The organism is Burkholderia latens, from assembly GCF_001718795.1.
Lineage (GTDB): Bacteria > Pseudomonadota > Gammaproteobacteria > Burkholderiales > Burkholderiaceae > Burkholderia > Burkholderia latens_A.
Genome location: NZ_CP013435.1, coordinates 1877765 through 1934773, shown reverse-complemented (window position 1 = coordinate 1934773; position 57009 = coordinate 1877765). Strand labels below are relative to the sequence as shown.

Here is a 57009-nt window from a genome sequence, read left to right as displayed (position 1 = left end):
GGGGCCCACGCCTGCGATGCGCAGGCCGATCTCGAGCGTGCACGTGCCGGAGTTGAACGCGCGCACCGGCCGGCCGCCGCAATACTCGGACAGCGCGGCTTCGAACTTCTGGTTCTGCGGGCCGGTGGTGATCCAGCCCGAGCGCAGCACTTCGACGACGCCCTGGATGGTTTCCTCATCGATCTCCGGGCGGGTGAACGGCAAAAACGGAGCGGTAGTCTGGCTCATGAATGCGGTTTGCCTGTAATGGCTGGTAATAAAGGGGCGGGCGATCCGGCCCGAAACCGGCATTAAACACCGGTTGAGCGTTTCGTACCGTGATTTTTTGTAGGCGGGCGCTTAATGCCCGCCGGTGCGACCGGGCCGGCCGCGCGCTCAGCTGCGCGCCAGCACGAGCACGCCGATCAGGATGATCCCGATGCCGACGAGCCGCTGCACCGACAGCACTTCGCCGAACAGGTACCACGCGGCGAACGCATTGACTACGTAGCCGAGCGACAGCATCGGGTACGCGATCGACACGTCGACCCGCGACAGCCCGAGGATCCAGACGACGACGCTCAGCACGTAGCAGCCGAGACCGCCGATGATCGGCAGCTGGGTCGCGATCTTGAACCCGACCGGGATGATGTTCGCACGGCTGAATTCGAAGTGTCCAACGGCGTTGACGCCGGCTTTCAGCAGAAGTTGCGCACAGGCGTTGAGCATCACGCCGGTGATGATGCAGACGAACGAAACGGGATTCATGCGGCGGGCGTCCTTACGATTGCGGTTTCTCGACGATCACGCGGCGGTTGTCGCGCGCGATCACGCGCATCGGCACGTGTTGCTGGACCAGCGAGTCGTACTGGCCGGGCGGCATGATCGCGAGCGCATGGGGTTCCTGCTTCCAGCGTTCGATCCATTGGTCGACGGTCGGGATCCACTTGTTCGGCTCGACCGAAATCCCGAACGAGAGCTCGTCCTTGCGCTGGACCATGATCGTCGTGTGGCCCATGTAGAACGGGAATGTGTGATCGAGCATCTCGATCGAGTAGAACGGCGTGTCCGGCGGCAGCTTCGCGAGTTCGGCGCGCACCGCGGGCGCGAGCAGCGCGCCGGAGCTGTAGCGGCCGAACTCGTCGTGTCCGGTGCCGCCGATCGTGCCGAACGCGAGCCACGCGGCGCCGAATGCGGTGATCGCGGCCGCGACGCCCGCGCGGCGGTTCAGCCATGCGGCCGCGAGCGTGAGCGCACCCGCGACTGCGAGGCCCACGTAAAGCCAGACCTGGAACGCGCGGTACAGCGCGTTCGGTGTGCGTGCGTCGCCCTGGTATGCGAGCGCGATGATGCCGAATGCCGCGGCGACGAAGAACACCAGATAGCCGAGCAGGTGACGGCGGAACTGCTCTGCGCTCATCAGCGGCAGGTACGCGCCGATCATCAGCGCGAGCGCCGGCGCGACCGGCAGCACGTACGAGATCAGCTTCGAATGCGACGCGCTGAAGAACAGGAAGATGAACGCGCTCCAGATCAGCAGCACGAGCATCGGCGAGAATCCGTTCGGCTGGCGCGGCATGCGCACCGCATGGCGCACGCTCTGCCATGCGACCGACAGCCACGGCAGGAAGCCGACCAGCAGCACCGGCACGAAGTAGTAGAACGGGCCCGGACGATTCTGTTCCGGCGTCAGGTAGCGGCGGAACTGCTGGACGATGAAGAAGAAGTTGAAGAACTCCGGGTTGCGCTGCTGGACAAGCACGAACCACGGCGTGACGATCGCGAAGAAGATCACGAGGCCGCTGACCAGATACAGCCGCTTCCATAGCGCCCAGTCGCGCGCGATCAGTGTATAGAGCACCAGCACGGCGCCGGGCAGGATCAGCCCGACGAGGCCCTTGGACAGCACGGCGAACGCCATCCCGGCCCAGCACGCCCACATCCAGCCGCGCACCGCACCGGCGCGCAGGCCGGGCCGCTGCGCGAGCAGCAGCGCGCACAGCGACACCGCCATCCAGAACGCGAGCCCCATGTCGAGCGCGTTGAAGTGGCCCATCAGGTTCCAGTACGGCGAGCACGCGAGCACGACCGCCGCGAGGAAGCCGGACAGCGGGTTGAACAGGCGCGCGCCGGTGAAGCCGACGAGCAGCACGCCGGCGAAACTCGCGAGGCCCGTGTAGAGCCGCGCCTGCCATTCGCCGATCCCGAACCATGCGAAGGTCAGCGCGTTCAGCCAGGTTTGCAGCGGCGGCTTCTCGAAGTACTTGTAGCCGTTGTAGCGCGGCGTGATCCAGTCGCCGGTGACGAACATTTCGCGCGCCATTTCCGCGTAGCGGCCTTCGTCGCTCGGGATCAGATGGCGCAGGCCGAGCGGCGCGAACCAGACGATCGCGAGCGCGGCGAGCAGGAGGACGAACGTGATGCGGTTGAGCGGTAGCCTCGACGGCGTATCGTTCATGGATTTTCAGCCTGTTGGTTATTGTGACGGGCGGCCGGCGCTTGGCGCGGGCGGCGGGCGGCCGGGCGGGTCGGATCCGGGCTATGTTCCGGGGATCGACCCGAGGCGCCGGCCGCAGTTTTACCGCATCGGCGATTAACGTTCAATTAAGAGCGCGGCGGCGACTTTGCGGCCCTCGGCCATCAGGATGTTGTAGGTGCGGCACGCGGCCTGGAAATCCATCGTTTCGACGCCGATCCGCCGGGCTGTCAGCGCGGCCACGAGTCGCGGATGCGGAAAGCGCAGCCGCGCGCCGCTGCCGAAGATCACGAGCTCGGGCGCCGGGTCGAGCAGCATCGCGAAGTGCTCGGGCGCGAGCGCGTCGAACGACGACACGGGCCAATCGCGCACTGGTGCGCCGGGCAGCACGATGACACTTCCTTCGTGGCGCTGGAGGTTGACGTCGACATAATCGGGGCCGTAGCCGGTAACGGTGTTGAGCGCGCCGCTCGAGTCCTGGTGCAGTTTCAAATCGGTATTCCGCGGTTCCGTAGGGGGAATGTCTGACATGGGCCAACCGGGCCCGGGCGGCCGGTTTCATGCCCGGCGCGCGCGGGACGCCTGTCGGCGCGGGCCCGGAGCGGCCATGGTGCATTGCGAAAGTCGGCCAAAATCCGCTAAATTATAACTTTTTGGTCGCCTGCGGGCGTCCCTTGCGTCGTGCGCCGCCACAAGCCGCGTCCGGCCGCCGCTTTTTCCCAGTCTAGACAGCGCGCGCAGACCGGCCGCTCTCCAGTTTTGATCCCGTCCCCCGGCCGCAAGGCCAACCCAGGAACCGTGTTGTCGTGAAACCGATTCAGAAGTCGAACAAGCTGCTCAACGTCTGCTACGACATCCGTGGCCCGGTGCTCGAGCACGCAAAGCGCCTCGAGGAAGAAGGCCACCGCATCATCAAGCTGAACATCGGCAACCTCGCGCCGTTCGGATTCGACGCGCCGGACGAGATCATCCAGGACATGATCCGCAACCTGCCGGCGTCGTCCGGCTATTCGGATTCGAAGGGCGTGTTCTCCGCGCGCAAGGCCGTGATGCACTACACGCAGCAAAAGGGCGTCGTGGGCGTCGGGCTCGACGACATCTACATCGGCAACGGCGCATCCGAGCTGATCGTGATGGCGACCCAGGCGCTGCTGAACGACGGCGACGAAGTGCTGCTCCCCGCGCCCGATTATCCGCTGTGGACGGCCGCCGTGAGCCTGTCGGGCGGCACGCCCGTGCACTACGTGTGCGACGAGCAAAACGCGTGGATGCCCGACCTCGACGACATTCGCCGCAAGATCACGCCGAACACCAAGGCGATCGTCGTGATCAACCCGAACAACCCGACCGGCGCGCTTTATTCCGACGAATTGTTGCTCGAGTTGCTCGAGATCGCGCGCCAGCACGGGCTGATCGTGTTCGCCGACGAGGTCTACGACAAGATCGTCTACGACGGCCTCGAGCACACCGCGCTGGGTTCGCTGTCGGAAGACGTGATCACGGTCACGTTCAACAGCCTGTCGAAAAGCTACCGGTCGTGCGGCTACCGCGCGGGCTGGATGGCCGTGTCGGGTCTCGGCGGCGACAACCGCCGGCGCGCGAAGGATTACCTGGAAGGGCTCGGGATCCTGTCCTCGATGCGCCTGTGCGCGAACGTGCCCGGGCAGTTCGCAATCCAGACCGCGCTCGGCGGCTACCAGAGCATCAACGAGCTGATCGTGCCGAGCGGGCGCCTTTTCAAGCAGCGCGAACTCGCATACGACATGCTCACTTCGATTCCCGGCGTGACGTGCGTGAAGCCGCAGGCCGCGCTGTACATGTTCCCGCGCCTCGATCCGAAGCTCTATCCGATCCAGAACGACCAGCAGTTCATCCTCGACCTGCTGCTCGAGGAGCGCGTGCTGCTTGTGCAGGGAACGGGCTTCAACTGGGCGGCGCCGGATCACTTCCGCGTGGTCTTTCTGCCGAATCTCGACGATCTGGCCGATTCGATCAACCGGATCGCGCGCTTCCTCGACGGCTACCGCAAACGCCACTCGGTGTGAGCGGACAGGGCCTCCCGGCATTCATTCATTCTTACTCATCGATCACACGCAGCATGGAACCGATCAAAGTTGGCCTGTTGGGCTTCGGCACCGTCGGCAGCGGCACCTTCACGGTGCTGCACCGCAACCAGGAAGAAATCAAGCGACGCGCGGGGCGCGGCATCGAGATCGCGCGCATTGCGGTGCGCAACCCGGCCAAGGCGCAGGCCGCGCTCGGCGCTCACGCCGGCACCGCGCAGATCACCGATGACTTCAACGCGGTCGTCGACGATCCGTCGATTTCGATCGTCGCGGAGATGATCGGCGGCACGGGCATTGCCCGCGACCTGGTGCTGCGCGCGATCGCGAACGGCAAGCACGTCGTGACCGCGAACAAGGCGCTGCTCGCCGTGCACGGCACGGAGATCTTCGAGGCCGCACGCGAGAAGGGCGTGATGGTCGCGTTCGAAGCGGCCGTCGCCGGCGGCATCCCGATCATCAAGGCGCTGCGCGAAGGTCTGACGGCCAACCGCATCCAGTACATCGCGGGCATCATCAACGGCACGACGAACTACATCCTGTCGGAAATGCGCGACCGCGGCCTCGACTTCGCGACGGCGCTGAAGGCCGCGCAGGAGCTCGGCTACGCGGAAGCCGATCCGACCTTCGACATCGAAGGCGTCGATGCCGCGCACAAGGCAACCATCATGAGCGCGATCGCGTTCGGCGTGCCGGTCCAGTTCGACCGCGCATACGTCGAAGGCATCAGCAAGCTCGACGCGACCGACATCCGCTATGCGGAAGAACTCGGTTACCGGATCAAGCTGCTCGGCATCGCGCGCCGCGCCGCGAACGGCATCGAGCTGCGCGTGCACCCGACGCTGATTCCCGAGAAGCGCCTGCTCGCGAACGTCGAGGGTGCGATGAACGCGGTCGTCGTGCACGGAGACGCGGTCGGCACGACGCTGTACTACGGCAAGGGCGCGGGCGCGGAGCCGACCGCGTCGGCGGTCGTCGCGGATCTCGTCGACGTCACGCGCCTGCACACGGCCGATCCCGAGCATCGTGTGCCGCATCTCGCATTCCAGCCGGACAGCCTGTCGAACACGCCGATCCTGCCGATCGACGAAGTGACGAGCGGCTATTACCTGCGTCTGCGCGTGGCCGATCAGACCGGCGTGCTTGCCGCCATCACGCGCATCCTCGCCGAATCGGGCATCTCGATCGACGCGCTGCTGCAGAAGGAGTCCGAGCAGATCGAAGGCGCGAATGGCGAGACCGACATCATCCTGATCACGCACGAGACGGTCGAGAAGAACGTCAACGCAGCGATCGCGCAGATCGAGAGCCTGGCGACGGTGGTCTCGAAGGTAACGAAGCTGCGCATGGAAGCGCTGAACTGAGGACCAGGAACGACATGAACTACATCTCCACGCGCGGCGCCGGCATCGGCGAGCGCCATACGTTCTCCGACATCCTGCTCGGCGGCCTCGCGAAGGACGGCGGGCTGTACCTGCCGGCCGAGTACCCGAAGGTGTCGGCCGACGAGCTCGCGCGCTGGCGCACGCTGCCGTACGCGGATCTCGCATTCGAGATCCTGTCGAAGTTCTGCGACGACGTCCCGGCCGACGACCTGCGCGCGATCACGCGCCGCACGTACACCGCCGCCGTCTACAGCAACACGCGCCACGGCGAAAACGCGTCCGACATCACGCCGCTGAAGACGCTCGGCACCGAGAACGGCACGGCGCTGTCGCTGCTGGAACTGTCGAACGGCCCGACGCTCGCGTTCAAGGACATGGCGATGCAGCTGCTCGGCAACCTGTTCGAATACACGCTCGCGAAGCACGGCGAGGCGTTGAACATCCTCGGCGCGACGTCGGGCGATACCGGCAGCGCGGCGGAATACGCGATGCGCGGCAAGGCCGGCGTGCGTGTGTTCATGCTGTCGCCGCACAAGAAAATGAGCGCGTTCCAGACCGCGCAGATGTTCAGCCTGCAGGATCCGAACATCTTCAACCTCGCGGTCGAAGGCGTGTTCGACGACTGCCAGGACATCGTGAAGGCCGTGTCCAACGATCACGCATTCAAGGCGCGGCACAAGATCGGCACGGTGAACTCGATCAACTGGGCGCGCGTCGTCGCGCAGGTCGTCTACTACTTCAAGGGCTATTTCGCGGCGACGACATCCAACGACGAGCGCGTGTCGTTTACGGTGCCGTCGGGCAACTTCGGCAATGTCTGCGCGGGCCACATCGCGCGGATGATGGGCCTGCCGATCGCGAAGCTGGTCGTCGCGACCAACGAGAACGACGTGCTCGACGAGTTCTTCCGCACCGGCGCGTACCGCGTGCGCAGCGCCGAGAACACGTATCACACGAGCAGCCCAAGCATGGACATCTCGAAGGCGTCGAACTTCGAGCGTTTCGTGTTCGACCTGCTGGGACGCGATCCGGCGCGCGTGATGCAGCTGTTCCGCGACGTCGAGGAGAAGGGCGGGTTCGACCTCGCGGCGAGCGGCGATTTCGCGCGCGTGGCCGAGTTCGGCTTCGTGTCGGGGCGCAGCAGCCATGCCGACCGCATCGCAACGATCCGCGACGTGTTCTCGCGCTACGACACGATGATCGATACGCATACGGCCGACGGTGTGAAGGTCGCGCGCGAGCATCTCGATGCGGGCGTCCCGATGGTCGTGCTCGAGACCGCACAGCCGATCAAGTTCGGCGAGACGATCCGCGAGGCGCTCGATCGCGAAGCCGAGCGTCCGGCCGCGTTCGACGGGCTCGAGGCGCTGCCGCAGCGCTTCGAGGTCGTGAAGGCCGACGCGCAGCAGGTGAAGAACTTCATCGCCGCGCATACGGGCGCATAACCGCGCATCGGCGCGCACGACGTTGCACCGCGCCGCCGCGGGCAAGCCCCGCGGCACAGGACGGCCGGAATGCCGATTCGTCGAACGAGTCGGGGTTCCGGCCGTTTCGTTTGGCCATTGACGCGCGGCCAGCCGTGTTGCGAAACCGGCGCCGGTGCCGCGCGTTCGCGCCGATCACAGTTTTCGCATGACGGCCATATCGCACGTGGGCGCGACGGCGTCGCTACAATGACGTATTGACTCCAACGATCCCCGATTCCATCGATGTCGAACCCGAATCCCGCGGCGCCGCGCGCGCCGATGCTGTCGACCGCCGAGGCGCTCACGGCGCTGCTCGATGCCGCGCAGCCGCTGCCCGGCACCGAAACCGTCGCGACGCTCGATGCGCTCGGTCGCGTGCTGGCGGCCGACGTAAGCTCGCCGCTCGACGTGCCGCCGATGCACACGAGTGCGATGGACGGCTACGCGGTGCGTGTCGCCGATCTGCTGCACGGCGAGCGGCGCCTGCCGGTGTCGCAGCGGATTCCGGCCGGTCATCCGGCCGCACCGCTTGCCGCGGGCACGGCCGCGCGGATCTTCACCGGCGCGACGGTGCCGCCGGGCGCCGATGCCGTGGTGATGCAGGAGCAGACGGCGGCCGACGGCGACGCGGTTGAAATCCTGCACACGCCGAAAGCCGGCGAGTGGATCACCGCGCAGGGCGCGGACATCCGCCAGGGGGCGGTGATCCTGCCGGCCGGCACGCGGCTCACGCCGCAGGCGCTCGGTCTTGCCGCGTCGGTGGGTTGCGCGCAGTTGCCGGTCGCGCGGCGGATTCGCGTCGCGGTGTTCTTCACCGGCGACGAATTGACGATGCCGGGCGAGCCGCTGAAGCCGGGCGCGATCTACAACTCGAACCGCTTCACGCTGCGTGCGCTGCTGGCGCGGCTCGGCTGTCACGTGACCGACTACGGGATCGTGCCCGACTCGCTCGCCGCGACCCGCGATACGCTGCGCGAAGCCGCACGCGATCACGACGTGATCCTGACGAGCGGCGGCGTATCGGTCGGCGACGAAGATCACGTGAAACCGGCGGTCGAGGCCGAAGGGCGGCTCGCGCTGTGGCAGATCGCGATGAAGCCCGGCAAGCCGCTCGCGTATGGCGCGGTGCGTCGCGGCGACGGCCGCGCAGATGCGCACTTCATCGGGCTGCCCGGCAACCCGGTATCGAGTTTCGTCACGTTCCTGCTGTTCGTGCGGCCGTTTCTGCTCCGCCTGTCCGGCGTGCGCGACGTTGCGCCGCGCGCGCTGTCGCTGCGCGCGGACTTCTCGCAGAGCAAGGGCGACCGGCGCAACGAATTCCTGCGCGCGCGCATCAATGCGGCCGGCGGTCTCGATCTGTTCCCGAACCAGAGTTCGGCGGTGCTGACGTCGACGGTGTGGGGCGACGGCCTGATCGACAATCCGCCGCAGCACGCGATCAGCGCGGGCGAGACCGTGCGTTTCATTCCGTTTTCCGAACTGCTGTCGTAACGCGACGGCTTCCCGACCATGAAGATCCAGCTGAAATTCTTTGCAAGCGTGCGCGAGGCGCTCGGTGTGTCCGACGAGCAGGCCGACGTGCCGGACGGCGTGGCGACCGTCGGCGACGTGCGTGCGTGGCTGCGGCTGCGCGGTGGCGCGTGGGCCGAGACGCTTGCCGAAGGGCGCGCGCTGCGCATGGCGTGCAATCACGAGATGACCGATCCCGGCACGCGCCTGACCGACGGTTGCGAGGTCGCGTTCTTTCCACCGGTGACGGGCGGCTGAGCGTTGCATGTGGCCCGACTAAATCGGGTCGACTGCGAAGCATGGGACCGGAGTAAGCGCTAAAGCGCTAACTCCGATCGACCGCGAAGCATGGGATCGGAGTAAAGCGCTAAAGCGCTAACTCCGATCGACCGCGAAGCATGGGATCGGAGTAAGCGCTAAAGCGCTAACTCCGATCGACAGAGACAGACAATGGCTACGGTACGAGTACAGACGGACGATTTCGACCTCAGCGCAGAAGTCGCGGCATTGCGTGCGCGCAACCCGAAAATCGGCGCGGTCGCGTGCTTCGTCGGCACGGTGCGCGACCTGAACGAAGGCGATTCGGTCGCCGCGATGGAGCTCGAGCACTATCCGGGGATGACCGAGAAGGCGCTCGAGAAAATCGCCGCCGACGCCTGCCGCCGCTGGCCCGGGATCGACGTCGCGATCGTGCATCGGGTCGGCCCGCTGCTGCCGCTCGATCAGATCGTGATGGTCGCGACCGTTGCGTCGCATCGCGGCGACGCGTTCGCGTCCTGCGAGTTCGTGATGGACTACCTGAAGACCGAGGCGCCGTTCTGGAAGAAAGAAACCACGCCGGACGGCGAGCGCTGGGTCGATGCGCGCAGCAGCGACGATGCGGCGCTCGCGCGCTGGGGCGTCGAATCGGGCAACACGCGGCGATGAGCGCGGCGGCCACATCGTGCGACGCCGTGCCGCGGTGAGCCGGCGCTGCTTCGCCGCGTTACGCGTCCGAATCGACGCCGCGGCCGATGATTCGGGTCGGAAAAGGCTCGCCGCGCGCGCGTGACGGCAGCGCATGCGGATCGTCGCTCGTGTCGCGGCGGCGCGGCGCGATTGCGTCGAGCAACGCCTGCTGCTCCGGCGGAATCTGGTAATCCCAACCGAAGCGGCTCAGCTGCAGGCTCTGCGCGATCCGCAGCGCCGGTTCCATGAAGCGGACGGCCGCCGCCGGCTCGTAGCGGGCCTCCACGGTCCTCAGGAACAGCGACAGCCAGCGGCTGAAGTGTGCGGGCTCGATTCCGTCGAGCGGCTGGTGCGCCTGCTGCACGTTGCCGCGATAGCCCTTGGTGCCGAGCACGAGGCTCGACCAGAAGCTGACCATCTTCGGCAGATGCTCGTCCCAGCGGCCTTCGAGCTTCGCGTCGAATACGGGGCCCAGCAGCGGATCGGCGCGCACGCGATCGTAGAACGCGTACACGAGCTCGCGGATGTTGTGTTCGGTGGGTTCGGCGTCGCGCGGGCGGGCCGGCGCGGTATCGGACGAAGCGGGCAGGACAGTCATGGCAAAAAGGGCCGGGAAAATCGGAATATGGGCGACGGGGCCACAACGCGCCGGGTGGCACGGCACTGCGGACAATGCGTGGGACGCCGGTCGGATTTTGACGCAAAATAGCGTCCACCCAGGCAAGAATAATGCGTAGATTGAATGCATCTTATTGCGCGCGGGCGGTTCCGGCAACCCCGGGCCTTCAGATGGTGTCGGGCAGCCGGCCCGGCGTGCGTCCGGATTGACCCGGTTTGCGTAATCGCGGCACGATCAACAACTTTCCGTATTCGCTCATGAGACTCACCGACTACACCGACTACTCGCTGCGCGTCATGCTGTACCTTGCCGTGCGCGGCGAGGGGCTCGCGACGATCCAGGAGATCTCGGACGCCTACGGCGTGTCGAAGAACCATCTGATGAAAGTCGTCCAGCAGCTCGGCGAGCTCGGTTGGGTCGATACCGTTCGCGGGCGCAACGGCGGGCTGCGGTTGTACCCCCATTCGCTGCAGCTGACCGTCGGCCAGGTGGTGCGCGCGACAGAGAACGATTTTGCGCTGGTCGGCTGCTTTGCGGCCGACGGCGAGTCGCGCGGCTGCGTGATCGAGCCGCAGTGTCGTCTGAAGGGCGTGCTGGCGGCCGCGCGCGATGCGTTCTTCGCGGAACTCGATCGTCATACGATTGGCGAGTTGGCGGTGCCCGCGTCGCCGCTCGTCACGTTGCTCGGTATTCGTCCGGTCACGCCCGTGCGCGGCGCCGCGTCTGACGGCGACGCGCAAGTGTCAGCCGAAGCATCGTCGAAGGCCTGACACGCCTGCACCGCACCGCTCGTCCCGCTGCAGTGCCCGGCGAGGGCTGCGGCGCGCCCGCCTGCCAATTTTTGCGCTGAATCAACCGGAATTCCGCTTGAAACCCGTATAACCATCCTCATCTTGGTGTTAATCGAAAATTGGAGGTCTCACTCAATGAGAATCGACAAGCTAACCACCAAGTTCCAGGAAGCACTCGCGGACGCGCAAAGCCTCGCGGCTGGCCGCGACAATCAATACATCGAACCCGTTCACGTGCTCGCGGCGCTGGTCGCGCAGCAGGACGGCTCCGCCCGCTCGCTGATGTCGCGCGCGGGCGTGCACGTGCAGGCGCTGCAGGGCGCGCTGAACGAAGCCATTTCGCGCCTGCCGCAAGTGACGGGCACGGGCGGCGACATCCAGATCGGCCGCGAGCTGGCCGGGCTGCTGAATCAGGCCGACAAGGAAGCGCAGAAGCTCAACGACACGTTCATCGCGAGCGAGATGTTTCTGCTTGCCGTGTCCGACGACAAGGGCGAAGCCGGCAGGCTCGCGCGCCAGCACGGTCTCACGCGCAAGTCGCTCGAAGCCGCGATCGCCGCGGTGCGCGGCGGCTCGCAAGTGCATAGCCAGGACGCGGAAAGCCAGCGCGAGGCGCTGAAGAAATACACGGTCGACCTGACCGAGCGCGCGCGCGCGGGCAAGCTCGATCCGGTGATCGGCCGCGACGACGAAATCCGCCGCTCGATCCAGATCCTGCAGCGCCGCACCAAGAACAACCCGGTGCTGATCGGCGAGCCGGGCGTCGGCAAGACCGCGATCGTCGAAGGGCTCGCGCAACGGATCGTCAACGGCGAGGTGCCCGAGACGCTGAAGGGCAAGCGCGTGCTGTCGCTCGACATGGCCGCGCTGCTCGCCGGCGCGAAATACCGCGGCGAGTTCGAGGAGCGCCTGAAGGCCGTGCTCAACGACATCGCGAAGGACGAAGGCCGGACGATCGTGTTCATCGACGAGATCCACACGATGGTCGGCGCCGGCAAGGCCGAAGGCGCGATGGACGCAGGCAACATGCTGAAGCCGGCGCTGTCGCGCGGCGAGCTGCACTGCATCGGTGCCACCACGCTCGACGAATACCGCAAGTACATCGAGAAGGATGCCGCGCTCGAGCGCCGCTTCCAGAAGGTGCTCGTCGACGAGCCGAGCGTCGAGGCGACGATCGCGATCCTGCGCGGGTTGCAGGAGAAGTACGAGTTGCACCACGGCGTCGACATCACGGACCCGGCGATCGTCGCGGCGGCGGAGCTGTCGCACCGCTACATCACCGACCGCTTCCTGCCTGACAAGGCGATCGACCTGATCGACGAGGCCGCATCGAAGATCAAGATGGAAATCGATTCGAAGCCCGAAGAGATGGACAAGCTCGATCGCCGGCTGATCCAGCTGAAGATCGAGCGCGAGGCGGTAAAGAAGGAGCAGGACGAAGCGTCGCAAAAGCGCTTGCAGTTGATCGAGGAAGAGATCGAGCGCCTCGGCCGCGAGTATGCGGACCTGGAAGAGATCTGGACCGCCGAGAAGGCCGCGGTGCAGGGCAGCGCACAGCTGAAAGAGGAAATCGAGAAAGTGCGGGCCGACATCGCGCGTCTGCAGCGTGAAGGCAAGCTCGAGAAGGTCGCCGAACTGCAGTACGGCAAGCTGCCGCAACTCGAGTCGCAACTGAAGCAGGTCACGCAGGCCGAAGAGCAGGAGCAGCACAACCCGACGCGTCCGCGTCTGCTGCGCACGCAGGTCGGTGCGGAAGAAATCGCGGAAGTCGTGTCGCGCGCAACCGGGATTCCGGTGTCGCGGATGATGCAAGGCGAACGCGAGAAGCTGCTGCACATCGAGGAAAAGCTGCACGAGCGCGTGGTCGGCCAGGACGAGGCGATCAGCGCGGTGGCCGATGCGATTCGGCGTTCGCGCGCGGGGCTCGCCGATCCGAACCGTCCGTACGGCTCGTTCCTGTTCCTTGGCCCGACGGGTGTCGGCAAGACCGAGCTGTGCAAGGCGCTGGCGTCGTTCCTGTTCGACTCGGAAGAGCACCTGATCCGCATCGACATGAGCGAGTTCATGGAGAAGCACAGCGTCGCGCGACTGATCGGCGCGCCGCCGGGCTACGTCGGCTACGAGGAAGGCGGCTATCTGACGGAAGCCGTGCGCCGCAAGCCGTACAGCGTGATCCTGCTCGACGAGATCGAGAAGGCGCATCCGGACGTGTTCAACGTGCTGCTGCAAGTGCTCGACGACGGCCGCATGACCGACGGGCAGGGCCGCACGGTCGACTTCAAGAACACGGTGATCGTGATGACGTCGAACCTCGGCTCGCAGGTGATCCAGGCGATGACCGGTTCGCCGCAGGAAGAGATCAAGGACGCGGTGTGGCTCGAAGTGAAGCAGCACTTCCGTCCGGAGTTCCTGAACCGGATCGACGACGTCGTCGTGTTCCACGCGCTCGACCGCAGCAACATCGAGTCGATCGCGAAGATCCAGCTGGCGCGCCTGCACGACCGGCTCGCGAAGCTCGACATGGCACTCGACGTGTCGCCGGCGGCGCTCGAGCAGATCGCGAAGGTCGGCTACGATCCGGTGTTCGGCGCGCGGCCGCTGAAGCGCGCGATCCAGCAGGAGATCGAGAACCCGGTCGCGAAGCTGATCCTCGCGGGCCGCTTCGGTCCGAAGGACGTGATCCCGGTCGACGTCAACGACGGCCAGTTCGTGTTCGATCGCGTCGTGCACTGATCGACGGTAGCCGCTCGCATGCCCGGTTCACACCGCGCGCGCAAAAACAAACACCCCGCTTCGGCGGGGTGTTTGCATATCGGGCGGCCGAAACGCGCGTAGCGGACGCCCGGGCCGTGAAGCGTGCGGACTCAGGCCTTGTTGCCGCCGAACATGCCGGCGATTTGCGTGAGCGCGCCCAGCACGTTCGACGTGTCGACCTGGCCGCCGGCCGGCACTTCGCCGTTCGGCGTCGCGTGGTTCACGACGTGCGGCAGCACCTGCGCGAGAATCGACGACGCCTGCGCCGGATCGATGCCGACCTTGCTCGCGAGCGAGCCGACGACGTCCGAGCCGAGCACATTCTGCAGCGTGTCAGGCGAGATCGGCTGGTTTTCGCCGGTGCCCACCCACGAGCCGATGATGTCGCCCGCGCCGCCGGCCTTGAACTTCTCGATCAGCCCGTTGAGGCCGCCCGGCTGGTTGTTGATGAATTCGAGCGCGGTCGTGATGAGCGCGCTTTGCGAGTTGCCGCCGGCCTGGCCGCCGATCAGACCGCCGACGATGTCGAGGAGACCCATGGTTCTTCACCTTCACTGAAAAGGGCGCCGTAACGCCGGCGCCCGTTGATCGAAATGCCGCGCGCACGCCGTCGCGCGCGCAGCGCACATCAGGCGCCCGACGCCGCGGCGGCGGAGGCTGCCTTGTCCTTCTTGTTCTTCTTCTTCGAACCCTTCGTCGCCTTCGCGGACGACGCCGCGGCCGGCGCGCTCGCGCCTGCGTCAGCCGAGGCCGCCGCAGCTGCGGCCGCTTTCTCCATCTTCGACGCGCGCTTGCTCTTGGCCGGCTTCGATGCGGCTTCCGGGGCGCTGGCCGTCGTCGCCGGTGCGGTTGCCGTTGTCCCGGCCGTCGCGGTCGTCGATGCGGACGGTGCGGTGGTGCCCGCCGACGCCGTGGCCGGCTTCGACAGCTTCACGCCTTTCGGCGGCGTCGACGAACCGCCGATCGTCAGACCGTTTTCCTCGAGATGCCCGACCGACTTCGTGCCGAGACCCTTCACGCGGTTCGCGAGATCGTCTGCATCCTTGAACGGGCCGTTCTTGGTGCGCTCGTCGATGATCGCCTTGGACTTCACGGGCCCGAGGCCCTTCACCGATTCGAGCGCGGCCTGGTCGGCCGTGTTGACTTCGACGGCCGCGGCGAGTCCGGCGGCAACCGACAGCGATAACGCGACGAACAGCATCAGCAGCTTTTTCAGCATGGCACAGGCTCCCTGGTTCTGACGGATGAATGGCTGTTGCAACGGACGGCGGTGCGCAACCCGGCCGGGCGTCGCCGTTAAGCATAGGACAAATGCGTGCCCTTTTTAAGACAGGCTGACCGAATCTTGCTGAAGGCTTGCGTCGCTGTAAAGAAGGAAGGCCCTGTGCGGCGGCCGTTTTGACCATTCTTTACGGTGTGGGCGGCGCCGAGGTGCGGAACCGGAAATTGTCGGCCCTGGCCATCCGACAATGCTTGACTTAGAGTGAACTCTAACTCCTAACCTTGTTCCTGCCATGTCGAAAACCCTCTCCACCTCCCGCGCCGCCGGTCCGCTCACGATCGGGCAGGTCGCCGAACTGACCGGTGTGTCGACGCATACGCTGCGGTATTACGAGCAAGCCGGGCTGTTGCGCGCGATTTCGCGCACGGCGGCCGGACACCGGCTCTATGCGCCGGCCGACCTTGACTGGCTGGCCTTCGTGATGCGCCTGAAGGCGACCGGCATGCCGATCGTGCAGATGCAGCAGTTCGCCGCGCTGCGCGCGCAAGGCGAGTCGACGTTCGGCGCACGGCGGCGGCTGCTGAGCGCACATCGCGACGCGGTGCGTGCGCATATCGCGGAGCTGCAGGCGAGCCTCGACGCGATCGGCGACAAGATCGCGTACTACGAGGCGCAGGAGCGTGAGATGGAACGACGGGCGAGCCCTTGTCAATCATCCCCGGAACAGGACCCACACAATGGAACGACTCGTTGAAGACCGCTATGCGCGCGGCTGGAACAAGCTGAAGGAGATCGACGGCGAAGCGGGAGAGCGCGTGATCGCGGCGCTTGCGCCGATCGCGCCGGACTTCGGGCGGCTGCTCGTCGAATTCGGCTTCGGCGACATCTATAGCCGGCCGCAGCTCGATTTGAAGGCGCGGGAGATCGCGACGATCGCCGCACTGGCCGCGCTTGGCAATGCGCAGCCGCAACTGAAGGTGCACATCGAGGCCGCGCTGAATGTCGGGTGCACCCGCGACGAGATCGTCGAGGTCTTCATGCAGATGGCCGTGTACGCAGGATTTCCGGCCGCGCTCAACGCGCTGTTCGCAGCGCATGAAGTGTTCACGCGGTGCGATGCGGCAGCCGGAAACGGCAACGGCGGCAGTGCGGCGGGCACGGCCGCGCACGCCGCGTGACGGCGCGCAGCGTACGGTCGCGCTGCACGCATCAGACGCGGTGCGGCGCGACGATCCGGTGTTTCGCGATGCGCCGGTACAGCGTCGCGCGCGAGATGCCGAGCGCCTGCGCGGCTGCGTCGGGTCGCCAGCGATGCGCGGTGAGCGCCGCTACGATACGGCTGCGTTCGTCGTCCGGCAACCCGCCGGACGGACCACCGCCGAGCTGGGCGGCGAGATCGGACGGCAGGTCGCGCCGCGTCACGCGCGCGGCGTCGCACACCGCGCACGCGTAGCGCAGCACGTTGCGCAACTGACGCACGTTGCCGGGCCACGCATACGCGGCAAGCTGCTCGGCGAGCGTCGCATCGAGCGTGAGCACGTGGCCGGTCGCTTGCGCTTCTTCTGCGAACACCGCGGCGATCACGTCGCGCACGTCCGCGCGCTCGCGCAGCGGCGGCAGCTCGAACGTCGCGCCGCTCAGCCGGTAATACAGATCCTCCCGGAACGTGCCATCGGCGACCATCCGTGCGAGATCGCGGTGTGTCGCGCAAATCACGTCGAGATCGACGCGCACCGGCGTATCGCTGCCGAGCGGCACGACCTCGCCGTCGGCGAGCACGCGCAGCAGCCGCGTCTGCAGCGTGAGCGGCATGTCGCCGATTTCATCGAGGAACAGCGTGCCGCCGTCGGCGAGCGCGATCTTGCCGCGCGCGCCGTGCTTGCGCGCACCGGTGAACGCGCCGGCTGCGTAACCGAACAGCTCGCTTTCGATCAGCGCCTCGGGCAGCGCGCCGCAATTGACCGCGACGAACGGCCGCGCGCGCCGCGCGCCTGCATCGTGGATCGCGCGGGCAAAGACTTCCTTGCCCGCGCCGGTTTCACCCAGCACGAGAATCGGCAGCCGCTTGCTCGCCACGCGCAGCGCGAGCTCGGCCTGCTGCGCGACGCGCGTGTCGCTGCTCTGCAGGAACGGCGTCAGCGCACCCACGTGACGCTGCGCGGCGCCCGGCCGGCGCGACGCGCTGCCGGTTTCGCGGCCCGCGCGCTTTAGCGGCGCGCGCAACCGCGCATAGAGCGGTGCGCCGGTCGCGCGCAGCCGCAGCGTGACGATCGCATCGAGCCGCGCGGCATCGCGCAGCGGCATTTCGGTCGCATCGAAGACTTCGTCGATATGACGCGGTTCGCGCAGCGCGGGCAGCGCGTCGCGCGCGTGCCGGTTCGCGGCGACGATATTGCCGCATTCGTCGAACGCGATCAGCCATTCGGGCTGCGCCTCGACGTAATGACGGTTCGGATGACCGAACAGTATCCAGTGCTGCGCGGTGCTGTGCACGAAATAGCCGTCCTCGATCAGCGCCGCGCTCTGCCGCACGAGCTGGTACACGAGCCGCTGGCTGTCGCGGTTGTCGGGCGACTGCACGGCCGATGCATCGAGCACGCCGATCAATTCGCCGGCAGGCGAGAAGATCGGCGCCGCGCTGCACGTGAGCGTGGTGAATGCCGCGCGGAAGTGGTCGGTCTTGTGCACGGTGATCGGCGCGAGATCCGTCAGCACGCTTGCGACGCCGCACGTGCCTTCCTCGCTTTCCGACCAGCACGAGCCGATGTGCAGCCCCGCGTGCCGGAAGTCGGTGCGGCGCTCGCGATCGATCCGGTAGTCGATCGTTACGCCGTGCGCGTCGGTCAGCATCACGCAATAGTCGGCAACACGAATCATGTCGTGCAGGCGCGTCAGACACTGACCCGATGCGCGCAGGAACGCCTCTTCCTTGTCGCGCACTTCGCGCAGCTCGGCCGCGGTCAGCACCCGGGGGCCGATCGACGAAGCGGGATCGAGCGCATAGCGCTCGAGCGAACGCTGCCACGACGACACCAGGCGCGCCGAATCGGCCGGCGGGGGCAGGCGTCCGGCGAGCGCGCCGAGCACACGGTCGGCGTGCTGGGCCTGGGGGACGGCATAGGGCATGGTCGGCTCCGGTTCCGTACGGCGGGGAATGCGATGTTCTTGTAGCACATCCGCCGGCGCGGATCACATTGCATCGCAGCACGCGCGCGGCATGAGACGTTCGTCTCAGCGGCATCTCAGCCGGTCTCGCGCGGTTGAGACGCGCAAGCTCGCCGCGCGCGACGACGGCGAGCAGCACGCCGATGCACGCCGCGCCCCGGTGCGCGTGGGCGCGACGCCGGATCGCTCCGCAATTCGACGGGCCGAAACGGATGAACATGGGCAGCGAGCACGTGAGACGCGCGCGCGGTTTCGCGTGTTGTCCGGTTGCCGGAGCAATGGATCGCGACAACGGGCGGCGCCGCCGAGCCAGTCCGGGCGCGGGTTTCGCGGTCGCCGCACATACGGTGGCACGCCGCTTGCAGATATGACGGGCAAGTCCGGCGCTGTCGCGTCGGCGACGACGATCCGCTGTCCTCGACGGCCGCGGACGACAGAAGCAGGGCCGGCGTGCGAGCGCCGGTCCACTGGATGGAGACAAGCCCGTGACGACGCCCGTGACCGTCGGCGTGATCGCGAACCCTGCATCGGGGCGCGACATTCGCCGTTTGACGACGCATGCATCGGTGTTCCCGACCGCCGAGAAGGCCAATATGGTCGTGCGCCTGCTGGCCGGCCTCGGCGCGATGGGCGTCGAGCGCGTGCTGACGCTGCGCGACAAGACGGGCATCGCGACGCTGCTGATGCGCGCGCTCGACACGCATCGCGCGGTCGCGCCGCACGAACGCTGGCCCGAGGTCGAATTCGTCGATCTGCCGATTTCCGATACCGTCGCCGACACGCACGCCGGCGCGGCGTACATGCATCGGATGGAGGCCGCGCTGATCGTCGTGCTCGGCGGCGACGGCACGCACCGCGCTGTCGCCGCGCATTGCGGCACGACGCCGCTCGTCGCGCTGTCCACCGGCACCAACAACGCGTTTCCCGAACATCGCGAGGCGACCATCGCGGGCGTTGCCGCAGGGCTCGCCGCGACCGGCGCCGTGCCGGCCGACGTCGCGTTCGTGCGTAACAAGCGGCTCGTCGTGCGCTGCGTCGCCGGCGCGAACGCGGGGCGCGACGAGATCGCGCTCGTCGACGTGTGCGCGGCGCGCCAGCGCTTCATCGGCGCACGCGCAATCTCGGGGCCCGACGACATCGATTCGCTTTACCTGACGTTCGCGGAGCCGGACGGCATCGGCCTGTCCGCACTCGGCGGCGCGTGGGCGCCGCTCGATCGCAGCGCGCCGCACGGGCTCGCGATGCGCTTCGCCACCGACGGCAAGACGGCCGGCACGCCGCTCGTCGCGCCCATCGCACCGGGGCGCGTCGATCGCGTCGTGATGCGCAGCTGCGAGCGGCTCGAGCCGGACGCGTGGCACACGATTCCGGTCGAGCACGGCACGCTCGCGTTCGACGGCGAGCGCGAGATCGAGCTCGCGCGCGGCGACCGCTACGAGGTCGCGCTCGACTGGCGCGGGCCGTTGACGCTGGACGTGGGTCGCACGTTGCGTTACGCATCGTCGCGACAGGTGTTGCGCGAAGCCGGCGCGTGGCGCGGGTGAGCATGCGCAGCCCGAAAACAAGTTTCGGTATCCGTATCGACGATCGAGGAGGCGCCGTCATGACGGCCGCTCTCGATCCGCGGGTCGCCAGCGTCGTGCGTTGAACGTCGACGGCAGCGGCTTCACGTTCCATTGACGGCGCAAGCCGTGCAATCCGTCGCCGCGGCTTTGCCGCGACGGCATTCGCAGTCAGACCTACTCAGGAGACACACATGACCGTATCGACACAGCTCAGCAGGGACACGCTGCTGGACGCCTACCGGCTGATGCGCACGATCCGCGAATTCGAGGAGCGCCTGCACGTCGAGTTCGCGACCGGCGAAATCCCCGGTTTCGTTCACCTGTACGCAGGCGAGGAGGCGTCCGCGGTCGGCACGATGCTGCACCTCGGCCTGGACGATTACGTCGCCACCACGCATCGCGGGCACGGCCACTGCATCGCGAAAGGGGTCGACGTGCACGGGATGATGGCCGAGATCTACGGCAAGAAGACGGGCGTCTGCCATGGCAAGGGCGGCTCGATGCACATTGCGGATCTCGCGATGGGAATGCTCGGCGCGAACGGCATCGTCGGCGCTGGCGGCCCGCTCGTATGCGGCGCGGCACTCGCGGCCAAGCACCGGAAGACCGGCGGTGTCGGCGTGTGCTTCTTCGGCGACGGCGCGTCGAACCAGGGCGTGATCTTCGAATCGATGAACCTCGCGTCGGTGTGGCGGCTGCCGGCAATCTTCGTCGCCGAAAACAACGGCTATGCGGAAGCGACGTCGTCGAGCTGGTCGGTCGCGACCGACAACATCGCCGATCGCGCGAACGGCTTCGGGATGCCGGGCGTGATCGTCGACGGCTTCGACTTCTTTGCGGTGCACGAGGCGCTCGGCGAAGCGGTTGCACGCGCGCGAAACGGCGGCGGCCCGACGCTCGTCGAGGTGAAGTTCACCCGCTACTTCGGCCACTTCGAAGGCGATGCGCAGACTTACCGTGCGCCGGGCGAAGTGCAGAAGCTGCGCGACGAGAAGGACTGCCTGAAGCATTTCGAAGCGCGCGTCGTGCGCGCGGAGGTGCTGACGACCGACGAACTGAGAGCGGTCGACACTCAGGTAAAAGCGCTCATCGACGACGCGGTCGCACAGGCGAAGGCCGCGCCGCTGCCCGACGCGGCCGATCTGCTGACCGACGTGTACGTGTCTTACCCGTGACCGAGATCTGACGCAACAGCCCGCAGCCAGCGGTTGGCCGCAGGCGGCTCGCAGCCGGCACGCAGCGCGTGACGGACCGAATATTTCAGGAGACAGACATGGCAAGGAAGATTACCTATTCGCAAGCGATCAACGAAGCGCTCGCGCAGGAAATGGCGCGCGACGACAGCGTGATCGTGATGGGCGAGGACAACGCAGGCGGCGCCGGCGCGCCGGGCGAGGACGACGCTTGGGGCGGCGTGCTCGGCGTGACGAAAGGGCTGTTCCACAAGTTTCCGGGCCGCGTGCTCGACACGCCGCTGTCGGAGGGCGGCTACATCGGCGCGGCGGTGGGCGCGGCCGCGTGCGGAATGCGGCCGGTCGCGGAGCTGATGTTCATCGACTTCATGGGCGTGTGCTTCGACCAGATCTTCAACCAGGCCGCCAAATTCCGCTACATGTTCGGCGGCAAGGCCGTGACGCCGGTCGTGATCCGCGCGATGTACGGCGCCGGGCTGCGCGCGGCCGCGCAGCATTCGCAGATGCTCACGTCGCTGTTCACGCACATTCCGGGGCTGAAGGTCGTATGCCCGTCGACGCCGTACGACGCGAAGGGGCTGCTGATCCAGTCGATCCGCGACAACGATCCGGTGATCTTCCTCGAACACAAGCTGCTCTATACGCGCGAAGACGACGTGCCGGAGGAGTCCTATGCGATTCCGTTCGGCGAGGCGAACGTCGTGCGCGAAGGCGACGACGCGACGATCGTCACGTACGGCCGCATGGTGCATTTCGCGACCGACGCGGCCGCGAAGCTCGCGAAGGACGGCATCCATGTCGACGTGATCGACCTGCGCACGACGTCGCCGCTCGACGAGGACACGATTCTCGAAAGCGCGGCGCGCACCGGGCGCTTGGTGGTCGTCGACGAAGCCAACCCGCGCTGCTCGATTGCGACCGACATCGCCGCGCTCGTCGCGCAGCGCGCATTCCGCTCGCTGAAGGCGCCGATCGAGCTCGTGACCGCGCCGCATACGCCGGCGCCGTTCGCCGGCGTGCTGGAAGACCTGTATATCCCGTCCGCCGATGCGATCGCGCAGGCGGTTCTGAAGACGAGGAGCTGACACGATGTCGATTCACATGATCACGATGCCCAAGTGGGGGCTGTCGATGGAGCACGGGCAGGTCAACGGCTGGCTGAAGGCGATCGGCGAGCGCGTGACGAAGGGCGACGAAGTGCTCGACGTCGAGACCGACAAGATCTCGTCGGGCGTCGAGTGCGCGTTCGACGGCACGCTGCGCCGGCAAATCGCGCAGGAGGGCGACACGCTGCCGGTCGGTGCGCTGCTCGGCGTGGTCGCGGCGGCCGATGCAAGCGATGCCGACATCGATGCGGCGATCGCCGAATTTCAGCGCGATTTCGTGCCGAGCGCGGCCGCCGACGACGCAGCGGGCCCGCAGCCCGAAAAGGCACAGATCGGCGGACGCACGATCCGTTTCCTGAAGCTCGGTGACGGTTCCGGCACGCCCGCGGTCCTGATCCATGGCTTCGGCGGCGATCTGAACAACTGGCTGTTCAATCACGCGGAACTCGCCGCGCACCGGCCGGTGTGGGCGCTCGATTTGCCGGGCCACGGCGAGTCGGGCAAGGCGGTCGACAGCGGCAGCCTCGACGAGCTGGCCGACGCGGTGCTCGCGCTGCTCGATGCGCAGCACATCGACCGCGCGCACCTGATCGGCCATTCGATGGGCGGCGCGGTGGCAATGACGCTGGCCGACGGCGCGCCGCAACGCGTGGCGTCGCTGACGCTGATTGCGAGCGCCGGCCTCGGCGCCGACATCAACCGCGACTACATCGACGGCTTCGTCGCCGGCAACAGCCGCAATACGCTGAAGCCGCACCTCGGTGCGCTGTTCGCCGACGACGCGCTCGTCACGCGGCAACTGGTCGAGGATCTCGTCAAGTACAAGCGGCTCGAGGGCGTGCAGGCCGCGCTCGAGAAGATCGCGAACGCCGCGTTCGACGGCGCGACGCAGCGGCGCGTGTTCCGCGACCGCCTCGCGTCGCTCGCGCCGCGCACGCTCGTGATCTGGGGCGAGCGCGACCAGGTGATTCCCGCTCGGCATGCGCAGGGCCTGCCGGACGGCGTGCGGACCGAGGTGATCGCCGGCAGCGGCCATATGGTGCAGATGGAAGCCGCTGCCGACGTGAACCGCCTGATCGCCGCCTTCCTCGGAGACTGACGATGGCCGCCGCGCTCGAACGACCCAGTCTCACCGCGCTCGGTCAACCGGGCGCGAGAAGCCGCGACAAGCTCGCGCGCATTCCGGTGCGCGTCGAGCCCGCGGCCGGCGCGGGGCTGCCGAAGCCGCCGTGGCTGCGGGCCCGGCCGATGATGAGCGGGGCTGTGGCCGACATGGCGGCCGTGCTGCGCGACCATCGGCTGCATTCGGTCTGCGAGGAGGCGATGTGCCCGAACATCGGCGAATGCTTCGCGCAGCGCACCGCCACCTTCATGATCATGGGCGGACTGTGCACGCGGCGCTGCCCGTTTTGCGATGTCGCGCACGGCCGCCCCGAACCGCTCGACGCGGATGAACCGGCGCGGCTTGCCGATGCGGTCGCGGCGCTCGGGCTGCGCTACGTCGTGATCACGTCGGTCGATCGCGACGACCTGCGCGACGGCGGCGCCGCGCACTTCGCGGCCTGCATCGCGGCCGTGCGCGCGAGTGTGCCCGGGATCGGCGTCGAGGTGCTGACGCCCGATTTTCGCGGCCGCGTTGCGCGTGCGCTCGACGCGCTGTCGTCGGCGTGGCCCGACGTGTTCAATCACAACATCGAAACGGTGCCGTCGCTGTATCGGGCGGCGCGCCCCGGCGCCGACTATCGCGGTTCGCTCGAGCTGCTCGCACGGGCGAAGGCCGCGCGCCCGACGCTCGTGACCAAATCCGGCTTGATGCTCGGGCTTGGCGAGCGCGACGACGAGGTTCGGGACACGCTGCGGGACCTGCGCGCGCATGAGGTCGACGTGTTGACGCTCGGCCAGTATCTCGCGCCGTCCGCGCACCACCTGCCGGTGCGGCGCTACGTGAGCCCCGACGCGTTCGCCGCGTGGCGCGACGAGGGGCTCGCGCTCGGTTTCAGGGAAGTCGTCGCCGGCCCGCTCGTGCGTTCGTCGTATCACGCTGCCGACGTGCTGGAGCGCCCGTAGGTCGCGGCCCGTGTGTCAGCGGCGCACGGACACGTGCGTGCGGCTGACGTGGCGCAGGTACAGCGCGAGTCCCGCGCCCGCAAGCATCAGGCTGACCGTATTCGCGAACCAGAAGCCGCGTGCGCCCGTCAGCCACGCGGGCGCGATGCCGCCGACGTCGAAGCCGAGCACGTAGCCGCCGCCGAGCCCGAAGCCCCACAGCGCGACCGCGTAGATGACGGTTGGCACGACGGCGACCTTGTACGCGCGCAGCACGAACGCGGACGTGATCTGCAGCGCGTCGAAGAAGTGATAGCAGGTCACGATCGCGACCAGCGGCAGCGCGGCAGCGGCCACGGCCGGGTTCGGCGTGTAGCCGCCGACGATCAGCGGCCGCAGCGTGAACACGAGCACGCCGTAGGCGGCCGCGATCATGCACGCGAGCATCACGCTGTGCCGGCCGAGCAGGCGCGCCTCGTCGGCGCGGCCGGCGCCGAGCGCGCGTGCGACGAGCGTCGACGCCGCGACGCCGATCGACAACGGCGTCATGTACAGTACTGCACCGATGTTGCCGGCGATCTGATGGCCGGCGAGCGTCGTCGTGCCGAATTGCGCGATGAAGAGCGCCATGCACGTGTAAGACGTCACCTCGATCAGGTACGACAGCCCCATCGGCACGCCGAGCTTGAGCAACGCCTTCTGGCGTTCCCACACGGGCCGGCAAAAGCGCGAGAAGATCGCGAGCGGCGAGAACACGTCGAGCTTCGCGAGCAGCATGAAGCCGATCAGCGCGAGCGCCCAGTTGATCAGCGTGCTCGCGAGCCCGCAACCGGGGCCGCCGAGGGCCGGCACGCCGAACCCGCCGAAGATGAACCACACGTTGAGCGGAAACTTGAGCAGCAGTGCACCGATCTGCAAGATCATCGCGAGGCGGGGCTTGCCGGCAGCGTTGGTCAGCGCGTTGTAGATGCGGAATACGAGGCTGGCCGGCAGCCCGTACGACAGGATCCGCAAGTAGTCGACGGTGCGGTCGTGCAGCGCGGGCGGCGCGTGCGCGACTTGCAGCAGCGGTTCGGGAAAATGCAGCAGCAGGAAGCCGGGCACCGCCAGCATCAGCGCGAGCCACAGCGCCTGGCGGACTTCCTCGCCGATCTCCGCATAACGCCGCGCGCCGTACAACTGGCCGGCGATCGGCTGCAGCGCGGACAGGATGCCCGTCATCCCGATGTAGACCGACACGTAGATCGACGAACCGAGGCCGAGCGCCGCGAGATCGGTGGCTGAATAGCGGCCGACCATCGCGGTGTCGAGCACGCCGAATGCAATGATCGCGAGCTGGCCGACGAGCACCGGCCACGCGAGCCCGACGATCCGGCGGATGTCGGCCAACATCGTCAATCGGCTAGCCGGCGGCGGGGGCCGCGGCGCTTGACGGGCGCGACCGGCCGTTCGATCCGCTCGTAAAGGCGGAAGCGCTCGTCACGGTCGGCCACGCGGCGGCCTTCCCACACGAGACGCCATACGTATCGCGACATCGCGCTCGGCTCGCCGAAGTCCGCACGGTCCTGGCGCAGGATCACGTCGCATTCGCCGGAGAATTCGAAGCGCATGTCGCCGAAGTATGCGAAGGTCGCGATTTGCGCATCGCCGAGCCGCACGGGCGAGATGCACTCGTAGTCCTTCGGCAGATGCGATGCGATCTGCTTCGCGACGTCGCTATACGTACGGCCGTAGTTGACGATCGGCAGCCACAGCGTCATCAGCAGCACCCACATCAGCGTGGTGCCCGCGCCCGACAGCACGACGCTGCGCCACAGCACCTTCGGCTGGCGCGAGATGCGCCAGCGCGCGAGCAGGCACCAGCATACGGTGACGATCACCGCGCAGATGAACGACAGGATCTTGAAGTGCGGTTCGTAGCCGGGCACGAGCCGCGCGAGGTTGCGCGCGAGCGGATGCGGAAAGCCGGTGAGGGACGCGAGCCACACGAGCCACACGAACGTGCCGAGGATCGTGAAGCTCAGCACCGCGAACCAGTCGATCGCGTTGATCGCGCCGCGCTTCAGCGTCGGCAGCGCAAACGTCGCGAGCACCGCGAGCGGCGGCAGCAACAGCATGTACATGCGGTTCGATTGCTGGCTCTGCAGGATCACGAGCGCGACGAGCGGCACCACGACCGACAGCGGAATCGCGATGTGCGCGCGGCGGCGCATGCCGGCCCAGCTCCACCACGCCCAGATCGCGAGCGGCCAGGCCGGCCACGTGAACAGCGGCAGGTTCTTCGCCGCATAGCCGAGCACTGCGGTGGGCGGACCGGAGAAGCGCATCAGGCTGCCGTGGATCCACTGGTTGAAGAACCACGCGGCGTCGTCCGGCACCGCGGTGAACGCAGCGAGCGGCCACAGCGCGAAGATCGCGGCCGCGAGCGGCAGCCCGATCAGCGGCAGGCGCAGGTTGCGCATCTCCGGCGTGACGAGCCACAGCGCGGCCGTGCCGGCGAGGAGCGCGACGACGAGCACCGGGTTGCCGGACAGCGCGACGAGCCCGATCGCCGCACCCCACCACAGTGCGCCCTGCATCGGCTTGTCGATGCCGCGCACGATTCCGTACACGAACATCGCGATCCACGCGAATTGCGCGAGCTGCGGTGTCGTTTCGTGGCCGCGTTCCGCGAGTCCGAAGCATGCGACGAGGATCAGCAGCGCGCCATCGGCGAGCGTGCGGCCGTAGTCGCGCGGCTCCGGCTCGCCGCCGAACGCATACTTGAACGGCTGTACCTCGGCGCGCCGGCCGAGCAGGTATGCGGCGTACCACACGAACGCGCAGGCGACGCAGAACAGCACGCCGGTATCGACGCGCGACGCGTTGCTCGCGTCGACCCAGGGCGCCAGCGCGCGGATCGACACCGCACCGAGCCAGTAACCGAGCGGCCCGTCGGTCGTGATGAACTTGCCGACGAGATTCGGCAGCAGCCAGTCGTGCCAGCCGCCGGTGGCCATCGTCCACATCACGCCGAAGCCCGCCGCGTCCTCGTTCTTCCACGGATCGCGGCCGAACAGCCCGAACGCCGCGTAGACGAGGCAGAGCGTGAGCAGCAGCCAGCGCGGCAGCGCGCGCGTGGCGGAGGCGGTGAGACGAACGACAGGCTTCATGCAGGTGAGCGATTTGTTATGGGCGGGCGGCCGGCGAGGGCGTGCGCGGCCGAGCCGGATTCGAGCATCCGGCATTGTAGACGCGCCGGCCGTTGCGCGTCAGACGATTGCCGGGCCGCCGGCCGGCAGCCCGTGGTTGTCCGGCGAGCGGAGACAAAAAAGGGCAGCCTGGGCTGCCCTTTCGTGCGGTACCGGTGCAATGCAACCACCGGAGCGGTGCGAAGCTTACTTCGCGACCTTGCCGCTGGCGCGTGCGCCGAACTTGTTCTTGAACTTCTCGACACGGCCTGCCGTGTCCATGATCTTTTGCTGACCCGTGTAGAACGAGTGCGATTCCGACGACACTTCGATCTTGGCGAGCGGGTAGGTCTTGCCTTCGTGTTCGATCGTTTCACGCGTCTGGATCGTCGAGCGCGTGATGAACTTGAAGCCGTTCGACATGTCTTGGAAGACGACTTCGCGGTAGTCCGGGTGAATGCCAGGTTTCATGATGTTCCTTGGTGAGAGCGGTAGCCAACCCGCCGCTTGCCGTGCCGGACCGCGCGAAACCGTGCGATTCGGCCAACGTCAAGCCCGGCGCGAGCCACTTGCCTAAGGTCGAAAAACGGCGATTATGCCAGAAAATCAGACGGTTGACGAATAATTTTCATCATCCGTCGAGGGCGCCGGCGCGGGCCGGATCCTGCCGGTAGTAGCGGGCCAGCAACCGGTACAGCTCCGGAAATTCGGACTCGAACGCGCGCGGGCGCACGAACAGCGCCTCGCTGCACACCGCGAAGAACTCCGACGGGTGATCGGCCGCATAGGGATCGATCAGCGAGTCGCGCTCGAAGCGCGCCCACGCGCGCTCCGGCACCGCGTCGACCCTCGCGCAGAACTGGTCGTATGCGTGTTCGAACACGTCGGCCCAGCCTTGCGCGTCGAGGTGCGGCGCGTGCCACCGGCGAAATAGGGGCGGATAACCGTCGGCCGCGCCATTGACCATGTCGATCTTGTGTGCGAACTCATGGATCACGACGTTGTACGCATCGCGGCCGTCCGTCATCTGCGCGTCCTCCCACGACAGGATCACGGGGCCGCCTTCCCACGCTTCGCCACTCGCGTCGTGCTCGACTTCATGGACGACGCCGTCTTCGTCCTGCACGGTCTTGCGGATCACGAATTCGCCCGGATACACGACGACGCCGACCCAGCCGTCATAGAGCGACAAATCGAGATTCAGCACCGGCAGACACGCCTGCGCGGCGATCGCGACGATCATCTCGTCGGTGAGCTCCAGCCCGTGTGCGGTCGAAAACGACTTCTTCGCGATGAACAAACTCGTCAATTCGCGCAGCCGGCCGAGATCGCCGGGGACGAGCGCGTCGAGGAACGGCAGCCGCGCGACGGTGTCCTGCCACAACGCATCGGCAATCGGATGGCTGCGCAGCGCGCGGTCGCGGCGGCGGTCGTCGAACCAGCGGGTCAGTTTCGAGAGCATGGAAGCGGCGCGAGAAAATCCAAAGCCTGTCTTTTAACTCAATCGATCTCTTTTTGCCATGCCGCGAACAGGCCGCCAACGAGCGCGACGCCCGCAAGAAAGTAGAAACCGTCGAGCGACGCGAGGAACGACGCCTGTTGCGCGATCATCCTCGCGATCGACGCGATCGCGAGGCCGTGCGCTTCGTTCGGCGCATGGCCGGCCGCCGCGTAGCTGCGGGTGAGCGCGTCGACGCTCTGTTGAAACAGCGGATCAAACACGTTCGCGCGCTCGACGAGTCGCGTCTGGTGCACGGCGAGCCGATGCTGCTCGACGATGATCACGGACGACGTCGCGAATGAAATCGTCAGTTGGCGCACGATGTTCTTCAGCCGGTAGCCGTGCGTGTATTCGTCGATCGCGAAGATGCGGAACGTCAGGTTCGCGACCGGCAGCACGATGAACAGCAGCAGCAACCCGCGCAGCAGGAGCGGAACGATCAGCGCGGTCTCGCCGACCTGCGGCGTCATTCGCGTCATCCAAAGCGCGGCGGCGATCGCGATCGCGAAGCCCGGCACGACGAACCATTTCTTGTGCGTGACGCGCTTTGCATGGCGCAGATATGCGAACAGCGCTGTGGCCGAAATCAGCGACATCGTGCCGACCAGTCGCCCGGCATTCTCGACCGGATAGCCGAGACCGCCTTCGAGCAGCCGGGCGGTCAGATAGCTGAAGCCGGTCGATTCGTAGTAGTAGAACATGTACAGCAGCAGCCCGATCTGGAACGTGCGCTCGCGAAACGCGTGCAGCCGCACGAGCGGCGTCGGATGGTTCCACTGGTGATACGCGAACCACGCGAGCGCGCCGAGGCCGGCGAACGTGAGCATGATCAGCATCGGCGAGCCGCTGTAGAGCTGGTAGTGCACCTGCTGCAATACGATTTGCAACGCGCCTTGCGCGAGCGCGAACACGACGTACGGCCAGAAATGCCCTGAGCCGCGCTCGTCGTCGGGCGTGCGCCCCGAATCGGGCAGCGTGACGAGTGCGAGGATCGCAAACGCGAAGCCCGCGGGCGCCGTGCACGCGAACAGCGCCCGCCACGTCGAATGCGCGACGAGCAGCCCGCCGGCGATCGGCGCGAGCGCGCTGCCGAGCAGGATCATGATCAGGAACGCGCGCGTCGCGGGCGGCCGCTCCTGCGGCTTGAAGCTGATCTGGATCAGGATCCGGCATGCACCCATCATCGGGCCGATGAAGTAGCCCTGGAAACCGCGCGCGAACGCGAGCTCGATCGACGTGTCGGCGAGGGCGGCCGCGATCGCGCCGAACGAGAACATCAGCATGCAGCCGGCGACGTAGCGGCGATGTCCGAGCCGGTCGACCCACCATTGCTGCTGCAGGATGCCGAGCACGGCCGTGACCGCATACGCGCTCGACGACCACACGAGTTCGTCCGGCGACGCGTTGATGCCGCCGGCGATGTAGCTCGCGAAGAACGAGAATGCCGCGTTGTCGAAGTAGTCGAGGCCCGTGACGAGCGCGAGCGCCCACGGGAACAGGTCCGCGCGCAGGTTCGCGCGGCTCCAGAGCGGCGAGCGGCCGGGCGCGACATTCATTCGCGGCGATCCTTGCGCGTGCGCCGCGAGCCGGCTTCCGTCAGCCGCTGCGCGATCAGCGCGTCGGCATTTTCGCCGGCGAGACGCCGTTCGATGTAGTCGATGTCGTGCTGCAGTTCCTTGCGCAGCGCGACGGCTTCCTTCAGCTCGCGCTGGACGGCCGCGATCCGCCGGTCGAGCGTGTCGATTTGCGAGGCGAGCCCCGTGCGGATGTCGCGCAGCGACGCATCCGAATACCGCCGCCGGCCGTCGCCCGTTTCTTCGAGCGGGCGCTTGAGCATCTCGGTGATGCCGTGCAGCGAAAAGCCGAGCGCGCGCAGTCGCAGGATGCGTGCGAAGCGTTCGAGGTCGGCCTCGTCATAAAGCCGGTAGCGCCCGCTGCTGCGCGACGGCGTGACGAGCCCGCGCTCCTCGTAATACTTCAGCGTGCGCGGCGTGACGCCGAGCCGCGACGCGGCGTCGCTTACGGTCAGCGGCGCGGAGGAGGTGTCGTTCGGCATGGGGATCGCACGGTTTCGGTCGGTAAGATGGCGCGATTATAGATCAACCTGTACGTTCACGTTCATGTTGGCGTGAAAAAACGGCCGCCAGGCGAGATGCACGGGCGGCCGTTCTTTGCGGGGCGACGGCGCTCAGCCGCCGCGGCGCATCAGGTCGAAGAACTCTGAGTTGCTCTTCGTCTGGCGGATTTTGTCGAGCAGGAATTCCATCGCCTCGACTTCATCCATGTCGTGGATGAACTTGCGCAGCACCCAGATCTTTTGCAGGATCTCGGGCTTGATCAGCATTTCTTCGCGACGCGTGCCCGACTTGTTCAGGTTGATCGACGGATACACGCGCTTTTCCGCGAGACGGCGCTCGAGGTGCACTTCCATGTTGCCCGTGCCCTTGAACTCTTCGTAGATCACGTCGTCCATGCGGCTGCCGGTTTCGATCAGCGCGGTGCCGATGATCGTCAGCGAACCGCCTTCCTCGATGTTGCGCGCCGCGCCGAAGAAGCGCTTCGGACGTTGCAGCGCGTTCGCGTCGACACCACCCGTCAGCACCTTGCCCGATGCAGGGATCACGGTGTTGTACGCACGGGCGAGACGCGTGATCGAGTCGAGCAGAATCACGACGTCGTGCTTCATTTCGACGAGACGCTTGGCCTTCTCGATCACCATTTCGGCGACCTGCACGTGACGCGTGGCCGGTTCGTCGAACGTCGATGCGATCACTTCGCCTGCGACCGAGCGCTGCATTTCGGTCACTTCTTCAGGGCGCTCGTCGATCAGCAGCACGAACAGGATCACGTCCGGGTGGTTCTGCTTGATCGCATGCGCGATGTGCTGGAGCATCACGGTCTTGCCCGACTTCGGCGACGCGACCAGCAGGCCGCGCTGGCCCTTGCCGATCGGCGCGATCATGTCGATGATGCGGCCGGTGACGTTTTCTTCGCCGCGCATTTCGCGTTCAAGCGACAGCGGCTTGTTCGGATGCAGCGGCGTGAGGTTCTCGAACATGATCTTGTGTTTCGAGGCCTCGGGCGGCTGCCCGTTGACTTTGTCGACCTTGACCAGCGCGAAGTAGCGCTCGCCGTCCTTCGGCGTGCGGACTTCACCTTCGATCGTGTCGCCGGTGTGCAGGTTGAAGCGGCGGATCTGCGACGGGCTGATATAGATGTCGTCGGTGCTGGCGAGGTACGACATTTCGGGCGAGCGCAGGAAGCCGAAGCCGTCCGGCAGCACTTCGAGCGTGCCGTCGCCGAAGATCGTCTCTCCCGTCTTGGCGCGCTTTTTGAGAATGGCGAACATCAACTCCTGCTTGCGCAGGCGGTTCGCGTTTTCGATCTCCAGGCCATTGGCCATTTCGATCAGTTCGGACACGTGCAGAGACTTGAGCTCGGATAAATGCATACGGAGAACCCGCCAGGGAGGAGAAGCGACGAAAAGAAATAAGGGAGGAGGGCGAGCGGAGGCGCTCTGAGACTTAATGCGTCTTGTAGACGTTTTTTGATTCTAGCATATGCCGATTCGCGCCTGAGCGGCCGATCGGCGGCTGGACGACGGACGTGTTGTCGGCTGACAACACGTCCGCGGAGCGGCCGGTATTACAGGTGGCTGTCCAGGAATGCGGTGAGCTGGGACTTCGACAGCGCGCCGACCTTTTGCGCGGCAGCCGCGCCGTTCTTGAACAGGATCAGCGTCGGGATGCCGCGCACGCCGAACTTCGCAGGCGTTGCCTGGTTGTCGTCGACGTTGATCTTCGCGATCTGCAGCTTGTCGCCGTAGTCCTTCGCGACTTCGTCGAGGATCGGGGCGATCATCTTGCACGGGCCGCACCATTCGGCCCAGAAGTCGACGAGCACGGGCTTGTCGGATTTGACGACGTCCTGTTCGAACGATGCGTCGCTGATGTGTTTGATCTGTTCGCTCATTGGGTCAATACCTCTTTCGGTTCGGGGACTGCCTGCTTGGCGCGTTGCGGCGCTCCGGCAGCCTGTCGGCTGCCGGCCGCTGCGGCAGGTCACTCCGCTCTCCCGAAGGAAGGGCGCAGGCGCTGCATGGCGCGGCTCGCGGGTCGTTCGGGCGTCATATTAGCCTAAATTGCTATCTGCTGCGGGCGGCGATAGTAGTCGCTATGCGAGTAGGGGTACGACGCGCCGTTCGACCGTTGTGCTTCGAAGATGGAGGTGCGCTCGGCAATTGCAAGGGGCCCGGGATGGCAGCGCGCCCGCACTTCGCCGGTTTCGGTTTCGCGCATGTCTGGTTGGTACGTGAAGTTGGCGCGCACGCTCGCATTGTTGCGAACAAACGGTCGCATTCGGCACGAAGCGGTGATAGAATGTTCCGTGACGGGCCTCCTCGCATGGTGGGGCGGTGAACCTGGTCAGGTCGGGAACGAAGCAGCCACAATCGTTTTCCGCCAGTGCCGAGGGTCGGGCTCGTCACCTTCCTCTTGCCCCGTTCGCCGGGCGATTTTTATTTCCGCGTCATTCTCCGTTTGCCTGCACTTTGCATGTGTTCAGCGCCGTTTCGCGTGTCGGCGCGACGCGGTGTTACTGATACAATTTCCCGATGACCTATCAAGTTCTCGCACGCAAGTGGCGTCCGAAGGATTTCGCTTCGCTCGTCGGCCAGGAGCACGTCGTCAGGGCGCTCACGCACGCGCTCGACGGTGGGCGTCTCCATCACGCCTATCTGTTTACCGGAACGCGCGGCGTCGGCAAGACGACGTTGTCGCGGATCTTCGCGAAGGCGCTCAACTGTGAAACCGGCGTCACGTCGCAGCCGTGCGGCGTGTGCCGCGCGTGCCGCGAGATCGACGAAGGCCGCTTCGTCGACTACGTCGAAATGGACGCCGCGAGCAATCGCGGCGTCGACGAGATGGCCGCGCTGCTGGAGCGCGCGGTCTACGCGCCGGTGGATGCGCGCTTCAAGGTCTACATGATCGACGAAGTGCACATGCTGACGAACCACGCGTTCAACGCGATGCTGAAGACGCTCGAGGAGCCGCCGCCGCACGTCAAGTTCATTCTCGCCACCACCGATCCGCAGAAGATTCCGGTCACCGTGCTGTCGCGCTGCCTGCAGTTCAACCTGAAGCAGATGCCGGCCGGCCATATCGTGTCGCATCTCGAGCGGATCCTCGGCGAAGAGCAGATCGCGTTCGAGCAGCAGGCGCTGCGCCTGCTCGCGCGTGCCGCGCAGGGCAGCATGCGCGACGCGCTGTCGCTGACCGACCAGGCGATCGCTTACTCGGCGAATGAAGTGACCGAATCGGCGGTGTCGGGCATGCTCGGCGCGCTCGACCAGACTTACATGGTGCGCCTGCTCGATGCGCTCGCGGGCGGAAACGGTCCGGAGATCCTGGCGATCGCGGACGAAATGTCGCTGCGCAGCCTGTCCTTTTCGACCGCGCTCCAGGATCTCGCGAGCCTGTTGCACCGGATCGCGTGGGCGCAGTTCGCGCCGGGCTCCGTCCTCGACGAATGGCCGGAAGCGACCGATTTGCGGCGCTTCGCGGAGGCGTTGAGTCCCGAGCAGGTGCAATTGTTCTATCAGATCGCGACGGTCGGACGTGCGGAGCTCGGGCTCGCGCCGGACGAATATGCAGGCTTCACGATGACGTTGCTGCGGATGCTCGCGTTCGAGCCGACCATCGGTACCGGCAGTGCGCCGGGCGGCCAACCGGCCACGCCGCGTGCGATGCCTGCGCCCGCGCCGCGTGCTGCTGCCGCTGCCGGCGCTGCTGCGCCGCGGGCTTCGACACCGGCGGCCGCGGGTGCTGCGCGTCCGCATGCTGCCGCACCGGCTGCACCGCCGATACCTGCGCAGTCCGACGATGCGGGGATTGCGCCTGTCGTGACGGCCGCGCTTGTCTCGACAGCGGCAGTGAGTCCGGCATCGGCTTCGGCGCCGGCATCAGTACCAACATCGGCATCCGCCGACGCGCCGGTCGCCACGCAGCCGGCAGCGACCACGCCAACCCAGCCGGCACAGGCGGTCGATGCGCCCCCGGCTGCCTCCAGCGAACCTGAACCGGTCGCCGTTGCCGAGCGCGAGGACGAACCCGCGGCGCTCGCCGAACCGGCGTCGACGCCGGCGCCGGCGCCGCGTGCTGCACCGGTCGAGCCGGCCGCACGTCCGTCTGCCCGCGGTGGGGCGGCAGCCGCGCTCGACGTGCTGCGCAATGCCGGCATGCGTGTGTCGTCCGACCGGTCGCGGGCCGGCGCGGCGCCGAAGCCGGCGGCCCAACCGGCCGTCGAGAAGCCCGCGGCGGCGCGTCCTGCCGTACCGGTGCCGACGCCGCGCGCGGCCGCCCGCGCGCCGCAAGCCGCCGACACGCGCCAGGCGCCGCCGCCGTGGGAGGACATCCCGCCGGACGAATACGTGCCGCTGAGCGCCGACGAGATGTTCGGCGGCGCGGCCGACGACGGCTTCGTCCCGGTATTCGACAGCGGCCCGGACGACGTGCGCATCGCGCCGAAGCCGGTGGAGGTCCGCGCGTCCGCGCCGGCCGATACCCGCCCGCTGCCGCCCGCGATCGCGCTCGATCCGATCGGCTTCGACGGCGAATGGCCGGCGCTGGCCGCGCGGCTGCCGCTGAAGGGGGTCGCGTATCAGCTTGCGTTCAACAGCGAACTGACGGCGGTCGACGCGACCACGCTGAAATTGTCCGTGCCGGTGCCGCAGTATGCGGACACCGCGCAGGTGGCGAAACTCAAGGCCGCGCTGGCCGACGCGCTCGGCAGGCCGGTCGAGGTCGCGGTCGAGGTTGGACCTGCGCGGCGCACCGCGGCAGCGCTCGACGCGGCTGCACGCGCGGCACGCCAGCGCGAGGCGGAGCAGGACATTCACGGTGATCCGTTCGTCCAGCAGCTCGTGCGTGAGTTCGGCGCGCGCATCGTCGAGGGCTCCGTGCGGCCGCTCGCCGATTCGACACCCGACGGCACGCCGCCGACGCTGCATTGAACGAATCGCATGGCGGCAGGCACAATCACGCCCCGCACACATTGACCGGCACGCGCCGCGTGCCGGTTTTCACACGATCAGAAGGAGTATTCCCATGTTGAAAGGCAACCTTGCCGGACTGATGAAGCAAGCGCAGCAAATGCAGGAAAACATGAAAAAGATGCAGGAGCAGCTTGCGCAGATCGAAGTTGAAGGGCAGTCGGGTGCCGGCCTCGTCAAGGTGACGATGACCTGCCGCAACGAAGTGCGTCGTGTGGCCATCGATCCGAGCCTGCTTGCGGACGACAAGGACATGCTCGAAGACCTCGTCGCGGCCGCGTTCAACGACGCCGTGCGCAAGGCCGAAGCCACGTCGCAGGAAAAGATGAGCGGCATGACGTCGGGCCTGCCGCTGCCGCCGGGCTTCAAGCTGCCGTTCTGAGCGCAGCGTCCGTTCAGCCCGATCAGTACGTTCATCCTTCAACCGCCGTATGAAACAGCCGTCCGCCCTGTCCGCGCTCGTCGAAGCGCTGCGCGTATTGCCCGGCGTCGGGCCGAAATCCGCGCAGCGCATGGCGTACCACCTGATGCAGCACGATCGGGAGGGCGCGGAGCGGCTCGGCCGGTCGCTGCTGTTCGCGACCGAGCATCTGCAACATTGCGAGAAGTGCAACACGTTCACCGAAGCGCAAATCTGCGAGGTATGCAGCGACGAGGAGCGTGATCCGACGCTACTGTGCGTCGTCGAGACGCCGGCCGACCAGATCATGCTCGAGCAGACGATGACGTACCGCGGGCTGTATTTCGTGCTGATGGGGCGGTTGAGCCCGCTTGACGGGATCGGCCCGAAGGAAATCCATTTCGACCGCCTCGTGCGGCGCGCGTGCGACGGCGTCGTGAAGGAGGTCGTGCTCGCGACCAACTTCACGAACGAAGGCGAAGCGACCGCCCATTACCTCGGCCAGACGCTGAAGGCGCGCGGTCTCGCCGTCACGCGCCTCGCGCGCGGCGTGCCGGTGGGCGGCGAACTCGAATACGTCGACGCGGGCACGATTGCCCGCGCGATGCTCGACCGCCGCACGATGTAAGCCGGGCGCCGCCGGCCGGCGGCGCCGTTCCTCATGCCAGGGAGACACATGAGCACCAGCCAGGGCCCGCTCGCGGGCGTCAAAGTGCTCGAATTCGGGACGCTGATCGCGGGGCCGTTCGCATCGCGCCTCTTTGCCGAATTCGGCGCCGAAGTCATCAAGATCGAAGATCCGAACGGCGGCGACCCGCTGCGGAAATGGCGCAAGCTATACCCGGAGCAGGGCGGCACGTCGCTGTGGTGGTCGGTCCAGGCGCGCAACAAGAAATCGGTCACCCTGAACCTGAAATCCGATGCCGGCAAGACGATCGCGCGGCAGCTCGCGCGCGAGGCCGACATCGTGATCGAAAACTTCCGACCCGGCCTGCTCGAGAAACTCGGCCTCGGCTACGACGTGCTGTCGGCCGACAACCGCGGTCTCGTGATGGTGCGCCTGTCCGGCTACGGGCAGACGGGCCCGTACCGCGACCGGCCTGGCTTCGGCGCGATCGCCGAATCGATGGGCGGCCTGCGTCACATCACCGGCTATCCCGATCTGCCGCCGCCGCGCATCGGCATCTCGATCGGCGATTCGATCGCCGCGCTGCACGGCGTGATCGGCGCGATGATGGCGCTCCATCATCGCAACATGAACGGCGGCGCGGGGCAGATGGTCGACGTTGCGCTGTATGAAGCAGTGTTCAACATGATGGAGAGCGTGGTGCCCGAATACGGTGTCTACGGGATGGTGCGCGAGCGCACCGGCGCGTCGCTGCCGGGCATCGTGCCGTCGAACACGTACGCGTGTCGCGACGGCAGCATCGTGATCGGCGGCAACAGCGATCCGATCTTCAAGCGGCTGATGAAGGCGATCGAGCGCGACGACCTCGCCGACGACCCGTCGCTCGCACGCAACGACGGCCGCGTGCCGCGCACGCAGGAAATCGACGATGCGATCGCCGCCTGGCTCGCGCCGCGCACGATCGACGACGCATTGGCCGTGCTCAATGCAGCCGACGTGCCGGCCGGCCGGATCTACACCGCCGCCGACATGTTCACGGATCCCCAATTCGTCGCGCGGCAGATGATCCAGCGTTTCAAGCTGCCCGACGGCACCGAGATTCCGCTGCCGAACATCACGCCCAAGCTGTCCGATACGCCGGGCGAAACGCGCTGGCTCGGCCCCGAACTCGGCGAACATACGGACGAAGTGCTGCGCAGCCTCGGCTACGATGCGCACGCCATCGCCGAGCTTCGCGAGACGGGCGCGATCTGAGCGTCGCGCGTCGTCGACCGAGCGCCTCCGTCCGAGCCGACATGTTGCCGTGCGCGGACGACCGGCGCGCGGCACCGCGTTTTCCCGGGCGCCCCGGAATGCCGCCGCCCAACACGGCCGCGCGGCGTGCACCACGGGCACGCATGCGCCCGTCCGTGGCCGCCGGACTGTCGCTCTCGCGCCATCTTTCCTCGGTTACAATCGCCGGATGCGAATCCTACTCAGCAACGACGACGGCTATCTCGCCCCCGGTCTCGCCGCGCTCAGCGACGCGCTGCAGCCGCTTGCCGACCTCACGGTGATCGCGCCCGAGCAGAACTGCAGCGGCGCATCGAATTCCCTCACGCTGTCGCGTCCGCTGTCGGTGCAGCGCGCGGCGAATACGGGTTTCTTCTACGTGAACGGCACGCCGACCGATTCGGTGCACGTCGCGTTGACGGGGATGGCCGACGAGCGGCCCGACCTCGTCGTGTCCGGCATCAACAACGGCCAGAACATGGGCGAGGACACACTCTATTCAGGGACAGTTGCGGCCGCGACCGAAGGCATCATGTTCGGCGTGCCGGCCATCGCGTTCTCCCTCGCCGACAAGGGTTGGGCCCATCTGGCGGACGCTGCGCGTGTCGCCGCCGAAATCGTCGCGCACTATCTCGCGCATCCGCTGCCCGGTCAGCCGCTGCTGAACGTCAACATTCCGAATCTGCCGTACGACGAACTGAAGGGCTGGAAGGTCACGCGTCTCGGCAAGCGCCATCCGTCGCAGCCGGTGATCCGCCAGACCGACCCACGCGGCGAGCCGGTTTACTGGATCGGTGCTGCGGGCGCGGCGCTGGACGCAAGCGAGGGTACCGATTTCCACGCCGTCGCAAACGGTTTCGTGTCGATCACGCCGCTGCAACTGGATCTCACGCATACGCAAATGCTGCCTGCGACGCGCGAATGGGCGCGTGCAGGAGGGCGGGCTTCATGAGCGGCGAGCGCGCGAAGCGGTTTCCGCTCGCGCTCGAAGATCTCAAGCGAGCGCCACGCAAATCGGAAGGCCGGAACGGCGAGCGTCATGCGACGACCGCGGTGCCGAAGACGATCGACAAGCCAGCTGCCGTGCTCAAGCAGGTGGCGGCGAAGCCGGGCGCCGCGCGCGTGCCGCATGGCACGGCGGCCGCGAAGCCGGCGAGCGCACCGAAGCCGACCGCGCTGAAGCCGGCGATGCCGAAACCGGCCGCCCCGAGCGTTGCGCCGGCCGGCGCGTTTGCACTGACTTCGGAACGTGTGCGCGAGCGCATGGTCGAACGCCTGCGCGCGAACGGCGTGACCGACGCGCGCGTGCTGGATGCGATGGCTGCCGTGCCACGCCACATGTTCGTCGATCCGGGGCTCGCGACGCAGGCCTACGAGGACTCCGCGTTGCCGATCGGCCACCAGCAAACAATTTCAAAGCCGTCGGTCGTCGCGCGCATGATCGAGCTCGCGATGGCCGGCCGCACGCTCGAGCGCGTGCTCGAAATCGGCACCGGTTGCGGCTACCAGGCCGCCGTGCTGAGCCGCGTGGCACGCGACGTGTATTCGATTGAACGCATCAAGCCGCTCTTCGAGCGCGCGAAGCTGAACCTGCGGCCGCTGCGCGTGCCGAACATCCGTCTGCACTACGGCGACGGGCGTGTCGGTTTGCCGTCCGCAGCCCCGTTCGACGCGATCGTGATCGCGGCCGCGGGGCTCGACGTGCCGCAGGCGCTGCTCGAGCAACTTGCGATCGGCGGGCGCCTCGTCGCGCCGGTCGGCGGGCAGAGCGGGCAGCCGCAGGTGCTCACGCTGGTCGAGCGCGTCGCGCACGCGCAGTGGCGGGAGTCGCGGCTTGATCGCGTTTTCTTTGTCCCTTTAAAATCCGGAGTGATTTGAAACCGATGAGTATGTTGCGCGCGATGCAAAACAACCGAACCAGGGAACCGCTCACGTTCGCCCAGCGCGCGATCTGTGTCGCTGCGTTCTCCACGCTGCTGGCCGCCTGTGCGACGCGGCTCGACAACGCGCCCGTCGTCGACCGCTCCGGATCGCTCGGCACGACTGCCGCCGCGCAGCCGGCGGTGCCGCTCGGCCCGCCGCCGCCGGGTTTTTACCGTGTGAAACCGGGTGACACGCTGTACCGGATCGCACTCGAGAACGGGCAGAATTATCGCGATATCGCCGCGTGGAACAACCTGGCGAACCCGAACCAGATCGAAGTCGACCAGCTGCTGCGTGTCGCGCCTCCGGGCGGCGCCGCGGTTGCCGGCGCACAGGTTGCCGCACCGATCGGCGGCGCGGCCGTTGCCACCGCACCGCTCAGCAGCGGTCCCGCAACGCCGGCGGCGGGGTCGCCCGCCGCAGGGTCGTCGTCGGTCACGCCGCCGGCTGCCGCCGCATCGAGCGACACAGCAGCAGCGCCGAGCGGCCCGGTGACGTTCGCATGGCCGGTCCGCGGCCCGGTGCTGAACGGTTTCGACGACGCGAAGAACAAGGGCGTCAATATCGGCGGTACGTCAGGCGAGGCGGTGAAGGCCGCGGCCGACGGCCGCGTCGTCTATTCGGGCAATGGGCTGCGCGGCTACGGCAACCTCATTATCATCAAGCACGATGCAACTTACCTCACGGCGTATGCACACAATCGCGCTTTGATGGTAAAAGAGGGGGACGCGGTAACGAAGGGGCAGAAGATCGCCGAGATGGGTAATAGCGACGCCGACCGCGTGATGCTGCATTTCGAGGTTCGCCGGCAGGGTAAACCTGTCGATCCGCTGAAGTATTTGCCGCCTCAATAACCGAGACGACCATGCCGAAATCGAAGCGCCACGAGCCGCAAGCCGAGTCTGAGAAGATCAGTCGTGCCACGCAAGCATCGGTGGAGCGAGCTGGCGCTTCGACGGACGACGAAGACGACGTCGCGGAAAACGACCGCGATCTCGAGGCACGCGACGCCGAAGCGGACGGCGACGACGAGCACGAAGGCCGGGCGGAAGCCGCGCCCGACGTCGACGATTTCCGCGCATTGCTGCAGGCTGAACTCACGGCCGACACGATCCAGCATTACCTGAACCGCATCAGCGTGAAGCCGCTGCTGACCGTCGAGGAGGAGCAGCGCTATTCGCGTCTCGCGAAGGCCGGTGAATTCGAGGCGAGGCAGGTGATGATCGAGCGCAACCTGCGCCTCGTCGTCAGTATCGCAAAGGGCTATTTGAACCGCGGCGTGCCGCTGCTCGACCTGATCGAGGAAGGCAATCTCGGGCTGATGCACGCGATCGAGAAATTCGACCCGACGCGCGGCTTTCGTTTTTCGACGTACGCGACGTGGTGGATCCGGCAGAGCATCGAGCGCGCGATCATGAACCAGGCGCGCACCGTGCGGCTGCCCGTGCACGTGATCCGTGAGCTGAACCAGGTGCTGCGCGCGAAGCGCCACCTCGAAAAGAATTCGATGTCGACGGGCGAGGCGGCGGAGCGCCGCGAAGCCAGCATCGACGACATCGCCTATCTCACCGGCAAGACCGCCGAGGAAGTCACCGACATCCTCGCACTCAACGAACACACCGCATCGCTCGACGCGCCGCTCGATCTCGATCCCGCGAGCAGCCTGCTCGACCTGTTGCCCGACGACCAGAGCCAGTCGCCCGATGCCGAAGTCCAGCACCGCGAACTCGAGACGCTCACGCGCGCATGGCTGTCGCGGCTGTCGGACAAGCACCGGCATGTAATCGAGCGCCGCTTCGGCCTCAACCACATCGAGCCGGCCACGCTCGAGGAACTGGCGGACGAAATGGGGCTTACGCGCGAGCGCGTGCGGCAGATCCAGCAGGAAGCGCTGGTGCGCCTCAAGCGGTTCTTCGCCTCCAACGGTGTGCGCAAGGACGCCGTTCTGTAACTGATGACACCGATTCTCGTTTTTGACATCGAGACCATTCCCGATGTCGACGGCATTCGCCGTCTGGAAGATCTCCCCGCGACGCTCGACGATGCCGCTGTCGCCGAACATGCATTCGCCGCGCGCCGCGAGAAGACCGGCAGCGATTTCCTGCCGCATCACCTGCAGCGCATCGCGGCGATCTCTTGCGTGTTCCGCGACAACAACGGTTTTCGCGTGCGCTCGCTCGGCACGCCGCAGGACAATGAGGCGGCGCTGATCCAGTCGTTCTACCGCGTGATCGAGAAATACACGCCGCAGCTCGTGTCCTGGAACGGCGGCGGCTTCGATCTGCCGGTGCTCCACTATCGCGCGCTCGTGCACGGGATTCCCGCGACCCGGTACTGGGATCTCGGCGAGGACGATCGCGAATTCAAGTGGAACAACTATATTTCGCGCTATCACTCGCGGCATACCGATCTGATGGACGTGCTGGCGATGTATCAGGCGCGGGCGAACGCACCGCTCGATGCGCTCGCGAAGCTGTGCGGCTTTCCGGGCAAGCTCGGGATGGACGGCAGCCAGGTGTGGCCCGCGTTTCAGGACGGGCGCATCGAGGAGATCCGCAACTATTGCGAGACCGACGTCGTCAACACGTATCTGCTGTATTGCCGCTTCCAGCTGATGCGCGGCGGGCTCACGCCGAGCGAGTATGCGGACGAGATCCTGCTCGTGAAAAACGCGCTGGCGCAGGAGCCCGCGCCGCACTGGGCCGAATATCTGGCCGGATTCGACGCCTAGGCTCGGCGGCGCGTGGCGCGGCCGCACTCAATCCAGATCGAGTTCGAGTATGAGCGGCTGGTGGTCCGACGCGCGCACGTCGCCGTCGATCTCGCAGCGCGTGACGCGCGGCAGCAGCGTATCGGTCACGAACACGAAGTCGCAGGCGAGCGGGCCGTCCGACCACTGGGCGGTATCGTAGACACCGGCCGTCGGCGGCGGCGTGCAGCCCGCGTGCCGGGCGACCCATGCATCGACGAACGACGGCGCGTCGGCGATCGGCTCCAGCAGGCGCCGGTACGCATCGCTGCCGAACGCGCTGTTGAAGTCGCCGCAGATGATCGCGTCGCGCGGCTGGTCGGTTGCGGTGAACGGCCCGGTCGCATTCTCGGCCGGAGCAGGGTGGGCGCCGTGTGCGCATGCTTCGCGGTGTCGCGCGCGCAGCGCATCGACCTGCGCGAGCCGCTGGCGGGCCGAGTAGAACTCGAGGTGTGTCGTGACTACGCGCAGCGCGCTCGTCGATGTCGCCAGTTCCACCTCGACCGCGACGCGCGGCATCGATGGCGTACCGGCGTCTGCCGGCCAAGGCAGCAGTTGGCGCAGCACCCGCGCAACCGGCAGCCGGGTCGCTATCGCGTTGCCGAACTGCCGGCGAGGCGCGCCGGGTTCGAGCGCCGGCAGGTCGGCGCCGATCGCGTCGACGATCGTATAGCCGGGCAGCAGCGCCGCCAGTTCGGCGAACTGGTCGGGGCCTGGCTGGCCGGGCAGCGCGCCGAAGCCGCGCGTGACTTCCTGCATGCACAGCACGTCGAAGTCGCCAAGCAGGCGCGCGGCGGCGATCGTGCGTGCGAGGTCGACGATGCCGTCGGCATCCCGACCCCATTGAATGTTCCAGTCGATCAGTCGCATGGTCGAATCTCTCCAGATTCGCTACGGCGAGCACAACGCGTGCCGCGGGGCGGCGGTGCGCGCTGCGGCGCGCCTCTCAACGATCCATTCTCGCACCGCGCACCGCGACATGCGCGTCGACTCCGCCGCGCGCGCGACGAAAGCGGGCGATGCGGGCTGTCGTCGTCTACAATCTCGCCTTCTTCAACGTTTTGTCAGGAAAAGCTGGTGTCCGAAGCCGTCCCCACTTCTGCGCGCAAATCGAAAAATGCGCCCGTCGCGCCCGGGCCTGCCCCGGTTCTGGAGATCGAATCGCTCGACATGGAAGCGCGCGGTGTCGGCCGCACGGCTACCGAGGACGGCACGCCCGGGAAGGTGATCTTCGTCGAAGGCGCGTTGCCCGGCGAACGCGTCACCTATTCGAGCTACCGCCGCAAGCCAAGCTACGAGCAGGCAACCGTCGTCGACATTCTGCGCCCGAGCGTGATGCGCACGCAGCCGAAATGCAAGTTCTTCGGCACGTGCGGCGGCTGTTCGATGCAGCATCTGGACATGCGCGCGCAAGTGGCGATCAAGCAGCGCGTGCTTGAGGACAACCTGTGGCACTTGTCGAAGCTGCGCGCCGACGCGATGTATGCGCCGATCCACGGGCCGTCGTGGGGCTACCGCTACCGCGCGCGCCTGACGGTGCGCAACGTCGCGAAGAAGGGCGGCGTGCTGGTCGGCTTCCACGAAAGGAAGAGCAGCTACGTTGCCGACATGACGAGCTGCGAAGTGTTGCCGCCGCATGTGTCGGCGATGCTCATGCCGCTGCGCCGGCTCGTCGAGGGTTTGTCGATCCGCGACCGGATGCCCCAAATCGAGCTCGCGGTCGGCTCGACGGTCACGGCGCTGGTGCTGCGCGTGCTCGAGCCGATCAATGCGGACGACGAGGCGCTGCTGCGCGCGTTCGCGGACGAGCACAACGTGCAGTTCTGGCTGCAGCCGAAAGGCCCGGACACGGTGACGCCGTTCTATCCGCTCGACGTGTCGCTCGACTACACGTTGCCGGAGTTCGGCATTCGCATGCCGTTCAAGCCGACCGACTTCACGCAGGTCAACCATCAGATCAACCGCGTGCTCGTGGGCCGCGCGCTGCGTCTGCTCGCGCCGTCGCGCGACGATCGCGTGCTCGACCTGTTCTGCGGGATCGGCAACTTCACGCTGCCGCTCGCGCGCCTGTCGCGCGAGGTGATGGGCATCGAAGGCAGCGAAACACTGACGACGCGCGCGCTCGCGAACGCGCGCGAGAACGGCGTCGACGGCCACACGACGTTCGCGTGCCGCAACCTGTTCGAAGTAACCGGCGACGATCTCCGCGCGCTCGGCGCATTCGACAAGTTCCTGATCGATCCGCCGCGCGAAGGCGCGCTCGCGGTGTCGAAGGCGCTGGCCGAAATCGCGCAGAGTGGCGACGGTCCGCTGCCGAAGCGGATCGTCTACGTGTCGTGCAATCCGTCGACGCTCGCGCGCGACGCGGGCCTGCTCGTGCACGAGGCCGGCTACCGGCTGAAGGGCGCCGGAGTCGTGAACATGTTCCCGAATACGTCGCACGTCGAATCGATCGCGCTGTTCGAGCGCGATTGAGCGGGCGGCAGACGTAAAAAAACCGGCCCTCGGGCCGGTTTTTTCATGATCATGACGAACGTCAGTTGCGGTTGCCGCCGAAGATGCCGAGCAGCGCGAGCAGGTTCGTGAATACGTTGTACAGATCGAGGTAGATGGCGAGCGTGGCCGAGATGTAGTTCGTCTCGCCGCCGTTCACGACACGCTGGACGTCGAACAGCATATAGGCCGAAAAGATCGCGATCGCGAGCACCGACACGGTGAGCATCAGAGCCGGCAACTGCAGGAAGATGTTTGCGACCGATGCCAGCAGGATCACGATCACGCCCATGAACAGCCACTTGCCGAGCCCGGAGAAGTCACGCTTGCTGACGGTGGCGATCGTCGCCATCGCGGCGAAGATGATGCCGGTGCCGCCGAACGCGAGCATGATCAGCGACGGGCCGTTCGAGAAGCCGAGGATGAAGCTCAACAGGCGCGACAGCATCAGGCCCATGAAGAACGTGAAGCCGAGCAGCACGAACACGCCTGCCGCGCTGTTTTTCGTGCGCTCGATCCCGAACATGAAGCCGAACGCGATCGCGAAGAACGCGAGCAGGCTCATCATCGGGCTCGTGGCTGCGAACAGCGAGAAGCCCGTCGCGACGCCGACCCATGCTCCCAGCACTGTCGGCACCATCGACAGCGCGAGCAGCCAGTACGTGTTCCGCAGCACGCGGTTGCGAACCTCCGCGGTGCTGACGGAGCCGCCGCGGCCGAAATTGTACGGATAGTCGTTCATGGTTTCTCCTAACATTGAACGCATGGGCGTCCGGGGCCGGTTCGGCGCGCGCGGTGTGCGGCGCAGCAAACCGGAGCAGCTATGGCTAAGATACGTTCCGTGCCGCTTGGTTTCAATGGCCGCGCGGCGCAAAAACATATGAATTTGGAACCTTTCACCGGCGTAAGGGTTCAATCGCAATGATACACGGGATCGTGCTACAATAGCGGATTCATTTGAACCTGTAACTTCTTAATTTTTTGGAGTTTTTATGGCAATCGAGCGCACCCTGTCGATCATCAAGCCGGATGCGGTGGCAAAGAACGTGATCGGCCAGATCTACAGCCGTTTCGAAGGCGCCGGCCTGAAGATCGTCGCAGCGCGCATGGCACACCTGTCGCGTGCTGACGCAGAGAAGTTCTACGCAGTTCACGCGGCACGCCCGTTCTTCAAGGATCTCGTCGATTTCATGATCTCGGGCCCGGTGATGATCCAGGTTCTGGAAGGCGAAGGCGCAATCCTGAAGAACCGCGACCTGATGGGCGCGACGGATCCGAAGAAGGCGGAAAAGGGCACGATCCGCGCCGACTTCGCCGACAGCATCGACGCGAACGCCGTGCACGGCTCGGACGCTGCCGAAACGGCTGCGGTCGAAATCGCGTTCTTCTTCCCGGAAATGAACGTCTACTCGCGCTAAGCCCTGGCTGGCAACAAGTAGGCAGGATTCAGCGCACGCGGCAAGGCAGCACATCATGACGAGCGAAACTTCCGTCAATCTTCTCGACTTCGATGCCGAGGGTCTTGTCGCGTACTGCGGCAGCCTCGGCGAGAAGCCGTTCCGCGCCAAGCAGTTGCAGCGCTGGATCCACCAGTACAACGCCGGCGATTTCGACGGCATGACCGATCTTGCGAAGTCCCTGAGAGAGAAGCTCAAGGGCCGCGCGTCGATCGGGATGCCCGACATCGTCAGCGATCACGTTTCCGCCGACGGCACGCGCAAGTGGCTGATCGACGTCGGAAACGGCAATGCAGTCGAAACCGTGTTCATCCCGGAAGAGACGCGCGGCACGCTGTGCGTGTCGTCGCAGGCTGGGTGCGCGGTCAACTGCCGGTTCTGCTCGACGGGCAAGCAGGGTTTCTCCCGCAATCTGTCGACAGCCGAAATCATCGGTCAGCTCCGGATGGCCGAATTTGCATTGCGTGCGTCGCTCGGTCGCGCGCCCGGTCCGAACGGCAAGGCCGAACGGGTCGTCACCAACGTGGTGATGATGGGCATGGGCGAGCCGCTGCTGAATTACAACGCGGTCGTGCCGGCGATGCGGCTGATGCTGGACGACAACGCGTACGGCTTGTCGCGCCGCCGCGTCACGCTGTCGACGTCCGGCGTCGTGCCGATGATGGACCGTCTCGGCGCCGAACTGCCGGTCGCGCTCGCCGTGTCGCTGCACGCGCCGAACGATGCGCTGCGCGACGAACTGGTGCCGCTCAACAAGAAGCATCCGCTTCGCGAGCTGATGGCCGCGTGCGAACGCTATCTGAAAGTCGCGCCGCGCGATTTCATTACTTTCGAATACTGCATGCTCGACGGTGTCAACGATACCGAAGCGCATGCGCGCGAACTGCTGGCCGTCACGCGTGACGTGCCGTGCAAGTTCAATCTGATCCCGTTCAATCCGTTCCCGGAGTCGGGCCTCATCCGCTCGAAGCCGGAGCAGATCAAGCGCTTTGCACAGGTTCTGATCGACGCGGGTGTCGTCACGACCGTGCGCAAGACGCGCGGCGACGACATCGACGCCGCATGCGGGCAGCTGGCGGGCGCGGTGAAGGACCGCACGCGCCTGGCGGAGCGGACGGGCGCAGCAGCAAAGATCATCGAAGTCCGGGCGATTTGACGGGGCGGCCTTCGGCCGCGGATGCCCGGACTTTTGGCGGTACAACACGCGAATAGCGATCGGTCGCGGCGCCTCGGCGCCGCGCATGGTATGGACAGTTGCGGGTGTAACCGGCGGGAGCCGGCGGCGCCCCAGTGAAGAAGAATCGACGCGAGGACAAGGATGAGTGAGCCGCAGCCGACCAACGGCGCAGAGACGAATGCCGCGCAGCCGGCATCGGCGGGACTGGAAACGCTGGCGGCTGTCGGCAGCCGGCTGGCGCAGCTCCGGGAGGCGAAGGGCTGGACGGTCGACGACGTATCGGCGCGGCTCAAGGTTGCTCCGCCGAAGTTGCGCGCGCTCGAGGCAGGCGACATCAGCCATCTGCCCGGCGTGACGTTCGCGCTCGGCGTCGTGCGCAGCTACGCCAAGATGCTCGGCGTCGATCCGGAGCCGTTCGCGCAGGCGTTGCGCCGCGAGCGCGGCGTGCCGGAAGTCGACCTGTCGATGCCCGCCTCGTCGGGGACGGATTTGCCGCGCGGCCGCGTATCGATTCCGCTCGGCGGCTCATCCGGTCACCATCCGTGGCTGTGGGGGACGGCGATCGTCGTCATCGCGGTGATCGCGGTGCTCATGTGGCACACTGGCGGCGATTCGTCGAGCTGGCTCGCGCGCTTCAAGGGCGGCGACGCCGGCCATGCGTCCGCGGCGAGCGCGCCGGCGGCGTCCACCGTCGACGAGGCGGCTGCGGCAGGTGCGTCGACGGCAGTCGGTAACGTTGCGCCTGCCGCCGCGCCCGCGCAAGTTGCGGCGTCCGGTGCGGCGCCGCAGGTCGTAGCATCGGCAGCGCCGGCGCCCGTGGTCGCGGCACCCGCATCGCAGCCCGTCGTCGCGGCGGCCGAAGCGGCGAGCACAGCCGTCGTGCCGGCCCAGCCCGCAAGCGTCGCGGTGGCGGCAGGCCAGTCGATGATCGAACTGAAGGTCAAGCAGGATTGCTGGTTCAGCGTGCGCGACAAGAATGGCAAGGAGCTGTTCTCGGCGCTGGTGCGGGCCGGCGAGACGAAGCAGGTCGCGGGCGACGGGCCGTTCAAGGTCACGATCGGCAACAAGGCCGGCCTCGATACGGTCGCGTTCGACGGAAAACCCGTCGATCCGGCAAAATATTCGGCAGCGCGGGGTAACGTGGCGCGGTTCACGTTGCCCTGACGTCAAGCGCCGTGGCGCGGGCCTGTCCTGGGCAGGCCGCAAGGGCACGGCGCTTTTTCAATTCATGCGCCGCGTCGCGGCGCATTCCGCGTAAATGGATCTATCGATGCAATCCGAAGCTCAATCCCCACGCAGCAGTCAGATTTGTTCAACCGAGCCGGTGTTCGGCGGACATCAGCCGCGTCGTGTGTCGCATGCGGTGAATGTTCGTTGGGGCGGACAACTCGTGACGATCGGCGGCGATGCGCCGGTGCGCGTGCAGTCGATGACGAATACCGATACGGCCGATGCAATCGGTACCGCGATCCAGATCAAGGAACTCGCGAATGCGGGCTCCGAGCTGGTGCGCATCACGGTCAACACGCCGGAAGCCGCGGCGGCCGTGCCCGCGATCCGTGAGCAGCTCGACCGGATGGGCGTGACCGTTCCGCTCGTCGGCGATTTCCACTACAACGGCCACCTGTTGCTGCGCGATTATCCGGGCTGCGCGGAGTCGCTGTCGAAGTACCGGATCAACCCGGGCAACGTCGGCCAGGGCGCGAAGCGCGACACGCAGTTCGCGCAGATGATCGAAGCCGCCGCGAAGTACGACAAGCCGGTGCGGATCGGCGTGAACTGGGGCAGCCTCGACCAGGACCTGCTCGCGCGGATGATGGACGAGAACGCCGCGCGTGCGCAGCCGTGGGATGCGCAGAGCGTGATGTACGAGGCGCTGATCCAGTCGGCGATCGGCTCGGCCGAGCGTGCGGTGGAACTGGGTCTCGGCCGCGACCGGATCGTGCTGTCGTGCAAGGTCAGCGGCGTGCAGGACCTGATCGCCGTGTACCGCGAGCTCGCGCGCCGCTGCGGCTTCGCGCTGCACCTCGGCCTGACCGAGGCGGGCATGGGCTCGAAGGGCATCGTCGCGTCGACTGCCGCGCTCGGCGTGCTGCTGCAGGAAGGGATCGGCGACACGATTCGCATCTCGCTGACGCCCGAACCGGGCGCGCCGCGCACCGGCGAGGTGATCGTCGGCCAGGAGATCCTGCAAACGATGGGCCTGCGCTCGTTCGCACCGATGGTGATCGCGTGTCCGGGATGCGGCCGTACGACCAGCACGTTGTTCCAGGAACTCGCGATGCAGATCCAGACCTACCTGCGCGAGCAGATGCCGGTCTGGCGCAAGGAGTATCCGGGCGTCGAGAAGATGAACGTCGCGGTGATGGGCTGCATCGTCAACGGTCCGGGCGAATCGAAGCACGCGAACATCGGCATCAGCCTGCCCGGGTCGGGCGAGAATCCGGCCGCACCCGTCTTCATCGACGGCGAGAAGGTCAAGACGCTGCGCGGCGAGCGGATCGCCGAGGAATTCCAGCAGATCGTCAGCGACTACGTCGCGCGCAACTACGGCCGTACCGAGGCCCTGAACTAAATTCGTCCACACACACGAACGATGACTGAACAGAAACGCAAGATCGAGAAACTCACCGGCGTCAAAGGCATGAACGACATCCTTCCGCAGGATGCCGGCCTGTGGGAGTTCTTCGAAGCTACCGTGAAATCGCTGTTGCGCGCGTACGGCTACCAGAACATCCGCACGCCGATCGTCGAGCACACGCAGCTGTTCACGCGCGGCATCGGCGAAGTCACCGACATCGTCGAGAAGGAGATGTACAGCTTCACCGATGCGCTGAACGGCGAAAACCTGACGATGCGCCCGGAGAACACCGCGGCCGTCGTGCGGGCCGCGATCGAGCACAACATGCTGTACGACGGCCCGAAGCGGCTGTGGTACATCGGTCCGATGTTCCGTCACGAGCGCCCGCAGCGCGGCCGCTACCGCCAGTTCCACCAGGTCGGCGTCGAGGCGCTTGGCTTCGCGGGCCCGGATGCGGACGCCGAAATCATCATGATGTGCCAGCGCCTGTGGGACGATCTCGGGCTGACCGGCATCAAGCTCGAGATCAATTCGCTCGGCCTCGCCGAAGAGCGCGCCGCGCACCGCGTCGAACTGATCAAATATCTCGAGCAGTTTGTCGACGTGCTCGACGAGGACGCGAAGCGCCGCCTGTATACGAACCCGCTGCGCGTGCTCGACACGAAGACCCCCGCGCTGCAGGAAATCGCGCAGAACGCGCCGAAGCTGATCGACTTCCTCGGCGACGAATCGCGTGCGCATTTCGAAGGGCTGCAACGCCTGCTGCTCGCGAACAACATTCCGTTCAAGATCAATCCGCGTCTCGTGCGCGGCCTCGACTACTACAACCTGACCGTGTTCGAGTGGGTGACCGACAAGCTCGGCGCGCAGGGCACTGTCGCGGCCGGCGGCCGCTACGACCCGCTGATCGAGCAGCTCGGCGGCAAGCCGACTGCCGCTTGCGGTTGGGCGATGGGCATCGAGCGCATCCTCGAACTGCTGAAGGAAGAGAATCTCGCGCCGGAGCAGGAAGGTGTCGACGTATACGTCGTGCACCAGGGCGAGACGGCGCGCGAACAGGCGTTCATCGCGGCCGAGCGTCTGCGCGATACGGGCCTCGACGTGATTTTCCACTGCAGCGCCGATGGCGCGCCGGCGAGCTTCAAGTCGCAGATGAAGCGGGCCGATGCGAGCGGCGCCGCGTTCGCGGTGATCTTCGGCGAGGAAGAGGTCGCGAACGGCACGGTGGGCGTGAAAGCGTTGCGCGGGTCGGGCCAGGAAGGGGAAAAGAACGTTCAGCAGACCGTACCGGTCGAAAGCTTGACCGAATTCCTAATCAATGCGATGGTTGCATCCGCCGAAGACGGCGACGACTGATCGCGCTGGCATTCGCTCGACAAGAAAAGCCTGAAAAGGAAGGAATCGCTCGCCGATGAGTTATCACGACGAACAAGAATCGATTGAAAGTCTGAAGGCGTGGTGGGCCCGCTGGGGCAACCTGACCACGTGGATCGTGCTGGCGGCGCTCGTCGTCGCGGCCGGCTTCAACGGCTGGAATTACTGGCAACGCCGTCAGGCCGCGGAGGCTTCCGGGTTGTACGAACAGGTGCTGAAAGCCGCCGCCGCGAACGACAAGGCGACGATGGCCCGCGCGGCCGCCGACATGGAAGACAAGTTCGGCCGCACGCCGTATGCACAGATGACCGCGCTCGCTGCCGCGAAGACGCTGTACGCAGCCGGCGACGCAGCCGGCGCGAAGGCGCAGCTGCAATGGGCGGTCGACCACGCGAAGGACGACGAATACAAGCAGATCGCGAAGCTGCGTCTCGCATCGCTGCTGCTCGACGAGAAGGCGTACGACGCGGGACTCGCGCTGCTGTCCGGCACGCCGGTCGATGCATTCAAGGGCCTCGTGGCAGATCGCCGCGGCGATCTGCTGGCCGCGCAAGGCAAGACCGACGATGCGCGCGCCGCGTACAAGCTCGCGCTCGACGGCCTGTCGCAGGACGACCAGTCCGCGCGTCAGCTCGTACAGTTCAAGCTCGACGCGCTCGGCGGCTGATTCCGGCCCCCTCAACCTCTTAACTTGCTTCGCTAACCGATGAATTTGCTGAAACGTTACGCTGTGCCCGTAGCCTGCGCGGCGGCTGTCCTGGCATTGGCGGCCTGCTCGTCGTCGAAGGACGCGCGCCGCGTGCCGACGCCGCTCACCGAGTTCAAGCCCGTCCTCGACGTGCAACAGGTCTGGAAGGCGAGCGTCGGCAAGGGCGGGCGCTATCTGTTCTCGCCGGTGGCCGTGGGCGACGCCGTTTTCGCGGCGGGCGAGAACGGTTCGGTCGAAAAGATCGACGCGAAAACGGGGCAGACGCTGTGGCGCACGAAGGTCGGGTCGGACCTGTCCGCCGGTGTCGGCAGCGACGGCAATCTGACCGCGGTCGGCGCGCTGAAGGGCGGCGTGTTCGTGCTCGGTCCCGACGGCAAGCAGCTGTGGAAGACGAGCGTTCAAGGCGAGATCTTCTCGCCGCCGCTCGTCGGCAACGGCCTCGTGATCGTGCGTACGATCGACGGCCAGGTGATTGCGTTCAATTCGCAGACGGGCGAGCAGAAGTGGAACTACCGCAATCGCGCGGTGCCGCTGAATCTGCGCGTGTCGGCCGGCATGACGTTCGCCGGCGATGCGGCCGTGCTGGCGGGCTTCCCCGGCGGCGGCCTCGTCGCGATCAACCTGCAGACGGGCGAGCCGTTCTGGCAGACGCCCGTGTCGTTCCCGAAGGGCGTGACCGAAGTGGAGCGCATCAACGACGTCAGCGGTCCGCCGACGCTCGTCGGCGCCGAAGCGTGCGCGGTCACGTTCCAGGGGCAGCTCGGCTGCTTCGACGCGAACTCGGGCCGTCCGCTGTGGGAAAAGCCGTTCTCGAGCCGCAGCGGTCTCGCACAGGACGATTCGGTTGTCGCCGGCGGCGACGACTGGTCGGTCGTGACGGCCTACGACGCGGCGAGCGGCAACCAGCTCTGGCGCAACGACAAGCTGAAGAGCCGCGACGTCGGCGTGCCTTATCTGCTTGGCCACGCGGTCGTGATGGGCGACTACAAGGGCTTCGTGCACTTTCTGTCGCGCGAAGACGGCAGCTTCATCGCGCGGATGAAGACCGACGGCAGCGCGATCACCGCGGCGCCGGTCCTGGCGGGCAATACGCTCGTCGTGCAGACGAAGGACGGCGGCCTGTACGGGTTCCGTCCGCGCTGACGCGCACGCAACAGGTGCAATCGCGGCGGAGCGGGCGGGGCCCGCCGGCCGTGATCGTGCGACATGAAGGCGGCCGGTGTTCCCGGCCGCTCGGTATTTGAAAGGCAGTTCGCAACGAAAGACGACGGCGCGCAACGCGCGCCCGGCGCGCGCATCCGGCGCGGCGCGAAATCGTGATATTTTCATTCAGCGCAGCCGCCCGCAGCAGCGGGCCTCCCGCTGCTGCGCATCACCGTAGAAAACACAGATGAAACCGGTCATTGCCCTCGTTGGGCGCCCCAATGTGGGGAAATCCACGCTGTTCAACCGGCTCACGCGCTCGCGCGATGCGCTGGTCGCCGACTTGCCGGGCCTGACGCGCGATCGCCATTACGGCGAGGGGCGGGTCGGCGCGCGGCCGTATCTGGTCGTCGATACCGGCGGCTTCGAACCCGTCGCGAAAGACGGCATCCTGCACCAGATGGCGCGCCAGACGCGGCAAGCCGTCGAGGAAGCGGACGTCGTCGTGTTCATCGTCGACGGCCGCAACGGGCTCGCGCCGCAGGACAAGTCGATCGCCGATTACCTGCGCAAGACCGGCCGGCCGATCTTCCTCGTGGTCAACAAGGCCGAGGGGATGAAGTACACGGCGGTCGCGACCGACTTCTACGAACTCGGCCTCGGCGACCCGCGCGCGATCTCGGCCGCGCACGGCGACGGCGTGACCGACATGATCAACGAGGCGCTGGAAGTCGCGTACGCGGGCCAGCCGGAAGAAGCGGACGAGGACGATCCGTCGCGCGGCATCAAGATCGCGATCGTCGGCCGCCCGAACGTCGGCAAGTCGACGCTCGTGAACGCGCTGATCGGCGAGGACCGCGTGATCGCGTTCGACATGCCGGGCACGACGCGCGATTCGATCTACGTCGACTTCGAGCGTAACGGCAAGAAATACACGCTGATCGACACCGCGGGCCTGCGACGCCGGGGCAAGGTGTTCGAGGCGATCGAGAAGTTCTCCGTCGTGAAGACGCTGCAGTCGATCTCGGATGCGAACGTCGTCATTCTTCTGCTGGATGCGCAGCAGGACATATCCGATCAGGACGCGCACATCGCCGGCTTCGTCGTCGAGCAGGGCCGCGCGCTCGTGATCGGCGTCAACAAATGGGACGGCCTCGACGACCACGCGCGCGATCGTGCGAAAGCGGATTTGACCCGCAAGCTGAAATTCCTCGATTTCGCGAAATCGCACTACATCTCGGCCGCGAAGAAGACCGGCATCGGCGCGCTGATGCGCTCGGTCGACGACGCGTATGCGGCGGCGATGGCGAAACTGCCGACGCCGAAGCTCACGCGCGCGCTGATCGAAGCAGTCGAGTTCCAGCAGCCGCGCCGTCGCGGCCCGGTGCGTCCGAAGCTGCGTTATGCGCACCAGGGCGGCCAGAATCCGCCGCTGATCGTGATCCACGGCAACGCGCTCGATGCGGTGACGGAAACGTACAAGCGTTACCTCGAAAACCGTTTCCGCGAAACTTTCTCGCTGACCGGGACTCCATTGCGCATAGAGTTCCGTTCGTCGAACAATCCGTACGCGGACAAGGGCTGAACACGCCTGCTACGCACGTCCCACAAGGGATAGGCCGCATGGCCCATGCCGGGGCGGGGCAGGCAAAATCGGCTATAGTGTAGCGATTGGCGCCGGATCTCTTTTTCTTCGTCGCCAATCCAGATCAACCTGCAAAAAAAGATGGAGTACGCCATGAGCAACAAAGGGCAATTGTTACAAGACCCGTTTTTGAACGCACTGCGCAAAGAGCACGTTCCCGTTTCGATCTATCTCGTCAACGGCATCAAGCTGCAAGGGAACATTGAATCGTTCGACCAGTACGTCGTGTTGCTCCGTAATACGGTGACCCAGATGGTTTACAAGCACGCCATCTCGACGGTCGTGCCGGCGCGCCCGGTGAATTTCCACCCGGACGCGGAAGCCTCGTCCTAACCCATCGCAGCGGCCGGCATCCGGTCGCCGCGAGCGACCGATGCCAGCCGCCTCATCTTGACACCCGATAATATGATCAACGCAGCGCTCGTCGGCATCGATTTCGGCAAGACCGATTTCGAAGCCAGTCTCGAAGAACTCAGCCTTCTTGCCTCCAGTGCGGGAGCCCGTCCCGCCGTCACCCTCACGGGCCGTCGCGCCAGTCCCGATGCCAAGATGTTCATCGGCAGCGGCAAAGCCGAAGAACTGCGGCTCGCCTGCGACGCGCACAACGTCGAAATCGTCATCTTCAACCACGCACTGGCACCGGCTCAGCAGCGGAATCTGGAGCAGGCGCTTAACAGGCGTGTGGTCGATCGCACGAGTCTGATCCTCGATATCTTCGCTCAGCGCGCCCGCAGCCATGAAGGCAAGCTGCAGGTCGAGCTCGCGCAGCTGCAGTACCTGTCGACCCGGCTAATCCGCGCGTGGACCCACCTGGAGCGGCAAAAGGGCGGTATCGGCCTGCGCGGCCCCGGCGAAACGCAGCTCGAAACCGACCGCCGGCTGATCGGCGAGCGCATCAAGATGCTGAAGTCGCGGCTCGACCGGCTGCGCCGGCAGCACAGCACGCAGCGTCGCCAGCGCGCACGCAGCGGCACGATGTCGGTGTCGCTCGTCGGCTACACGAACGCGGGCAAGTCGACGCTGTTCAATGCGCTGACGAAAGCGCAGGCGTACGCGGCCGATCAGCTGTTCGCGACGCTCGATACGACGTCGCGGCGCGTGTACCTCGGCGACGAGGTCGGGCAGATCGTCGTGTCCGACACGGTTGGGTTCATCCGCGAACTGCCGCACCAACTGGTTGCAGCGTTTCGCGCGACCCTCGAGGAGACGATCCACGCGGATCTGCTGCTGCACGTGGTCGACGCGTCGAGCGCAGTGCGGCTCGAGCAGATCGAGCAGGTCAACGGCGTGCTGCACGAGATCGGCGCGGACACGATCCGGCAGGTGCTCGTGTTCAACAAGATCGACGCCGTGCCGGAGCTGGCAGCCCGCGGCGACGCGGTCGAGCGGGACGAGTATGGTAATATTTCGCGCGTCTTTTTGAGCGCGCGCACCGGTCAGGGTCTCGACACG

Annotated in this window: 53 protein-coding genes and 1 other RNA gene (2 of these 54 only partly in view); 36 read left to right on the top strand and 18 right to left on the bottom strand. The window is 66.6% G+C overall.

Features of this window, described 5'->3' with window-relative positions; genetic code table 11:
- The 4 genes from WK25_RS09010 to WK25_RS08995 form a co-directional block, all read right to left on the bottom strand.
- Positions 1 to 228, bottom strand: partial view of a DegT/DnrJ/EryC1/StrS family aminotransferase gene (locus WK25_RS09010; RefSeq protein ID WP_069241460.1) — the start only. It extends 924 nt beyond the left edge of the window; only the first 228 of its 1152 coding nucleotides appear in the window; it begins with the start codon at positions 226 to 228; its stop codon lies off the left edge, out of view.
- Between the two features lie 147 nt (positions 229 to 375).
- Positions 376 to 747 (bottom strand): EamA family transporter, encoded by a 372-nt coding sequence (locus WK25_RS09005; RefSeq protein WP_040144321.1) that lies wholly within the window; start codon positions 745 to 747, stop codon positions 376 to 378.
- Between the two features lie 13 nt (positions 748 to 760).
- On the bottom strand, positions 761 to 2437 hold the full coding sequence (locus tag WK25_RS09000) for a glycosyltransferase family 39 protein (protein ID WP_040144320.1): 1677 nt from the start codon (positions 2435 to 2437) through the stop codon (positions 761 to 763).
- Between the two features lie 135 nt (positions 2438 to 2572).
- Positions 2573 to 2947, bottom strand: coding sequence for an Mth938-like domain-containing protein (locus WK25_RS08995; protein ID WP_040144319.1), 375 nt, complete (start codon positions 2945 to 2947; stop codon positions 2573 to 2575).
- Between the two features lie 314 nt (positions 2948 to 3261).
- On the opposite strand from WK25_RS08995, the gene WK25_RS08990 reads away from it, so the two are divergent.
- The 6 genes from WK25_RS08990 (at position 3262) to moaE (ending at position 9805) form a co-directional block, all read left to right on the top strand.
- Positions 3262 to 4500, top strand: a complete 1239-nt coding sequence (locus WK25_RS08990) for a pyridoxal phosphate-dependent aminotransferase (RefSeq protein WP_040144318.1) — start codon at positions 3262 to 3264, stop codon at positions 4498 to 4500.
- Positions 4501 to 4553: 53 nt separating this feature from the next.
- Positions 4554 to 5882 (top strand): homoserine dehydrogenase, encoded by a 1329-nt coding sequence (locus WK25_RS08985; protein WP_069241459.1) that lies wholly within the window; start codon positions 4554 to 4556, stop codon positions 5880 to 5882.
- A 14-nt stretch (positions 5883 to 5896) separates the two neighbouring features.
- Entirely contained in the window at positions 5897 to 7348 is a 1452-nt protein-coding gene (gene thrC / locus WK25_RS08980) for a threonine synthase (protein ID WP_069241458.1), read from the top strand.
- Positions 7349 to 7612: 264 nt separating this feature from the next.
- Positions 7613 to 8860 carry a gephyrin-like molybdotransferase Glp gene (gene glp, locus WK25_RS08975; protein ID WP_059547607.1) on the top strand — a complete coding sequence of 416 codons (1248 nt, stop codon included), beginning with the start codon at positions 7613 to 7615 and terminating at the stop codon, positions 8858 to 8860.
- Positions 8861 to 8878: 18 nt separating this feature from the next.
- A complete protein-coding gene (gene moaD / locus WK25_RS08970; RefSeq protein ID WP_040144314.1) occupies positions 8879 to 9136 on the top strand; it encodes a molybdopterin converting factor subunit 1 in 258 nt (85 codons plus the stop codon).
- A 192-nt stretch (positions 9137 to 9328) separates the two neighbouring features.
- On the top strand, positions 9329 to 9805 hold the full coding sequence (moaE, locus tag WK25_RS08965; RefSeq protein WP_040144313.1) for a molybdopterin synthase catalytic subunit MoaE: 477 nt from the start codon (positions 9329 to 9331) through the stop codon (positions 9803 to 9805).
- A gap of 58 nt (positions 9806 to 9863) precedes the next feature.
- Here moaE and WK25_RS08960 read toward each other — a convergent pair whose 3' ends face one another.
- Positions 9864 to 10424 (bottom strand): group III truncated hemoglobin, encoded by a 561-nt coding sequence (locus WK25_RS08960; protein WP_069241457.1) that lies wholly within the window; start codon positions 10422 to 10424, stop codon positions 9864 to 9866.
- 278 nt (positions 10425 to 10702) lie between these two features.
- On the opposite strand from WK25_RS08960, the gene WK25_RS08955 reads away from it, so the two are divergent.
- Both WK25_RS08955 and clpB read left to right on the top strand, forming a co-directional pair.
- Complete coding sequence (locus WK25_RS08955; protein ID WP_040144311.1) at positions 10703 to 11215, top strand: Rrf2 family transcriptional regulator; 513 nt, start codon at positions 10703 to 10705, stop codon at positions 11213 to 11215.
- Between the two features lie 156 nt (positions 11216 to 11371).
- Positions 11372 to 13969, top strand: coding sequence for an ATP-dependent chaperone ClpB (gene clpB, locus WK25_RS08950; RefSeq protein WP_040144310.1), 2598 nt, complete (start codon positions 11372 to 11374; stop codon positions 13967 to 13969).
- A gap of 131 nt (positions 13970 to 14100) precedes the next feature.
- On the opposite strand, the gene WK25_RS08945 is transcribed toward clpB, so the two are convergent.
- Together WK25_RS08945 and WK25_RS08940 are read right to left on the bottom strand one after the other, a co-directional pair.
- Positions 14101 to 14529 (bottom strand): YidB family protein, encoded by a 429-nt coding sequence (locus WK25_RS08945; protein ID WP_040144309.1) that lies wholly within the window; start codon positions 14527 to 14529, stop codon positions 14101 to 14103.
- 89 nt (positions 14530 to 14618) lie between these two features.
- Complete coding sequence (locus WK25_RS08940) at positions 14619 to 15209, bottom strand: ComEA family DNA-binding protein (RefSeq protein WP_069241456.1); 591 nt, start codon at positions 15207 to 15209, stop codon at positions 14619 to 14621.
- 295 nt (positions 15210 to 15504) lie between these two features.
- Here WK25_RS08940 and WK25_RS08935 point away from each other — a divergent pair, with 295 nt between their 5' ends.
- Together WK25_RS08935 and WK25_RS08930 are read left to right on the top strand one after the other, a co-directional pair.
- Positions 15505 to 15966, top strand: coding sequence for a MerR family transcriptional regulator (locus WK25_RS08935; protein ID WP_069241455.1), 462 nt, complete (start codon positions 15505 to 15507; stop codon positions 15964 to 15966).
- The gene (locus tag WK25_RS08930) at positions 15950 to 16390 is read left to right on the top strand and encodes a carboxymuconolactone decarboxylase family protein (RefSeq protein ID WP_069241454.1); all 441 of its coding nucleotides are present in this window, start codon (positions 15950 to 15952) and stop codon (positions 16388 to 16390) included. Before WK25_RS08935 ends, WK25_RS08930 begins: the two co-directional genes overlap by 17 nt.
- A 31-nt stretch (positions 16391 to 16421) precedes the next feature.
- On the opposite strand, the gene WK25_RS08925 is transcribed toward WK25_RS08930, so the two are convergent.
- Complete coding sequence (locus WK25_RS08925) at positions 16422 to 18338, bottom strand: sigma-54-dependent Fis family transcriptional regulator (protein WP_059547601.1); 1917 nt, start codon at positions 18336 to 18338, stop codon at positions 16422 to 16424.
- A 524-nt stretch (positions 18339 to 18862) separates the two neighbouring features.
- Here WK25_RS08925 and WK25_RS08920 point away from each other — a divergent pair.
- The 5 genes from WK25_RS08920 to lipA all read left to right on the top strand — a co-directional run bounded on the left by WK25_RS08920 (position 18863) and on the right by lipA (position 24308).
- Positions 18863 to 19921, top strand: a complete 1059-nt coding sequence (locus tag WK25_RS08920) for an ATP-NAD kinase family protein (protein WP_069241453.1) — start codon at positions 18863 to 18865, stop codon at positions 19919 to 19921.
- A 212-nt stretch (positions 19922 to 20133) separates the two neighbouring features.
- Positions 20134 to 21117, top strand: a complete 984-nt coding sequence (locus tag WK25_RS08915; protein ID WP_040144303.1) for a thiamine pyrophosphate-dependent dehydrogenase E1 component subunit alpha — start codon at positions 20134 to 20136, stop codon at positions 21115 to 21117.
- Between the two features lie 98 nt (positions 21118 to 21215).
- Positions 21216 to 22220 carry an alpha-ketoacid dehydrogenase subunit beta gene (locus WK25_RS08910; protein WP_069241452.1) on the top strand — a complete coding sequence of 335 codons (1005 nt, stop codon included), beginning with the start codon at positions 21216 to 21218 and terminating at the stop codon, positions 22218 to 22220.
- Positions 22221 to 22224: 4 nt separating this feature from the next.
- The gene (locus WK25_RS08905) at positions 22225 to 23340 is read left to right on the top strand and encodes an acetoin dehydrogenase dihydrolipoyllysine-residue acetyltransferase subunit (protein ID WP_069241451.1); all 1116 of its coding nucleotides are present in this window, start codon (positions 22225 to 22227) and stop codon (positions 23338 to 23340) included.
- Positions 23341 to 23342: 2 nt separating this feature from the next.
- Complete coding sequence (gene lipA / locus WK25_RS08900) at positions 23343 to 24308, top strand: lipoyl synthase (RefSeq protein WP_069241450.1); 966 nt, start codon at positions 23343 to 23345, stop codon at positions 24306 to 24308.
- Between the two features lie 15 nt (positions 24309 to 24323).
- Here the strand turns inward: lipA and WK25_RS08895 are convergent, their stop codons facing one another.
- From WK25_RS08895 to trxA, 8 genes are all read right to left on the bottom strand, one after another.
- Positions 24324 to 25679: an MATE family efflux transporter gene (locus WK25_RS08895; RefSeq protein ID WP_069241449.1), complete on the bottom strand. Its 1356-nt coding sequence runs from the start codon at positions 25677 to 25679 to the stop codon at positions 24324 to 24326.
- Between the two features lie 2 nt (positions 25680 to 25681).
- Positions 25682 to 27514 carry an ArnT family glycosyltransferase gene (locus tag WK25_RS08890; protein WP_144245444.1) on the bottom strand — a complete coding sequence of 611 codons (1833 nt, stop codon included), beginning with the start codon at positions 27512 to 27514 and terminating at the stop codon, positions 25682 to 25684.
- 150 nt (positions 27515 to 27664) lie between these two features.
- Positions 27665 to 27928: a type B 50S ribosomal protein L31 gene (locus WK25_RS08885; protein WP_040144297.1), complete on the bottom strand. Its 264-nt coding sequence runs from the start codon at positions 27926 to 27928 to the stop codon at positions 27665 to 27667.
- Between the two features lie 160 nt (positions 27929 to 28088).
- Positions 28089 to 28919, bottom strand: a complete 831-nt coding sequence (locus WK25_RS08880) for a zinc-dependent peptidase (RefSeq protein WP_069241448.1) — start codon at positions 28917 to 28919, stop codon at positions 28089 to 28091.
- Positions 28920 to 28957: 38 nt separating this feature from the next.
- A complete protein-coding gene (locus WK25_RS08875) occupies positions 28958 to 30514 on the bottom strand; it encodes an MFS transporter (protein WP_069241447.1) in 1557 nt (518 codons plus the stop codon).
- A complete protein-coding gene (locus WK25_RS08870; protein WP_040144294.1) occupies positions 30511 to 31014 on the bottom strand; it encodes a MerR family transcriptional regulator in 504 nt (167 codons plus the stop codon). The genes WK25_RS08875 and WK25_RS08870 overlap by 4 nt, the downstream gene beginning before the upstream one ends.
- Before the next feature lie 132 nt (positions 31015 to 31146).
- On the bottom strand, positions 31147 to 32409 hold the full coding sequence (rho, locus tag WK25_RS08865) for a transcription termination factor Rho (RefSeq protein WP_006478662.1): 1263 nt from the start codon (positions 32407 to 32409) through the stop codon (positions 31147 to 31149).
- Between the two features lie 194 nt (positions 32410 to 32603).
- Positions 32604 to 32930 carry a thioredoxin TrxA gene (gene trxA, locus WK25_RS08860; RefSeq protein ID WP_006402348.1) on the bottom strand — a complete coding sequence of 109 codons (327 nt, stop codon included), beginning with the start codon at positions 32928 to 32930 and terminating at the stop codon, positions 32604 to 32606.
- Positions 32931 to 33346: 416 nt separating this feature from the next.
- Here trxA and ffs point away from each other — a divergent pair.
- The 10 genes from ffs to WK25_RS08805 all read left to right on the top strand — a co-directional run bounded on the left by ffs (position 33347) and on the right by WK25_RS08805 (position 42960).
- Positions 33347 to 33445: signal recognition particle sRNA small type (ffs, locus tag WK25_RS08850), an RNA gene on the top strand.
- Positions 33446 to 33570: 125 nt separating this feature from the next.
- Positions 33571 to 35967, top strand: a complete 2397-nt coding sequence (locus WK25_RS08845) for a DNA polymerase III subunit gamma/tau (RefSeq protein WP_069241445.1) — start codon at positions 33571 to 33573, stop codon at positions 35965 to 35967.
- Positions 35968 to 36061: 94 nt separating this feature from the next.
- Positions 36062 to 36388, top strand: a complete 327-nt coding sequence (locus WK25_RS08840; protein ID WP_006755698.1) for a YbaB/EbfC family nucleoid-associated protein — start codon at positions 36062 to 36064, stop codon at positions 36386 to 36388.
- 49 nt (positions 36389 to 36437) lie between these two features.
- A complete protein-coding gene (gene recR, locus WK25_RS08835) occupies positions 36438 to 37034 on the top strand; it encodes a recombination mediator RecR (protein ID WP_040144292.1) in 597 nt (198 codons plus the stop codon).
- Between the two features lie 48 nt (positions 37035 to 37082).
- Positions 37083 to 38288, top strand: coding sequence for a CaiB/BaiF CoA transferase family protein (locus tag WK25_RS08830; protein ID WP_069241444.1), 1206 nt, complete (start codon positions 37083 to 37085; stop codon positions 38286 to 38288).
- A gap of 208 nt (positions 38289 to 38496) precedes the next feature.
- Positions 38497 to 39258 carry a 5'/3'-nucleotidase SurE gene (gene surE, locus WK25_RS08825; protein WP_059547585.1) on the top strand — a complete coding sequence of 254 codons (762 nt, stop codon included), beginning with the start codon at positions 38497 to 38499 and terminating at the stop codon, positions 39256 to 39258.
- Entirely contained in the window at positions 39255 to 40184 is a 930-nt protein-coding gene (locus WK25_RS08820; protein WP_040144289.1) for a protein-L-isoaspartate(D-aspartate) O-methyltransferase, read from the top strand. The genes surE and WK25_RS08820 overlap by 4 nt, the downstream gene beginning before the upstream one ends.
- Positions 40185 to 40189: 5 nt before the next feature.
- Positions 40190 to 41083 (top strand): peptidoglycan DD-metalloendopeptidase family protein, encoded by an 894-nt coding sequence (locus WK25_RS08815; protein WP_040144288.1) that lies wholly within the window; start codon positions 40190 to 40192, stop codon positions 41081 to 41083.
- Positions 41084 to 41094: 11 nt separating this feature from the next.
- Complete coding sequence (gene rpoS, locus WK25_RS08810) at positions 41095 to 42180, top strand: RNA polymerase sigma factor RpoS (RefSeq protein WP_069241443.1); 1086 nt, start codon at positions 41095 to 41097, stop codon at positions 42178 to 42180.
- 3 nt (positions 42181 to 42183) lie between these two features.
- Positions 42184 to 42960, top strand: a complete 777-nt coding sequence (locus WK25_RS08805; protein WP_040144286.1) for a 3'-5' exonuclease — start codon at positions 42184 to 42186, stop codon at positions 42958 to 42960.
- Between the two features lie 27 nt (positions 42961 to 42987).
- Here WK25_RS08805 and WK25_RS08800 read toward each other — a convergent pair whose 3' ends face one another.
- Entirely contained in the window at positions 42988 to 43848 is an 861-nt protein-coding gene (locus tag WK25_RS08800) for an endonuclease/exonuclease/phosphatase family protein (protein ID WP_069241442.1), read from the bottom strand.
- Positions 43849 to 44055: 207 nt separating this feature from the next.
- Between WK25_RS08800 and rlmD the strand changes: the two genes are divergently transcribed.
- Positions 44056 to 45453, top strand: coding sequence for a 23S rRNA (uracil(1939)-C(5))-methyltransferase RlmD (rlmD, locus tag WK25_RS08795; protein WP_083252975.1), 1398 nt, complete (start codon positions 44056 to 44058; stop codon positions 45451 to 45453).
- A 61-nt stretch (positions 45454 to 45514) separates the two neighbouring features.
- Here rlmD and WK25_RS08790 read toward each other — a convergent pair whose 3' ends face one another.
- Positions 45515 to 46213, bottom strand: coding sequence for a Bax inhibitor-1/YccA family protein (locus WK25_RS08790; RefSeq protein ID WP_069241440.1), 699 nt, complete (start codon positions 46211 to 46213; stop codon positions 45515 to 45517).
- 250 nt (positions 46214 to 46463) lie between these two features.
- Here WK25_RS08790 and ndk point away from each other — a divergent pair, with 250 nt between their 5' ends.
- From ndk to hflX, 10 genes are all read left to right on the top strand, one after another.
- Entirely contained in the window at positions 46464 to 46889 is a 426-nt protein-coding gene (gene ndk, locus WK25_RS08785) for a nucleoside-diphosphate kinase (RefSeq protein ID WP_040144283.1), read from the top strand.
- Between the two features lie 55 nt (positions 46890 to 46944).
- Positions 46945 to 48084, top strand: coding sequence for a 23S rRNA (adenine(2503)-C(2))-methyltransferase RlmN (gene rlmN / locus WK25_RS08780; protein ID WP_040144282.1), 1140 nt, complete (start codon positions 46945 to 46947; stop codon positions 48082 to 48084).
- A 162-nt stretch (positions 48085 to 48246) separates the two neighbouring features.
- Positions 48247 to 49269, top strand: coding sequence for a helix-turn-helix domain-containing protein (locus WK25_RS08775; RefSeq protein ID WP_040144281.1), 1023 nt, complete (start codon positions 48247 to 48249; stop codon positions 49267 to 49269).
- 106 nt (positions 49270 to 49375) lie between these two features.
- Positions 49376 to 50680, top strand: a complete 1305-nt coding sequence (gene ispG, locus WK25_RS08770) for a flavodoxin-dependent (E)-4-hydroxy-3-methylbut-2-enyl-diphosphate synthase (RefSeq protein ID WP_040144963.1) — start codon at positions 49376 to 49378, stop codon at positions 50678 to 50680.
- A gap of 21 nt (positions 50681 to 50701) precedes the next feature.
- Positions 50702 to 52042, top strand: coding sequence for a histidine--tRNA ligase (hisS, locus tag WK25_RS08765; RefSeq protein WP_069241439.1), 1341 nt, complete (start codon positions 50702 to 50704; stop codon positions 52040 to 52042).
- Between the two features lie 55 nt (positions 52043 to 52097).
- On the top strand, positions 52098 to 52727 hold the full coding sequence (locus WK25_RS08760; protein ID WP_040144279.1) for a tetratricopeptide repeat protein: 630 nt from the start codon (positions 52098 to 52100) through the stop codon (positions 52725 to 52727).
- Positions 52728 to 52766: 39 nt separating this feature from the next.
- Positions 52767 to 53912 (top strand): outer membrane protein assembly factor BamB, encoded by a 1146-nt coding sequence (bamB, locus tag WK25_RS08755; protein ID WP_069241438.1) that lies wholly within the window; start codon positions 52767 to 52769, stop codon positions 53910 to 53912.
- 247 nt (positions 53913 to 54159) lie between these two features.
- On the top strand, positions 54160 to 55497 hold the full coding sequence (gene der, locus WK25_RS08745) for a ribosome biogenesis GTPase Der (RefSeq protein ID WP_052111045.1): 1338 nt from the start codon (positions 54160 to 54162) through the stop codon (positions 55495 to 55497).
- 153 nt (positions 55498 to 55650) lie between these two features.
- A complete protein-coding gene (hfq, locus tag WK25_RS08740) occupies positions 55651 to 55890 on the top strand; it encodes an RNA chaperone Hfq (protein WP_006399927.1) in 240 nt (79 codons plus the stop codon).
- A gap of 72 nt (positions 55891 to 55962) precedes the next feature.
- On the top strand, positions 55963 to 57009 hold the 5' portion of the coding sequence (gene hflX, locus WK25_RS08735) for a GTPase HflX (protein ID WP_069241437.1). The gene runs 129 nt beyond the window's last position; the window shows 1047 of its 1176 coding nt (coding positions 1–1047); its start codon is at positions 55963 to 55965; the stop codon falls past the right edge of the window.

Excerpts from the sequence above, each read along its gene's own strand:
- WK25_RS09005 (WP_040144321.1), bottom strand. The coding sequence starts at position 747 with ATGAATCCCGTTTCGTTCGTCTGCATCATCACCGGCGTGATGCTCAAC.
- WK25_RS09000 (WP_040144320.1), bottom strand. The coding sequence starts at position 2,437 with ATGAACGATACGCCGTCGAGGCTACCGCTCAACCGCATCACGTTCGTC.
- WK25_RS08985 (WP_069241459.1), top strand. The coding sequence starts at position 4,554 with ATGGAACCGATCAAAGTTGGCCTGTTGGGCTTCGGCACCGTCGGCAGC.
- thrC (WP_069241458.1), top strand. The coding sequence starts at position 5,897 with ATGAACTACATCTCCACGCGCGGCGCCGGCATCGGCGAGCGCCATACG.
- glp (WP_059547607.1), top strand. The coding sequence starts at position 7,613 with ATGTCGAACCCGAATCCCGCGGCGCCGCGCGCGCCGATGCTGTCGACC.
- moaD (WP_040144314.1), top strand. The coding sequence starts at position 8,879 with ATGAAGATCCAGCTGAAATTCTTTGCAAGCGTGCGCGAGGCGCTCGGT.
- moaE (WP_040144313.1), top strand. The coding sequence starts at position 9,329 with ATGGCTACGGTACGAGTACAGACGGACGATTTCGACCTCAGCGCAGAA.
- WK25_RS08960 (WP_069241457.1), bottom strand. The coding sequence starts at position 10,424 with ATGACTGTCCTGCCCGCTTCGTCCGATACCGCGCCGGCCCGCCCGCGC.
- WK25_RS08955 (WP_040144311.1), top strand. The coding sequence starts at position 10,703 with ATGAGACTCACCGACTACACCGACTACTCGCTGCGCGTCATGCTGTAC.
- clpB (WP_040144310.1), top strand. The coding sequence starts at position 11,372 with ATGAGAATCGACAAGCTAACCACCAAGTTCCAGGAAGCACTCGCGGAC.
- WK25_RS08945 (WP_040144309.1), bottom strand. The coding sequence starts at position 14,529 with ATGGGTCTCCTCGACATCGTCGGCGGTCTGATCGGCGGCCAGGCCGGC.
- WK25_RS08940 (WP_069241456.1), bottom strand. The coding sequence starts at position 15,209 with ATGCTGAAAAAGCTGCTGATGCTGTTCGTCGCGTTATCGCTGTCGGTT.
- WK25_RS08935 (WP_069241455.1), top strand. The coding sequence starts at position 15,505 with ATGTCGAAAACCCTCTCCACCTCCCGCGCCGCCGGTCCGCTCACGATC.
- WK25_RS08930 (WP_069241454.1), top strand. The coding sequence starts at position 15,950 with ATGGAACGACTCGTTGAAGACCGCTATGCGCGCGGCTGGAACAAGCTG.
- WK25_RS08925 (WP_059547601.1), bottom strand. The coding sequence starts at position 18,338 with ATGCCCTATGCCGTCCCCCAGGCCCAGCACGCCGACCGTGTGCTCGGC.
- WK25_RS08915 (WP_040144303.1), top strand. The coding sequence starts at position 20,134 with ATGACCGTATCGACACAGCTCAGCAGGGACACGCTGCTGGACGCCTAC.
- WK25_RS08910 (WP_069241452.1), top strand. The coding sequence starts at position 21,216 with ATGGCAAGGAAGATTACCTATTCGCAAGCGATCAACGAAGCGCTCGCG.
- WK25_RS08905 (WP_069241451.1), top strand. The coding sequence starts at position 22,225 with ATGTCGATTCACATGATCACGATGCCCAAGTGGGGGCTGTCGATGGAG.
- lipA (WP_069241450.1), top strand. The coding sequence starts at position 23,343 with ATGGCCGCCGCGCTCGAACGACCCAGTCTCACCGCGCTCGGTCAACCG.
- WK25_RS08895 (WP_069241449.1), bottom strand. The coding sequence starts at position 25,679 with ATGTTGGCCGACATCCGCCGGATCGTCGGGCTCGCGTGGCCGGTGCTC.
- WK25_RS08890 (WP_144245444.1), bottom strand. The coding sequence starts at position 27,514 with ATGCCGGATGCTCGAATCCGGCTCGGCCGCGCACGCCCTCGCCGGCCG.
- WK25_RS08885 (WP_040144297.1), bottom strand. The coding sequence starts at position 27,928 with ATGAAACCTGGCATTCACCCGGACTACCGCGAAGTCGTCTTCCAAGAC.
- WK25_RS08880 (WP_069241448.1), bottom strand. The coding sequence starts at position 28,919 with ATGCTCTCGAAACTGACCCGCTGGTTCGACGACCGCCGCCGCGACCGC.
- WK25_RS08875 (WP_069241447.1), bottom strand. The coding sequence starts at position 30,514 with ATGAATGTCGCGCCCGGCCGCTCGCCGCTCTGGAGCCGCGCGAACCTG.
- WK25_RS08870 (WP_040144294.1), bottom strand. The coding sequence starts at position 31,014 with ATGCCGAACGACACCTCCTCCGCGCCGCTGACCGTAAGCGACGCCGCG.
- rho (WP_006478662.1), bottom strand. The coding sequence starts at position 32,409 with ATGCATTTATCCGAGCTCAAGTCTCTGCACGTGTCCGAACTGATCGAA.
- trxA (WP_006402348.1), bottom strand. The coding sequence starts at position 32,930 with ATGAGCGAACAGATCAAACACATCAGCGACGCATCGTTCGAACAGGAC.
- WK25_RS08845 (WP_069241445.1), top strand. The coding sequence starts at position 33,571 with ATGACCTATCAAGTTCTCGCACGCAAGTGGCGTCCGAAGGATTTCGCT.
- WK25_RS08840 (WP_006755698.1), top strand. The coding sequence starts at position 36,062 with ATGTTGAAAGGCAACCTTGCCGGACTGATGAAGCAAGCGCAGCAAATG.
- recR (WP_040144292.1), top strand. The coding sequence starts at position 36,438 with ATGAAACAGCCGTCCGCCCTGTCCGCGCTCGTCGAAGCGCTGCGCGTA.
- WK25_RS08830 (WP_069241444.1), top strand. The coding sequence starts at position 37,083 with ATGAGCACCAGCCAGGGCCCGCTCGCGGGCGTCAAAGTGCTCGAATTC.
- surE (WP_059547585.1), top strand. The coding sequence starts at position 38,497 with ATGCGAATCCTACTCAGCAACGACGACGGCTATCTCGCCCCCGGTCTC.
- WK25_RS08820 (WP_040144289.1), top strand. The coding sequence starts at position 39,255 with ATGAGCGGCGAGCGCGCGAAGCGGTTTCCGCTCGCGCTCGAAGATCTC.
- WK25_RS08815 (WP_040144288.1), top strand. The coding sequence starts at position 40,190 with ATGAGTATGTTGCGCGCGATGCAAAACAACCGAACCAGGGAACCGCTC.
- rpoS (WP_069241443.1), top strand. The coding sequence starts at position 41,095 with ATGCCGAAATCGAAGCGCCACGAGCCGCAAGCCGAGTCTGAGAAGATC.
- WK25_RS08805 (WP_040144286.1), top strand. The coding sequence starts at position 42,184 with ATGACACCGATTCTCGTTTTTGACATCGAGACCATTCCCGATGTCGAC.
- WK25_RS08800 (WP_069241442.1), bottom strand. The coding sequence starts at position 43,848 with ATGCGACTGATCGACTGGAACATTCAATGGGGTCGGGATGCCGACGGC.
- WK25_RS08790 (WP_069241440.1), bottom strand. The coding sequence starts at position 46,213 with ATGAACGACTATCCGTACAATTTCGGCCGCGGCGGCTCCGTCAGCACC.
- ndk (WP_040144283.1), top strand. The coding sequence starts at position 46,464 with ATGGCAATCGAGCGCACCCTGTCGATCATCAAGCCGGATGCGGTGGCA.
- rlmN (WP_040144282.1), top strand. The coding sequence starts at position 46,945 with ATGACGAGCGAAACTTCCGTCAATCTTCTCGACTTCGATGCCGAGGGT.
- WK25_RS08775 (WP_040144281.1), top strand. The coding sequence starts at position 48,247 with ATGAGTGAGCCGCAGCCGACCAACGGCGCAGAGACGAATGCCGCGCAG.
- ispG (WP_040144963.1), top strand. The coding sequence starts at position 49,376 with ATGCAATCCGAAGCTCAATCCCCACGCAGCAGTCAGATTTGTTCAACC.
- hisS (WP_069241439.1), top strand. The coding sequence starts at position 50,702 with ATGACTGAACAGAAACGCAAGATCGAGAAACTCACCGGCGTCAAAGGC.
- WK25_RS08760 (WP_040144279.1), top strand. The coding sequence starts at position 52,098 with ATGAGTTATCACGACGAACAAGAATCGATTGAAAGTCTGAAGGCGTGG.
- bamB (WP_069241438.1), top strand. The coding sequence starts at position 52,767 with ATGAATTTGCTGAAACGTTACGCTGTGCCCGTAGCCTGCGCGGCGGCT.
- der (WP_052111045.1), top strand. The coding sequence starts at position 54,160 with ATGAAACCGGTCATTGCCCTCGTTGGGCGCCCCAATGTGGGGAAATCC.
- hfq (WP_006399927.1), top strand. The coding sequence starts at position 55,651 with ATGAGCAACAAAGGGCAATTGTTACAAGACCCGTTTTTGAACGCACTG.